Annotated in this window: 48 protein-coding genes and 1 tRNA gene (2 of these 49 only partly in view); 18 read left to right on the forward strand and 31 right to left on the reverse strand. The window is 66.2% G+C overall.

The features are described 5' to 3' along the window. The 3 genes in view from C3B78_RS13010 to C3B78_RS13020 are tightly spaced (at most 57 nt apart) and all read right to left on the reverse strand, a layout consistent with a single transcriptional unit that may run on beyond the window. A protein-coding gene (locus C3B78_RS13010) for an NAD-glutamate dehydrogenase (protein WP_104998444.1) crosses the window boundary here: on the reverse strand, nt 1-625 show its 5' end (the start). 4,229 nt of this gene lie to the left of the window's left edge; 625 of the gene's 4,854 nt are visible here — the first part of the coding sequence; its start codon is at nt 623-625; its stop codon lies off the left edge, out of view. 57 nt (nt 626-682) lie between these two features. Next, nucleotides 683-1,993 carry an AAA family ATPase gene (locus C3B78_RS13015; RefSeq protein ID WP_104998445.1) on the reverse strand — a complete coding sequence of 437 codons (1,311 nt, stop codon included), beginning with the start codon at nt 1,991-1,993 and terminating at the stop codon, nt 683-685. Beyond that, nucleotides 1,990-2,634 carry a hypothetical protein gene (locus C3B78_RS13020; RefSeq protein ID WP_104998446.1) on the reverse strand — a complete coding sequence of 215 codons (645 nt, stop codon included), beginning with the start codon at nt 2,632-2,634 and terminating at the stop codon, nt 1,990-1,992. The genes C3B78_RS13015 and C3B78_RS13020 overlap by 4 nt, the downstream gene beginning before the upstream one ends. 152 nt (nt 2,635-2,786) lie before the next feature. Here C3B78_RS13020 and C3B78_RS13025 point away from each other — a divergent pair, with 152 nt between their 5' ends. Then, complete coding sequence (locus C3B78_RS13025; protein WP_045729765.1) at nt 2,787-3,002, forward strand: helix-turn-helix domain-containing protein; 216 nt, start codon at nt 2,787-2,789, stop codon at nt 3,000-3,002. A gap of 37 nt (nt 3,003-3,039) precedes the next feature. On the opposite strand, the gene C3B78_RS13030 is transcribed toward C3B78_RS13025, so the two are convergent. After that, on the reverse strand, nt 3,040-3,609 hold the full coding sequence (locus C3B78_RS13030) for a hypothetical protein (RefSeq protein WP_104999780.1): 570 nt from the start codon (nt 3,607-3,609) through the stop codon (nt 3,040-3,042). A gap of 98 nt (nt 3,610-3,707) precedes the next feature. Here C3B78_RS13030 and C3B78_RS13035 point away from each other — a divergent pair, with 98 nt between their 5' ends. Together C3B78_RS13035 and C3B78_RS20080 are read left to right on the forward strand one after the other, a co-directional pair. Beyond that, nucleotides 3,708-4,640 carry a LysM peptidoglycan-binding domain-containing protein gene (locus tag C3B78_RS13035; RefSeq protein ID WP_104998447.1) on the forward strand — a complete coding sequence of 311 codons (933 nt, stop codon included), beginning with the start codon at nt 3,708-3,710 and terminating at the stop codon, nt 4,638-4,640. Nucleotides 4,641-4,728: 88 nt separating this feature from the next. Beyond that, nucleotides 4,729-5,241: an Rv3235 family protein gene (locus C3B78_RS20080; RefSeq protein ID WP_234005389.1), complete on the forward strand. Its 513-nt coding sequence runs from the start codon at nt 4,729-4,731 to the stop codon at nt 5,239-5,241. 96 nt (nt 5,242-5,337) lie between these two features. On the opposite strand, the gene secA is transcribed toward C3B78_RS20080, so the two are convergent. From secA to mtrA, 7 genes are all read right to left on the reverse strand, one after another. Further along, nucleotides 5,338-8,076: a preprotein translocase subunit SecA gene (gene secA, locus C3B78_RS13045; RefSeq protein WP_104998448.1), complete on the reverse strand. Its 2,739-nt coding sequence runs from the start codon at nt 8,074-8,076 to the stop codon at nt 5,338-5,340. Between the two features lie 47 nt (nt 8,077-8,123). Then, nucleotides 8,124-9,389: a winged helix-turn-helix domain-containing protein gene (locus C3B78_RS13050; RefSeq protein ID WP_104998449.1), complete on the reverse strand. Its 1,266-nt coding sequence runs from the start codon at nt 9,387-9,389 to the stop codon at nt 8,124-8,126. A gap of 32 nt (nt 9,390-9,421) precedes the next feature. Next, nucleotides 9,422-10,147, reverse strand: coding sequence for a ribosome hibernation-promoting factor, HPF/YfiA family (gene hpf, locus C3B78_RS13055; protein WP_104998450.1), 726 nt, complete (start codon nt 10,145-10,147; stop codon nt 9,422-9,424). 144 nt (nt 10,148-10,291) lie between these two features. Beyond that, entirely contained in the window at nt 10,292-11,218 is a 927-nt protein-coding gene (locus tag C3B78_RS13060; RefSeq protein ID WP_234005390.1) for a ComF family protein, read from the reverse strand. 90 nt (nt 11,219-11,308) lie between these two features. Then, entirely contained in the window at nt 11,309-13,024 is a 1,716-nt protein-coding gene (locus C3B78_RS13065; RefSeq protein ID WP_442778275.1) for an LpqB family beta-propeller domain-containing protein, read from the reverse strand. Continuing rightward, nucleotides 13,024-14,727 carry an MtrAB system histidine kinase MtrB gene (gene mtrB, locus C3B78_RS13070; RefSeq protein WP_234005604.1) on the reverse strand — a complete coding sequence of 568 codons (1,704 nt, stop codon included), beginning with the start codon at nt 14,725-14,727 and terminating at the stop codon, nt 13,024-13,026. Before mtrB ends, C3B78_RS13065 begins: the two co-directional genes overlap by 1 nt. A 193-nt stretch (nt 14,728-14,920) precedes the next feature. Then, nucleotides 14,921-15,595, reverse strand: coding sequence for an MtrAB system response regulator MtrA (mtrA, locus tag C3B78_RS13075; RefSeq protein WP_104998452.1), 675 nt, complete (start codon nt 15,593-15,595; stop codon nt 14,921-14,923). A 604-nt stretch (nt 15,596-16,199) separates the two neighbouring features. Between mtrA and C3B78_RS13080 the strand changes: the two genes are divergently transcribed. From C3B78_RS13080 to C3B78_RS13105, 6 genes are read left to right on the forward strand one after another with little or no spacing between them, the layout of a single operon-like run. Beyond that, nucleotides 16,200-17,225: a DUF7847 domain-containing protein gene (locus tag C3B78_RS13080; protein WP_199775251.1), complete on the forward strand. Its 1,026-nt coding sequence runs from the start codon at nt 16,200-16,202 to the stop codon at nt 17,223-17,225. Next, nucleotides 17,215-17,904 carry a DUF4129 domain-containing protein gene (locus tag C3B78_RS13085; RefSeq protein ID WP_104998453.1) on the forward strand — a complete coding sequence of 230 codons (690 nt, stop codon included), beginning with the start codon at nt 17,215-17,217 and terminating at the stop codon, nt 17,902-17,904. Before C3B78_RS13080 ends, C3B78_RS13085 begins: the two co-directional genes overlap by 11 nt. Then, on the forward strand, nt 17,901-19,115 hold the full coding sequence (locus tag C3B78_RS13090; RefSeq protein WP_234005391.1) for a DUF4350 domain-containing protein: 1,215 nt from the start codon (nt 17,901-17,903) through the stop codon (nt 19,113-19,115). Before C3B78_RS13085 ends, C3B78_RS13090 begins: the two co-directional genes overlap by 4 nt. After that, complete coding sequence (locus C3B78_RS13095; RefSeq protein WP_104998454.1) at nt 19,112-20,107, forward strand: AAA family ATPase; 996 nt, start codon at nt 19,112-19,114, stop codon at nt 20,105-20,107. Before C3B78_RS13090 ends, C3B78_RS13095 begins: the two co-directional genes overlap by 4 nt. Continuing rightward, entirely contained in the window at nt 20,107-21,399 is a 1,293-nt protein-coding gene (locus C3B78_RS13100) for a DUF58 domain-containing protein (RefSeq protein WP_104998455.1), read from the forward strand. The genes C3B78_RS13095 and C3B78_RS13100 overlap by 1 nt, the downstream gene beginning before the upstream one ends. 40 nt (nt 21,400-21,439) lie before the next feature. Next, nucleotides 21,440-22,153, forward strand: a complete 714-nt coding sequence (locus tag C3B78_RS13105; protein WP_104998456.1) for a DUF4166 domain-containing protein — start codon at nt 21,440-21,442, stop codon at nt 22,151-22,153. Between the two features lie 6 nt (nt 22,154-22,159). On the opposite strand, the gene C3B78_RS13110 is transcribed toward C3B78_RS13105, so the two are convergent. The 9 genes from C3B78_RS13110 to C3B78_RS13150 form a co-directional block, all read right to left on the reverse strand. Then, nucleotides 22,160-23,191, reverse strand: coding sequence for a hypothetical protein (locus C3B78_RS13110; protein ID WP_234005605.1), 1,032 nt, complete (start codon nt 23,189-23,191; stop codon nt 22,160-22,162). Between the two features lie 38 nt (nt 23,192-23,229). Next, complete coding sequence (locus tag C3B78_RS13115) at nt 23,230-23,637, reverse strand: chorismate mutase (RefSeq protein ID WP_104998457.1); 408 nt, start codon at nt 23,635-23,637, stop codon at nt 23,230-23,232. A 107-nt stretch (nt 23,638-23,744) separates the two neighbouring features. Then, entirely contained in the window at nt 23,745-25,469 is a 1,725-nt protein-coding gene (locus C3B78_RS13120; RefSeq protein WP_104998458.1) for an ABC transporter ATP-binding protein, read from the reverse strand. Further along, entirely contained in the window at nt 25,466-26,479 is a 1,014-nt protein-coding gene (locus C3B78_RS13125) for an ABC transporter permease (RefSeq protein ID WP_104998459.1), read from the reverse strand. Before C3B78_RS13125 ends, C3B78_RS13120 begins: the two co-directional genes overlap by 4 nt. Nucleotides 26,480-26,481: 2 nt before the next feature. Then, a complete protein-coding gene (locus C3B78_RS13130; RefSeq protein ID WP_104998460.1) occupies nt 26,482-27,573 on the reverse strand; it encodes an ABC transporter permease in 1,092 nt (363 codons plus the stop codon). 139 nt (nt 27,574-27,712) lie between these two features. Next, nucleotides 27,713-29,344 (reverse strand): ABC transporter substrate-binding protein, encoded by a 1,632-nt coding sequence (locus tag C3B78_RS13135; RefSeq protein ID WP_104998461.1) that lies wholly within the window; start codon nt 29,342-29,344, stop codon nt 27,713-27,715. Nucleotides 29,345-29,579: 235 nt separating this feature from the next. Next, nucleotides 29,580-30,719, reverse strand: coding sequence for a tRNA 2-thiouridine(34) synthase MnmA (gene mnmA / locus C3B78_RS13140; protein WP_104998462.1), 1,140 nt, complete (start codon nt 30,717-30,719; stop codon nt 29,580-29,582). A 141-nt stretch (nt 30,720-30,860) separates the two neighbouring features. Continuing rightward, complete coding sequence (locus C3B78_RS13145; protein WP_104998463.1) at nt 30,861-32,090, reverse strand: cysteine desulfurase family protein; 1,230 nt, start codon at nt 32,088-32,090, stop codon at nt 30,861-30,863. Between the two features lie 54 nt (nt 32,091-32,144). Then, complete coding sequence (locus C3B78_RS13150) at nt 32,145-32,837, reverse strand: hypothetical protein (protein WP_104998464.1); 693 nt, start codon at nt 32,835-32,837, stop codon at nt 32,145-32,147. Between the two features lie 226 nt (nt 32,838-33,063). On the opposite strand from C3B78_RS13150, the gene C3B78_RS13155 reads away from it, so the two are divergent. The 4 genes from C3B78_RS13155 to C3B78_RS13170 all read left to right on the forward strand — a co-directional run bounded on the left by C3B78_RS13155 (nt 33,064) and on the right by C3B78_RS13170 (nt 36,224). Beyond that, complete coding sequence (locus C3B78_RS13155) at nt 33,064-34,014, forward strand: J domain-containing protein (RefSeq protein ID WP_104998465.1); 951 nt, start codon at nt 33,064-33,066, stop codon at nt 34,012-34,014. 42 nt (nt 34,015-34,056) lie between these two features. Beyond that, entirely contained in the window at nt 34,057-34,524 is a 468-nt protein-coding gene (locus C3B78_RS13160; RefSeq protein WP_104998466.1) for a tRNA (cytidine(34)-2'-O)-methyltransferase, read from the forward strand. Nucleotides 34,525-34,735: 211 nt separating this feature from the next. Then, nucleotides 34,736-35,374: an ECF RNA polymerase sigma factor SigK gene (gene sigK / locus C3B78_RS13165; protein WP_104998467.1), complete on the forward strand. Its 639-nt coding sequence runs from the start codon at nt 34,736-34,738 to the stop codon at nt 35,372-35,374. A 10-nt stretch (nt 35,375-35,384) separates the two neighbouring features. Next, a complete protein-coding gene (locus C3B78_RS13170) occupies nt 35,385-36,224 on the forward strand; it encodes an anti-sigma factor (RefSeq protein WP_104999786.1) in 840 nt (279 codons plus the stop codon). 94 nt (nt 36,225-36,318) lie between these two features. Here the strand turns inward: C3B78_RS13170 and C3B78_RS13175 are convergent, their stop codons facing one another. The 4 genes from C3B78_RS13175 to C3B78_RS13190 form a co-directional block, all read right to left on the reverse strand. After that, nucleotides 36,319-37,098 (reverse strand): PIG-L deacetylase family protein, encoded by a 780-nt coding sequence (locus tag C3B78_RS13175; protein ID WP_104998468.1) that lies wholly within the window; start codon nt 37,096-37,098, stop codon nt 36,319-36,321. 4 nt (nt 37,099-37,102) lie between these two features. Beyond that, nucleotides 37,103-38,056: an electron transfer flavoprotein subunit alpha/FixB family protein gene (locus C3B78_RS13180; RefSeq protein ID WP_104998469.1), complete on the reverse strand. Its 954-nt coding sequence runs from the start codon at nt 38,054-38,056 to the stop codon at nt 37,103-37,105. A gap of 14 nt (nt 38,057-38,070) precedes the next feature. Next, a complete protein-coding gene (locus C3B78_RS13185) occupies nt 38,071-38,862 on the reverse strand; it encodes an electron transfer flavoprotein subunit beta/FixA family protein (protein ID WP_104998470.1) in 792 nt (263 codons plus the stop codon). Between the two features lie 280 nt (nt 38,863-39,142). Continuing rightward, nucleotides 39,143-40,690: a S1C family serine protease gene (locus C3B78_RS13190; protein WP_104998471.1), complete on the reverse strand. Its 1,548-nt coding sequence runs from the start codon at nt 40,688-40,690 to the stop codon at nt 39,143-39,145. A 283-nt stretch (nt 40,691-40,973) separates the two neighbouring features. Between C3B78_RS13190 and C3B78_RS13195 the strand changes: the two genes are divergently transcribed. The 3 genes from C3B78_RS13195 (at nt 40,974) to C3B78_RS13205 (ending at nt 45,446) form a co-directional block, all read left to right on the forward strand. Further along, a complete protein-coding gene (locus tag C3B78_RS13195; RefSeq protein WP_199775252.1) occupies nt 40,974-43,013 on the forward strand; it encodes a TPM domain-containing protein in 2,040 nt (679 codons plus the stop codon). A 105-nt stretch (nt 43,014-43,118) separates the two neighbouring features. Next, on the forward strand, nt 43,119-43,910 hold the full coding sequence (locus C3B78_RS13200) for a PspA/IM30 family protein (protein WP_104998473.1): 792 nt from the start codon (nt 43,119-43,121) through the stop codon (nt 43,908-43,910). Nucleotides 43,911-44,012: 102 nt separating this feature from the next. Then, entirely contained in the window at nt 44,013-45,446 is a 1,434-nt protein-coding gene (locus C3B78_RS13205) for a cryptochrome/photolyase family protein (RefSeq protein WP_104998474.1), read from the forward strand. A 24-nt stretch (nt 45,447-45,470) separates the two neighbouring features. Here the strand turns inward: C3B78_RS13205 and C3B78_RS13210 are convergent, their stop codons facing one another. The 4 genes from C3B78_RS13210 to C3B78_RS13225 all read right to left on the reverse strand — a co-directional run bounded on the left by C3B78_RS13210 (nt 45,471) and on the right by C3B78_RS13225 (nt 51,003). Next, a complete protein-coding gene (locus C3B78_RS13210) occupies nt 45,471-46,403 on the reverse strand; it encodes a cytochrome b/b6 domain-containing protein (RefSeq protein ID WP_158677248.1) in 933 nt (310 codons plus the stop codon). Between the two features lie 140 nt (nt 46,404-46,543). Further along, nucleotides 46,544-46,617 (reverse strand) — tRNA-Met (locus C3B78_RS13215). Between the two features lie 166 nt (nt 46,618-46,783). Continuing rightward, on the reverse strand, nt 46,784-49,768 hold the full coding sequence (locus tag C3B78_RS13220) for a UPF0182 family membrane protein (RefSeq protein WP_199775419.1): 2,985 nt from the start codon (nt 49,766-49,768) through the stop codon (nt 46,784-46,786). Between the two features lie 167 nt (nt 49,769-49,935). Beyond that, on the reverse strand, nt 49,936-51,003 hold the full coding sequence (locus C3B78_RS13225) for a PDZ domain-containing protein (RefSeq protein ID WP_396136722.1): 1,068 nt from the start codon (nt 51,001-51,003) through the stop codon (nt 49,936-49,938). Nucleotides 51,004-51,282: 279 nt separating this feature from the next. Between C3B78_RS13225 and C3B78_RS13230 the strand changes: the two genes are divergently transcribed. After that, nucleotides 51,283-52,758, forward strand: a complete 1,476-nt coding sequence (locus C3B78_RS13230) for a zinc-dependent metalloprotease (RefSeq protein WP_104998478.1) — start codon at nt 51,283-51,285, stop codon at nt 52,756-52,758. Nucleotides 52,759-52,792: 34 nt separating this feature from the next. Here the strand turns inward: C3B78_RS13230 and C3B78_RS20300 are convergent, their stop codons facing one another. Genes C3B78_RS20300 through nudC form a run of 3 tightly spaced genes read right to left on the reverse strand, consistent with a single transcriptional unit; the run spans nt 52,793 to nt 56,608 of the window. After that, entirely contained in the window at nt 52,793-53,395 is a 603-nt protein-coding gene (locus tag C3B78_RS20300) for a M48 metallopeptidase family protein (protein ID WP_104998479.1), read from the reverse strand. After that, entirely contained in the window at nt 53,392-55,527 is a 2,136-nt protein-coding gene (locus C3B78_RS13240; RefSeq protein ID WP_104998480.1) for an ATP-dependent DNA helicase UvrD2, read from the reverse strand. The genes C3B78_RS20300 and C3B78_RS13240 overlap by 4 nt, the downstream gene beginning before the upstream one ends. Nucleotides 55,528-55,585: 58 nt before the next feature. Continuing rightward, nucleotides 55,586-56,608, reverse strand: coding sequence for an NAD(+) diphosphatase (gene nudC, locus C3B78_RS13245; protein WP_104998481.1), 1,023 nt, complete (start codon nt 56,606-56,608; stop codon nt 55,586-55,588). Nucleotides 56,609-56,750: 142 nt separating this feature from the next. On the opposite strand from nudC, the gene C3B78_RS13250 reads away from it, so the two are divergent. Continuing rightward, nucleotides 56,751-57,671 carry the 5' portion of a macrolide 2'-phosphotransferase gene (locus tag C3B78_RS13250; RefSeq protein WP_104999787.1) on the forward strand. It continues 312 nt past the right edge of the window, so 921 of the gene's 1,233 nt are visible here — the first part of the coding sequence; it begins with the start codon at nt 56,751-56,753; the stop codon falls past the right edge of the window.

Genomic DNA, 57,671 nt, shown 5'->3' on the forward strand with positions numbered 1-57,671 from the left:
TGGCTGTCTGGTCAAGGCTTTCCGCGATTTGGATTGCCTTCTGGCGCATCTTTGGCCAGTCTTCCACTGCGGCGCGGACATCCTTCAGGACCCGTTTAAGGCCCTCCAGAAGGGCGGCTTTCGCTTCTTCCGAGACGCGGTTGATCTCGACGGCGATCCAGGACTCCATGTGCGAGGCGTTCTCGCCCTGGGCAATGAGGTGGGACAGGTTGGGCATGGCGGCCGTGTCGCCGCTTGAAATCCCGATGTGCGCCGGGACCCTGCTGACCTTGGTGAGCTCGCCGCTGTCCCTGTTCCGGGTAGCCACGAAGAGGGGGTGCATAACCAGTTTGATGGCGGCATGCTGCCGAACGAGTTCGGCGTTGACCGAGTCCACCAGGAAGGGCATGTCATCTGTTACAACGAAGACCACGCTGCTGTCTTCCTCGTCCAGGATGGCGACCTTCGCCTGGCCAGGCCGCCGGACGGAAGCGATCTCCCGGTGATGATCGGCGCGCGCAACCAGCACGTCCCGGGGGTACGTTCGCGCGTCCTCTTCGGCGAGATGCTGGTAGTAATCCCCAATGAAGCCCTCATCGCCTTCAAGAGAAAGGGGCTGATCCTCCACGCTGGATCCAGACGACATCGACAAACGCCTCCATCACAAGATATTTGCTGCCCCATTGCAGCTCTTATGGCGAGCCTAGTCCTTCGCCCGGCGTCGTGCTGTGGAAGAAAAGACAGGAGATCTACGATTTTGCTGGTCGGGTGCACAAACCAAATTGCGGATGGCCTGGCGGAGGGGCGAATCTGGTGCAACCTCCAGCAGCAGGGACCCGCCCAACAGTGCGGCATCCGCCGCTGACACATCGTAGGGGAGGAAAGCCTTCAGCTCAGATGCGGGACCGTACCGTTCCCAGGCATCCTTCAGCTGCCGCTCCGGCCCCCTGCCTACCGACGAGGCGCGTACCCGGTTCATCACAACAATGGGTGATGCCTGGGGAACGGCTACCTCGAGCTCGGCGAGGCCACGGACCAGCCTCGGCACTCCAACCGGGTCCGCGGTGCCCACGGCGTAGAGTGTGTCAGCCAGCTCAAGCGACCGCAGCGTAGCCGCGTTCCGCCGCGGTGCGAGCGTGTCGAAACTGAGTTCTTCATCCGCTTCAAGGCAGAACCCGGCGTCCACCACCACGATTTCGGCAATCTGCCGGGCGCGTTCGAGGACCAGCGCAAGGGCGGACGCCCTGAGCTCCGTCCAGCGGTCCGCCCGGGTAATACCGGTAAGCACCCTGAAAGTGCCTGCTTTGGTTGCCACTGGTGCGGCAATCTTCTCGAGCGCCTCCACGTCCAGCAGTCCCTGGTCCGCGAGCCTGCACGCCTGTGCAAGGCCAGCCGACTCATCGAGGAGGCCCAGGACGGCCGCTATGCTGGCGCCGTAACTGTCGGCGTCAACAAGGAGAACGGCCTTACCTTCCGCCGCCAACTCCCCCGCTATGTTTGCAGCCACGGTGGTCCGCCCGGGAGCTCCGGCCGGTCCCCAGACCGCGATGATCCTGCCCGGGCCCGGTTCGTCCGGGCCCGGGCACGGCTCTGCCTGGTCGAGCTTCAGGGCAGCGCCGGGGTCAGCCGGTCCGCTTCTCCGGGCGAGACCACCGGGTCCCGGCCCTGCGAGTTGGGCTACCGCCTCCGCAATCCTGTCGGAGAGCGCAGCCGACTCCACGCCGGTCAGCGCTGACGCAACCCCTATTGACCGCAGCCGGGCGGCTTCGTCGGCGCTGTCAGTCAGGGCGATGATTGCCACGCCAACGGCCGCGAGCCTGTCCACGAGGGACGAAGTCAGCCCCTCGGACCCGTCCGCCACAATCGCAGCCCTGGCCAGGCCACTTTGGCACGCCGCCAGAAGTTCAGGAAGTTCCGCGCACCTCCTGACCACCGTGACCGGTCCGTGCAGGCGCTCGAGCCCGCCCACCAGATCATCCCGGCTCTGGCCGACGGTAACTACCGGGATGCTCACCTGGCACCGCCGCCCGGGTTCCAGACCACGGAGATTTTCGCTTCGTTGGCCTGGGCTCCCAGAAGAGCCGGCATCTGGCCGTCCTCTACCAGCACCATCAGGACGGTGGTTTTTGACGATCCCAAGGCGGTGGAGCCTGCGGTTACTTCCGCGATCTCAGCACCGGGGAGAAGGAGCTTCGGTTCGCTGAATCCGTTGCGGGCGTCCGGCTGTGCAACCCAAACGTCAACCCTCGCACCGGCGACGGCCTGCGCCGGGAGGGTTTCCTCGATGGTGAGGGCTACCGGTTTCCGGTCGAGTTCGTCGACTGTGCCAAGGCTTGCGCGGGGCACCAGTTGGTCCTTGCCGATGCGCTGGACCGCCACCACGCCTTCGGGGAGACCTGATTCGGCCGTAATGTACTGCGCTTCCGTCCCGCCCAGGCGCACCTTTGCGCGCACGACGTTGTCCCGGGTCAGCCTTTCCCCTACCGCAATGCCGTCACGGGCCGCATATACCTCGGTGGTCCGGTCCGCATTGCCAACAAGCAACACAACACCCGCCACGGACACCAGGACCAGAAGGACACCCACCAGCAAGCGGGGGTCCTTCCATGATGGCCGCTTCAACCTTGCCGCCGTGGCAGATGAATCAGGAACCAAGATAATTCTCCCCCTATGCGCCAGCCCTGCTCGCCGTGTCCAAACACCCTCATTGTTACCGCCGGGGCGCTGGAACGAAAGTCACGATGCCAAACAGGGCCAATCTGTGGATAACAGCAGCATGATGCCCCGTTCGATGGCAAAATGGAGGCATGCCAAGGTTCCTAACGCTTGCAGATGTCGCCGAGCAGCTTCAGATCAACTCGCCGGCCGCGTACGCGCTGGTCCGCAGCGGAGAACTGAAGGCCATCCAGGTGGGCGGCCGGGGGCAATGGCGGGTTGAAGAAAAGATGCTGGAGCAGTACATCGAGGAGCGCTACGCCGAGGCCAGCCGGATGATCCAGGAATCAAAGTCCAAGTCAGTCTGAGCTCCGTCCGGGACTTCGGCGGCAACAGTACCGCCGGCTAAAAATCGGCAGTCCGCCGTGACCTGATGGCCGCCAACCCCGCAAACGGGATGACTGACACCTGTCCGACCTGGCTGCTGCGGCGCACCTCCCCCGGAGTGAACGTCGCCAGGTCCAGGTAGTCCTTCCCCACCCGGTCGATGACACCGGCCAGCCTCACCGCCCCGGCGCCATGCCCCAATGTCACCGCCAACTCCGCACGGTCCCGCGCCAGGGCGCGCAACGCGTGCGCAAGTCCCAGCGCCCTGCGCACCGACGAGGGTTCAGTGACTGATAACCTGCCCAAGCCCACATAACGTACAGCGGCGGCATACGGGACCAGGACCTGGTGCCGCTCCTCATCGAGCACCAGGGCATCAGCGCCCGCGTGGCTCAGTGCGCCGCGGGCAACCTCGCCACATGCGAGATGCACGGCGAGGCGGCATCCCAAGGCGCCGCGGAGCCGGTCCGCGAGCCCGACGTCCACCATCTCCGCCCGGGCCCGTTCGTTGATCTCGGCGTCCATGGAAAGCCGCTCCGCTTCGGCGAACTGGCTTTCCATGTCATTGAAGAGTGCATCCCAGCGCATTGCGCCAGCGTAGGACCGCGCCGGGCGGCCGGTCAATGCAGCAAGTAATTCTTTCCAGCGTATGGACAAACCTGCACAGCTAGGATCAAACTGTGCTTATGCGAACCAAACAGCATCAAACTGCATCAAACAGGGACTTTGCGGTGAGGTACGCTGCACTGCGGTTGTCCGCCGACGCTGTGGCAGCGGCAGCTGCTCTCCTGTTGGGTCTTTTGCTATGCCTCGTCGGTTCGGGGCTGATGGCACAGTGGAAGGATTCGTCCGCGCGGCAGCAACAGCCCGGCGTCGAGGAGCTTCTGGCCGCCGCGGCAGGCATGGCAGGAGCGGGCATTGTGGCCTGGTGGTTCCTGTCGCTGGCGTGCGCGGCAGCAACAGCCTTCCTTGCCAGGACCGGCAGGACCAGGGCTGCAGCCGCCAGCCGGAAGCTTTCCCCCGCATTCATGCAGCGGCTGATGCTTGCCGCGTTGTCCGTTCAACTCCTGTCCGGACCCGTTGCCCACGCCTCGGTGCCGGCACCCGGCCCGGCGTGGGCACCCACGCAAGGCCATTCAACCTCGGCGCCCGCCAGCTACGCCACGGCGACAGCCCCGGTTTCAGTTCAGTCCCCGCCGGCCGGCACGGAGGCGCTGTCCGGTGCAGGGACCCGACCCGGGAAAGAAGCACCTGCCGGCAACGTGGCGCCCGTCCATACAGGGACGGAACCCGTTGTCGTCGAAGCTAGGGCGACATCAACACCCGTCCACCCTGGCTGGCAACCTGTCCCGCCGGTGGTGAACCCTGGCATGCTTGCGGCTCCTGCCACCCGGGTCCCCCAGGAAGCGGCGGCTGCGGGGCTTGAAGGCGTCACCGTCCAGGCGGGAGACACCCTGTGGGACATCGCTGCCCGTCATCTGGGACACGGCGCTTCGGACCTGGACGTCGCGCTTCAGTGGCCCCGCTGGTACCAGGCCAACCTGGCACTCATCGGACAGAACCCTGACGTGCTGCTCCCGGGACAGATTCTTCAGCCACCTTCACACGCCCGCAAATAGCCAGGTCCGCTCCCGTCGATCCGTCAACAGTCCTTAGCCCGATCCCATCCGCCGTCCAACTGACCGGCCATCCAACCAAGGGGAACCAATGAGTGCAGTAACAACGATACGCACGGACCGGACAACAAGCAGGGCGGGCCAAGGTGCAGCCCCGGGAACAGAGGCAGGCCATGCGCCGCCGCGCCGGGCAACTACACCATCGTTGGCTCCGAGCCGCCACGGAACTCCCGCGCCTTTGCATCCCGCCGACGAGATGGCAGAGGTCCGCGCGATCACCCGCACCACGGTGCAGGCAGCCATGGAGGTACTCGCGGGGATCCGGCCGATCCATCAGCTCGCCCGGCGCCTTGACCCCCGCTGCCTGGCGGCACTACAGCACCGCGCCGCCCTTATCCGGCGCGAGCTCACGCGGACGGGCAATCCGGCCCTGGCAAAGCTCCATCGCAACTCAACTGTCAGGTCGGTCCGGGTCTGCGAGGTCGCCGACGGCATTTACGAGGCCAGCGCAGTGGTGGTGGACGACGTCCGTGCCCGTGCTGTTGCCGTCCGGCTTGAGCAAAGCAAACAGGTGTGGCGGGTGACTGAACTTATCATTGGTTGAAGACGCAGCGGAAAAGGCAGCAGGGCCGGGAACCCTTGTTCCCGGCCCTACACTCACTGCATTGCCTGGCACTGCCGCCTGCAGGTCCGCCAGCGGTCAGCGGCGCTTCTTCTTTGCGGAGCGCCTGGCCGCATCCTGCGCGGCCGCCTTGGCCGGATTTCCGGAACGGCCGGAGGAACGGGTCTCTACCCTGGTCTGCGTTTCACCGGTTTCGCTCGGAGCCGTGTACTGCAGCTGGGCAGGCTTTTCCGGTGCTTCCAGACCGGCGGCCCGTACCTGCGGTTCAACATGCTCGGTGTGTCCGCCCTGGGCATCTGCCACCACCACGTCCTGGGCAGGCGTGACTTCCACTTCAAGATTGAACAGGAAACCGACGCTCTCTTCCCGGATGGCTTCCATCATGCTCTGGAACAGGATGAAGCCCTCACGCTGGTACTCCACGAGGGGATCACGCTGTGCCATGGCGCGCAGGCCAATGCCCTCTTTGAGGTAGTCCATCTCGTACAGGTGTTCCTGCCACTTCCGTCCAATGACGGAGAGGACCACCCTGCGTTCAAGTTCCCGCATGCTTTCGGAGCCGATTGCTTCCTCACGCGCCTGGTACACCAGCCGCGCGTCGGACAACAACTCCTCCTTCAGGAACTCAACGGTGAGCCTGGACTTCCCGCCGGCTTCCTCGATGATCTCTTCCGGAGTAACGCTGACAGGGTAGAGCGTCTTGAGGTTGGTCCAGAGCTGGTTGTAGTCCCAGTCGTCACCGTTACCTTCGGCCGTTGCGGCGTCGATGAAAGCGGTAATGGTGTCCTCGACGAAGAACTGCACTTTCTCATGCAGGTCGTCGCCTTCGAGAATCCGGCGCCTGTCGCTGTAGATCGCTTCACGCTGACGGTTGAGGACGTCGTCGTACTTCAGGACGTTCTTGCGCTGTTCGGCGTTGCGGCCCTCAACCTGCCCCTGGGCGGAGGCGATTGCCCGGGACACCAGCTTCGATTCCAGCGCGACGTCGTCGGGCACGGAGCTGTTCATGAGCCGTTCCGCAGCCCCTGAGTTGAAGAGCCGCATAAGGTCATCGGTCAACGACAGGTAGAACCGGGACTCGCCGGGATCGCCCTGGCGGCCGGAACGTCCGCGGAGCTGGTTATCGATGCGGCGTGATTCGTGGCGCTCGGTGCCGAGGACGTAGAGTCCGCCGAGGTCCAGGACTTCCTCATGTTCGTCCTTGACGGACTGCTTGGCAGCCTCAAGGGCGGCCGGCCACTGGGACTCGTACTCCTCGGAGTTCTCTTCAGGGTCCAGTCCGCGCTTTGCGAGCTCGGCCACAGCGGTGAACTCAGCGTTGCCGCCGAGCATGATGTCGGTACCGCGGCCGGCCATGTTGGTTGCCACCGTGACGGCACCCTTTCGACCCGCCTGGGCCACGATGGCGGCTTCGCGTGCATGGTTCTTCGCGTTCAGGACCTCGTGGCGGATGCCCTCCTTCGCAAGGAGCCGGGAGAGGTATTCGCTCTTTTCAACGCTGGTGGTGCCCACCAGGACGGGCTGGCCCTTTTCGTGGCGTTCGGCAATGTCCCGCACCACGGCGTCGAACTTGACCGTTTCATTCTTGTAGACGAGGTCCGGCTGGTCGATGCGCTGCATGTCCCGGTTGGTGGGAATGGCCACTACGCCCAGCTTGTAGGTGCTCATGAACTCGGCTGCCTCGGTTTCGGCGGTGCCGGTCATGCCCGAGAGCTTGCCGTACATGCGGAAGTAGTTCTGCAGCGTCACGGTGGCCAGGGTCTGGTTCTCAGCCTTGATCTCGACGCCTTCCTTGGCCTCGATCGCCTGGTGCATGCCCTCGTTGTAGCGCCGGCCGGCCAGGATGCGGCCGGTGTGCTCGTCTACGATCAGCACTTCGCCGTCCAGGATGACGTAGTCCTTGTCCCGCTTGAACAGTTCCTTGGCCTTGATGGCGTTGTTAAGGAACCCGATGAGGGGTGTGTTCGCAGACTCGTACAGGTTCTGGATACCGAGGTAGTCCTCCACCTTTTCGATGCCGCTCTCCAGGACGCCGACGGTGCGCTTTTTCTCGTCCACCTCGTAATCCTTCTCCGGCTGCAGCCGGAGGACCACTTTGGCGAATTCGCTGTACCAGCGGTTGGTGTCCCCCTGCGCGGGGCCGGAGATAATCAGCGGGGTACGCGCCTCATCGATGAGGATCGAGTCCACCTCGTCAACGATGGCGAAGTTGTGCCCGCGCTGGACGAGCTCGTTCCTGTCCCACGCCATGTTGTCGCGGAGATAGTCGAATCCGAACTCGTTGTTGGTTCCGTACGTGATGTCCGCGGCGTACTGCTGGCGCCGGACGGCAGGGTCCTGGTTGGCCAGGATGCACCCGCTGGTCAGGCCCAGGAAGCGGTAGACACGGCCCATGAGGTCGGACTGGTATTCGGCGAGGTAGTCATTCACGGTAACCACGTGGACACCCTTGCCGGTCAGCGCGTTCAGGTAGGCGGGAGCGGTCGCCACCAGGGTCTTGCCTTCACCGGTCTTCATTTCCGCGATGTTGCCCAGGTGCAGGGCGGCACCACCCATCAACTGGACATCGAAGTGGCGCATCCCCAAGGTCCGTGACGAAGCTTCGCGGACTGCGGCAAAAGCCTCGGGGAGGAGGTCGTCCAGCTTCTCGCCGTCCTGGTGGCGTTCGCGGAGCCGGGCGGTTTCTTCCCGGAGTTCGGCATCGGTGAAGGTCTTGAAGGAATCTTCCAGGGCATTAATGGAGTCGGCATAGTTCCGCAGTTGCCGGAGTGTTTTTTTGTCACCGGTGCGGAGAAGTTTTTCGATAAGTGATGCCACGTGAAGATGCTCCCAGTCTCATGCCGCCGAATTCTGGCGTTTTTAGTCTACGGGAGAGACACCGCCGAGAGTCCCGTTTGTTCCCTCAGAGCGGATACTCCCCCGCCGCCGACTGCCGCGGCGAGGCTCCCCGCGAGGTCGCCCACCGGGAACACTTCCACGGCGGACAGGCCGAGCCAGTCCGCCATGAGCCGAACCTCCGCAGCGAGTTCGACGGCGGTGTCCGGCGGGGCGTCCGGCTCCGCGAAGGCGGACCTCGCCAGCAGGGTCCCGCGTTTGCGGTCCGCCTTCAGGTCCACACGGGCCACTATCCTGTCGCGGAGGAGGAAAGGAAGGACGTAATACCCGTAGCGCCTCTTGTGTTCGGGCGTGTAAATCTCGATCCGGTAATGGAAGCCGAACAGTTCCTCAAGCCGCCGGCGTTCGAAGACCAGGGAGTCGAACGGACTCAGCAGGGCACGGCCGGTGGCCCGGCGAGGCAACCTCGCCCCGACATGGCGGAAGACGTCACGGTCCCAGCCCGGCACGGTGACGCGCTCCAGCCTGCCCATCCGCACCAGATGTTCGACGGCGGCCGCCGCGGCTTTGGGAGGCGTGCGGAAGTAGTCGGCGAAACAACGTACGGTGCCGATGCCATGTGCCTGGGCAGCGGCGTCGATCAGCCGGTGCATTGCTTCCGCGGGACCGGCCTCGTCTCCCGCCGGCGCGGTCTGCTGCGGCAGCACCCTGGGAGTCAACGTGTACCTCCGCTCGAACTGTTCCGTCCGCGATGCCGCGGAAACCACGCCTTCCTCGAACAGATGCTCGAGCACGCGTTTGACGGCATTCCAGTTCCAGCCCCAGTTGGCCGTCTCCTTCTCCTCGACATGGCCCATCCTGGCAGTCAGCTGGGCCGCAGTCAGTGGCCGTGAGCGTGCCAGCGTGTCCAGGATCTTCCCTGCGATTGCGTCGCGAAGGTCCGGGTCCATGCGGGAGGCGCCAACCCAGGAGCGCTTCTGCCACAGGAGAAGGTCCGCGTAGTGCTCCGGGCGGATGTAGCTCGCCTCGTGGGCCCAGTACTCCACCATGCGCCGCGGATGGACGTCGGTCATTCGCTGCAGGATGTTTAGGTCGTAGTTTCCCAGCCGCGAAAAGAACGGCAGGAGATGGCTCCGGGAGACGACGTTCACGGAATCGATCTGGACGAGCTGGATCCGGGCAAAGGTGCGGCCCACCGCCCGCGAGGTCACGGGGCCGGTGGGCCGTCCTTTGTCGAGTCCCTGGGCTGCCAAAGCGATCCGCCGTGCCTGGTCCAGGCTCAGCGTCGCTGACACATCAGTCCTCTCCGTGGATGGTGTTCACCACCCTAAGCCTTTGCGGCGGCGTCATCCGAACGGTACGCGATGACCTTTTCCTCCACCACGGTGTCTCCGGGTTCGCACTCGTGGTCCAGCGTGATGACCCCGTAGGTCCAGCCGCGGCGCCGGTACACGACCGACGGCGTGTTGGTGGCCTTGTCCACGAAAAGGTAGAAATCATGGCCAACAAGTTCCATGTTGTCCACGGCGTCGTCGAGGGAGAGGGAGGCGGCAGGAAAAACCTTGCGCCGGATCAGGACCGGGGAATTACCGGCCGGGATGTCGTTTTCAACATCGTAGGGAGACTTGTCCTCGGGGCCGGCGACGGCCTCGTTCCGATGGCTGGCCTCGACATAAAGCGGTTCTTGCGTGCTGGCAGGTTCAAGGGCGGCCGTCGCTTCCCGGACCGCCTTAGGGGTGTGCCGTCCATGATGGACCTTCTTACGGTCCTTGGCCCGACGGAGCCGTTCAAGCAGTTTGTTGTAGGCAAGATCAAAGGCCGCGAACTTGTCAGCGGCGCTGGCTTCGGCACGAATCACGGGTCCCCGGCCCAGTACGGTCACCTCAACGGTCAGCTGATCGCCGGTCTGCCGGGCATTGGTCTCCTTGGAGACTTTCGCGTCGACCCGCTGGACCTTGTCCCCAAGCGACTCGATTTTCGAAATCTTTTCCCCGGCATATTCACGGAACCGGTCTGAAACTGTCAGATTTCGTCCGCTGATCATAAACTCCATGGTGCCCTCCAAATGACTTCGGTGACACGACGGCGGCGCTTCCCTGGGCCGATCTGTGTGACAGTCGAGCCCCTCTCCGAGCCGCCATCGAAAGGTACATTCTGTTCTTGGTACCCACCACCGACGTTAGTTCATAGGCACCCGTTATTCATCCTTTCTTGGTTTATTTTTTTCTAAGTCATGGCGGTTTCCGCGGGTCCCCGGTGGTGGAGCGCTGTGGCCCTCGGCGTCCGGCGGGCGTGTCGCAGCGAGGACGACGGCGCCCGCTACCTTGGCCCCTGCCGCATGAAGCGCGCGGGCTGCTTCGGCCAGCGTGGCGCCGGTGGTGAGGACGTCGTCGATGATGACGCAGCGGCGCCCGGCCACCCGTGCCTGCCCCCGCACGGTGACCCGCATGGAACCGCGCACCCGCTGCGCCCGGGCCCCCCGGCCCAGGCCTTTTTGGCCGCCCGGCAGCTGCAGGACGGCCCCGCCGGATTTGGCGAGGACATCTGCGACAGGCAACCCTGCAAGCTGCTGCGAGGCCCCGGCAAGCAGCAGGTGGACGGGGCTGAAACCCCGGTTCAGATAGGCCTTGGTGCTGGTGGGCACAGGGACAAGACAGGTCTCTTCGAAGCCATCAATTGCTGCGCGGACCGCCCCGCCGAGCGCGCGGCCCAGGCTTCGCTTGAGCTGATACTGGCCGTGCCTCTTGAACGACAACAGCGCCTGCGCGAGCTCTTCGCGGTAGACGCCGGCAGCCACCACCGGAAGCAGCACCAGCCCGTCCACATCCATTAGTGCCGGTGCTCCGCTTTCTGCCCGGAACGGGACTGCGGTGAGGCGCCGGATGTGGCGGCCGCAGGGGATGCAGAGCGCCCGGTCTTCCGCACCGCAGCAGACGCAGTCAACCGGAACGGCAAGCGACAGTAGGTCTGCCGCCGCTCCCGCCAGCTGGTCGGTGAACCGCAGGAGGGCGCTGCCGTGGTCTGAGCGGTGCCTGCCGGAAATTATTTCGGCAGGCGGGTTGAGGTCGGGATCGAGCCGGACACGTGTCACGGCCCTCCGGCCGGCCAGGGGTCTGATGTCCACCCCTACATCTTCGGCCTGCGCACCGTTGCCGGGCAGCGGGCAGGCGCGCTATGTGGACAGTGCCCCGACGGGCTCCTGCCTACCGCGTTCTCAGCCGGGAAATGCCGGATCGATCGGGCCCTTGATCTGCGGAGACCAGCCGTTGCCAAGCCGCTGGAAGATCCCTTCGGCGGACTGGGCATAGATTTCCTCGGACCCGTTGCCCGCGCTGAGGGCCACTAGGCCCGGCCACGGTGCCAGCTGCTGCGGCTGCCCGGAGGTGAGCGACAGCAGTTCCGGGGTGACGTTCTGCCCGGCAGATCCCTTCATCACGGCAACGGTTGTATCCGTGACCCAGACGCCCTGGTCCGGATCGTTGCCAGTGGCCAGGGTAATCGGCGGTGTCAGCTCACGCGGCGTGCCATCGGCGCCCCGGATAATTCCGGTCACCTGAACCCGGGTCTTGCCGTTCTGCTCCGAAATCACCAGCGCCCGGACCGCTTCCCTGGAAATCCGGAATTCCTTGACTGTCCTTCCGGCCAGCCACGCGGGCGACAGGGTGACGGTGGGGACGGCGGCGCCCTCCGCAATCCCGGCCGGGCGGAATGCCACAACTTCAGTGCCGCCCGTGGCACCCGGACCTGCCGACCAGACCCATTCACTGAGGCCGAAGGATGGCCGGCTCAGCGTGGTCCTCGTGGTCAGTGCCCGTGCGGGCTGCCCGGGACTGATGCTGTACAGCGTGGTGCGGCTTTCATTGAGGAAGGCGGCCGTCTGCGAAACCGGGGATTCCGCGGGGAACCGCGGGGTGAGCGATGACACGGGCTGCATGTCCGGAAGCGGCGAGACCCTGTTGTTTTCGTACCGCACCAGCTCGTTGCCGCTGATGGCAATCTGGCGGGACGGCACGCTCTTGTCCTGGACCGGCGGGAGGACGGCTCCGTTGTCCTCCACCCGCACCAAGTCCTGGTTGGCGCGGAGCTCGACATTGACGACGTCAGGCTGGCTGCGGAACGTCAGCGTCAGCTGCATCTGCATCCGGAGCCGGTCCTCCGGGGACGTCTCCATCAGTTCCTTGGCCGTCAGGTCCACCTGCGCAGCCCCCGAGACGACGGGAACCGATTCCCGAGCGAGCTTGATGCCGGAGGGGAACGCACTCGCCACCGCCCCGCGCAGGTACGGCGCAGGGCCCGCCAACAGCGCGCTGGTCATCGCCTTGACCGTCTTGTTCTTGATAAACCAGCGGACATCCGGGACAGCGAACGTGAAAGTGGGGTCGTAAAAGTAGATGGGGTAAGCCCCGTAAATCACTTTGAAGGTTTCCTCGGCGATGGCGGTGCCGTCAGGGAGGTTGGAAATCCGCCATTCACCGTCCACCTGGGTGAGAGTCACGGGAATATTCTCAATGGTTCCCTCCGGCGACTGGGTGGCGATGCCGTCCGCGTCCACGGTGTAGGCGACATCCAGCTCATAGTTGTAGACATTCTCGTTTCCCGTTGCCACCACCCGCGCCTCCCGGTAAACGAGCGCCCGCTGGTCCGGTTTCCAGGACACCGAGGAGGCCTGGGTCAGGTATTGGCGTGCCACAGCGTAGTCGTCCTCGTAGCCGCTGCCGGCCCGGTAGAAGTAATCGATGATGGTTTCCGGCAGGGCACCCGGTTGGGGAGCTGCCGGCAGGAACACCGGCGCGCTGACGTTCCCCGCGCTGCCTTCGCTGCTTTTCCCCACCGGCCCCGAGGTGGGAATACGGGCGCAGCCGGCCAGCAGTACCAGCAGGAGGACCAGCAGCGCAGCAGGCAGCTTCGCCCGGCGGCCGGCGCGACCCATCATTTTCCCTCCTTGGGGGACGATGCCGGAGCAAGCGACGCGGCCCCCGTCTCCAGGACCAGCATGTTCCTTGAGCCCGGCTCACCGGGAAGCGTGATGTCCTCGGGCTCCAGCTGGACCGGCGACTTGTCGATCTCTTCTCCTTGGCGGAGCGGCAGCGTCAGCCGGAAGTTGGCGCCGCTTCCCTTCTTGCCCCACGCCTGGAGCCAGCCGTTGTGCAGTTTGGTGTCCTCCATGGCAATGGACAGGCCAAGGCCGCTTCCGCCGGTAGTGCGCGCCCGCGCAGGGTCTGCCCGCCAGAAACGGTCAAAGACGCGCGCCGCTTCCGCGGGATCCATTCCGATCCCCTGGTCCCGGACGGCCACCCCGACGGCGGTCTGGCTGGCTGCCACGGTGATAGTGACGGGCTTACCTTCGCCGTGCTCCACGGCGTTGAGGATCAGGTTCCGCAGGATCCTGTCGATGCGCCGGGCATCCATTTCCACGATGACGGCACCCTCCGGTGCCCTGAGGACGATCTCGGAACCATATTCGGCAGCCACCGGGGCGGCACCCTCGATGGCGTGGGCGATCACCTGCAGGATGTCCTCCGCTTCCGCATCCAGTACCGCCACACCGGCGTCGAACCTGGAGATCTCCAGCAGGTCCGAGAGGAGCGACTGGAACCGCTCCACCTGGTTGTAGAGCAGTTCAGCCGAACGCTTGTTGATGGGGTCAAAATCGTGCCGGGCGTCGTACAGGACCTCCGCAGCCATCCGGACAGTGGTCAGCGGTGTCCGCAGCTCGTGGGAGACGTCGGAGACGAAGCGCTGCTGCATCTGGGAGAGGGTTGCCAGCTGGGTGATCTGTTCCTGGAGGCTGGCTGCCATGTGGTTGAAGGAGGCGCCGAGGCGGGCCACTTCATCTTCACCGCGGACCACCATCCGCTCCTGCAGCTGGCCCGCGGCGAGCTTCTCGGAGACCATGGCGGCGTGGCTGACCGGGCTGACCACGTTCCGAGTGACGTACCAGGCGACGGCTCCGATCAGGAGCACCAGCACCGCACCGCCCGCCCAGAGGACGCTCTGGATCTCGTCCAGCGTCTTCTGCGCGGTATTAAGGTCGTAAATAAGGTAGAGCTCGTAGACGGTGCCGTTGAAGGTCACTTTGTTGCCCACGGCAATGCCTGGCCGGTCCTCGGTGCCGACCGGGATGACCGTGGATGCCCAGTACTGGTCCTTCCCGGATTCCTGCACGGCCTTGCGAAGCTCCGGCGGAATGACGCTGACGGTCAACTGGTCGGAGGCCCGGGATTCGACCCAGCGGTTCCGCGGTTTTGTTTGTTCAGGCACCGCCTCGAAGACGTACCTGCGCTGGATGACCGACCCGCGGCCCTCCACAGCGTTCAGGGTGTCGTAGACGAGGGTGATCACGCTTGCCTGGTCGGTGACCTGCGCGCCGTCGAACGTGTCCTGCACCTGCTTTACGTTGTAGCGGGTCTCCGACTCGGCCTGCGTCAACCGCTCCTGGAAGAGGTTGTTGGCAATCTGGTTGGACAGGTACGCGCCCACCACCGCGAAGGAGGTGACGGCCAGGAGCAGTGTGGTGAGGACCGTCCGAAACTGCAGGGACCTGCGCCACCGGCGCTGAAGGGAGCGTCCGATGTACCGCAGTGCAGGAAGGAACCGGCGGACTCCGGTCTTGACCAGCCGCGCAACGCGCATGCTGACAATCAGGGACCGCCGCTGCCAGAGATGGGCGCGGAACGCCAGGCGCCGCAGGCGCAGGCTGATGTCGTCCCCGTGTTCGGGGGCAGGCGGCGGGCCGGTGCCGCTGTGATGCCCGGAAGTTCCCCCGGGGGCGGGGTTCGCTGAAGCGGGCACGCCCGTCCCGGGTGTACCGCCTTGCGCCGTGGGTTCAGGCTCCTGCTTTGTAGCCGACACCACGCACCGTCAATACGACTTCCGGAGCTTCCGGATCCTGCTCGATCTTGGAACGGAGGCGCTGGACATGGACGTTCACAAGGCGTGTATCGGCAGCGTGCCGGTAGCCCCAGACCTGCTCGAGCAGCAGTTCGCGGGTGAACACCTGCCAAGGTTTCCGGGCAAGGGCCACCAGGAGGTCAAACTCCAGGGGCGTCAGCGAGATCCGCTCATTGCCCCGGCTGACGGTGTGCCCGGCGACATCGATGGTGATGTCGGCGATGCGCAAGGTTTCGGGCGCTTTCTGGTCACCGGGGCGGAGCCGTGCGCGGACGCGGGCCACGAGTTCGGCCGGCTTGAACGGCTTGGGCACGTAGTCATCGGCGCCGGATTCGAGTCCCCGGACGACGTCGGACGTGTCCGACTTGGCAGTGAGCATGACGATCGGAACATCGGACTCAGCGCGGATTTGCCGGCAGACCTCGATGCCGTCCACACCGGGAAGCATGAGGTCCAGCAATACAAGGTCCGGCCGGGATGACCGGAAAACGTCCAGCGCCTGGGCGCCGTCCGCGCAGAAGACCGGCTCGAAGCCGTCGTTGCGGAGAACAATTCCAATCATTTCGGCCAGCGCTTCGTCATCGTCTACCACCAGAATGCGTGCCTTCATAGCTATATATTCCCTTATCAGGATGGCTTTGTCCTATTGGACACCCTCCGGCATGGCGGGGCGCTAGGATGCCCGACGCCGGAACTATAGGCTGGTGCCACGCCGGGCGTTTTGCAGCGCCGCGCCTGAGCCAATGGAGCGGGTGCCAGGCTGACGGCGCACTGGTACGGGGGAAGGAACATTGGTGTCACCACAGGATTCGGACGCGCAGGAGCCTCAGGACCGGGAGGCTGCCTGGCGGCACCCTTCCGGACAGCAACCGTCGGCACAGCAACCCCCGGCACAGCAACCCCCGGGGCAGAACCCGTGGGGGCCGCCGGCGGGGCAGCAATCCCCAAGCCAACAGACTCCAGGCCAGCAAACCCCAGGCTGGCAGACCGCAGGCTGGCAACAGGCTCCGCAGCAGCCGTGGGGGCCGCCGTCGTGGCAACAGCCCCCTGCGCAGCCGCCGTGGGGCCAGCCCGGTTCTGGCCACTCCGGGCCGCCGCAGCCCCGCTATCCAAACCAACTTCTTCCGAACCAGCAGTTTGGCCAGGCCTCTCCCTGGGGCCAGCAGCGGTATGCTGCTCCCCCGAAGCCGGGCATAGTCCCGCTGCGTCCCCTGATGTTCGGGGAGATCATGGACGGGTCCTTCCAGGTGATCCGGCGGAACGCAAAGGCCATGCTGGGCGCTTCGCTGCTGGCCCAATCCCTGGCCGCCGTCCTTACCGCTGTCCTCACTGCGGCCACTGCAACTTCGGCGGGCTCCATCGAAGCCTGGGCAAACAGCGCCAGTGAGGCCGATCTGACAGCCCTGGGCCTGGGATTCGTGGCCGCCATGCTGCTGGTCGTCGTCTTCACCCTCTTCATTGCCTCCGTCCTGCAGGGCGCCATGGTGGTGCCGGTGGCCCGGTCCATCCTCAACCGGCCCACCAGCTTCAAGCAGATGTGGTCCCTCGCCCGCCCTCGGGTCGGGGCGCTGATCCGGCTTGCTGCCCTGCTGATGACCGCCGGACTGCTGGCGATGCTTGTCCCCGCCGCGTTGGCCGTGGCGCTGATCGCAAGCATGGAAGGGGTGGGGATCCTGCTGCTCATCCCCCTGTTCCTCGGTTTCGTTGCCCTGTACGTATGGATTTACGTGAAGCTGATGGTGGCCCCGGCCGCGGTTGTCATTGAAGAGCTGGGTGCCCTGGACAGCCTCCGCCGCTCATGGGAACTCACCCGGTCCAACTGGTGGCGGATCCTGGGGATCACGCTAGTAGTGGGCATTCTGGTGGGCGTCGTCAGCCAGATCGTCATGATCCCGGCAGGCCTGCTGCCCCCGCTGGTGGCCAGTTACCTTTCCCCGCACGGCGGCAGTGGGCAGGAGGTGGCCATCGCCGTGGCGGTCGGAATCATCACCGCAATCCTCGGCGCGCTGGCCGGGGCCCTCGGCTACGCCTTACAGACGTCCGTGATGGCACTGATCTACATGGACCTCCGCATGAGGAAGGACGGGCTGGACCTCTCGCTGCTCCGCCAGATGGAGTCCGGAGCCGATCCGGACGGCATTCCGGGCAGGGTCCATGCGACGGGCGCGCAGGGCTGGAGCCAGGCTGGCTGGAGCCCCGGACCCGGACCCGTGGCAGGGGCATGGCCGGATGGCCGCTGAACCCCCGGTCCTGCCCGCGGCAGGGGAAGCCCGGCGGTGGGCGGCCGAGGAACTGGCCAAACCGGAGTACCGCGAAGCTGCTCCGGGCTGGCTTGAGGCGCTCTGGAAGGACTTCGTGGACTGGCTCCAGTCGCTGGACAGTTCCGCGGCCGACGGGAGCACAGTGCCCGGCCCGGTCATCGGGATCGTCGTCGCGGCGGTCATCGCCGCCGCCGTGATCATTGCCAAACCCCGGCTGAATCCTAAAGCGCGGCGGGCCAAGCAGGTCTTTGAGCCTGAAAGCGTGCTGACACCAGCGGACTACCGGCAGCGCGCCGAAACGTCCGCTGCGGCCGGGAAGTGGGGGGACGCCGTCGTCGACCGCTTCAGGGCGCTGGTCCGCTCTGCCGAAGACCGCACCATCCTCGATCCGCAGCCGGGACGGACGGCTGACGAAGTGGCCCGTGAACTTGCTGCACCGTTCCGTGCCGAAGCGGACCGGCTGGCCAAGGCGGCAGGGACCTTCGACGCCATCCGGTACGGGAACCGGACGGCGGACGCCGCCGACTACCAGGCAATGGCGAGCCTGGACCAGACCCTCGAAGCAATGAAGCCCGGCCGCACCCCCGCCCGGCAGGAGCAGGCCCCGCAGGAACGGGAACAGCAGGATTTCCTGCGGCACACGGCGGCGCGGCCATGACCGCCGTTGCTCCGGCGCCCTCAACCCGCCGGGTGCCTGAGCCCGGCGGCGCACCGGACAACGGCACAGGGAAAACCAAGGGCTTGTGGGGGTGGCTACGGCGGCACCGTGCCCTCGCGGCCGGGTGGGCCCTCGTGGCCGCCGCCCTGGCGCTGGTTCTCTGGGCGCAGCTGGCACCAAAAGGGGACGATGTTCCCCTGTCCCTCAACAACGCCGGCCCGGACGGTGCCCGGGCCGTCACGCAGATCCTGGCCAGGCACGGTGTCAAGGTCCACGCGGCCGGGAATTTCGAGGCGGGCATGGCGGCGCTGGAGGCTGGAACTTCGCCGACCCTCCTGCTGTACGACAGGAGCGGCTTCCTCGACGAGCCGCGGCTCCGTGAACTGGCGGCGTCCGCGGAAAGGGTGGTGTTGGTTTCGCCCAGGCTGCAGACCCTGGCAGCGCTCAGCAGCAGCATCCGCCAGGCCGGGGTGGTGCCGGACGCCTCCTCCGCGCTGGATCCCGGGTGCAGCGTTCCTGACGCGGAAGCAGCCGGACCGGTGTCCGGCGAGTCAGGCTTCATTTACGACGGCGGGACCGCCTGTTACCGGCCAACCGGTTCTGCCGCCGGGGTGCTTACCGTGGAGGATGACGGGCGGCTCACTGTCCTGGGAAGCACCGGCATCCTCACAAATGAGCGGCTGGACGAACTCGGTCACGCGGCGCTTGCCATCCGCACCCTCGGCGCCTCCCCGGACCTGGTCTGGTACCTCCCCACCATCGAGGACCTGGAAACCGGCGGTTCCCCGCAGACCCTCGACGAACTTGCCCCGGGCTGGGCGCGTTTCCTCGGACCCTGGCTCGCCCTGGTGGCCGCGGCGGCAATAGCCTGGCGGGGCAGGCGCCTTGGCCCGCTGGTGTTTGAGCCCCTTCCCGTGGTGGTCAAAGCAGTGGAGACAGCAGAGGGCAGGGCCCGGCTTTACCACGATTCCCACGCCGTGGACCAGGCCCGGGACAATCTCCGGGCCGGAACCCTGGTTCGGCTCTCAGGGCACCTGCGGCTGGGCGCCGCGGCCACGGCCGACCAGGTGGTCAACGCTGCAGCACGGCACCTCGGCCAGCCGGCCCGGCAGATAAACCAACTCGTCAACGAACATCCCCGCACCGAGGCAAGGCTTGTTGCCTGGTCGCGGGACCTGGACAACCTAGAGAAAGAAGTCAAAGGACGATGAGCGAGCAAGGCAGCAGTCCCCGGGTCCTGGACCATATGGAACATGATTCCGCCCGGCAGGCCCTCATGGACGTGCGGCACGAGGTGGCAAAGGCCGTGGTGGGGCAGGACGCCACCGTTACGGGGCTGTTGATCGCGTTGCTCTCGCAGGGCCACGTGCTGCTGGAGGGTGTTCCGGGCGTCGCGAAAACCCTGGTGGTCCGCGCGCTGTCCGCTGCGCTGAGCCTGGACACCAAGCGCGTCCAGTTCACTCCGGACCTGATGCCCGGCGATATCACGGGCTCGCTGGTCTATGACTCGCACACCTCCGAATTCACCTTCCGGGAGGGGCCGGTCTTCACCAACATCCTGCTGGCGGACGAGATCAACCGGACGCCGCCCAAGACCCAGGCCTCCCTGCTCGAAGCCATGGAGGAACGGCAGGTGTCCGTGGACGGCGAGTCCCGGCCGCTGCCCGGTCCGTTCCTCGTTGCTGCCACCCAAAACCCGGTGGAGTATGAAGGCACCTATCCGCTGCCTGAGGCGCAGCTTGACCGGTTCCTGCTCAAGCTGACCATGCCGCTGCCGGGGCGCCAGGACGAAATGGAAGTCATCCGGCGCCACGCGGCGGGCTTCGACCCGAGGGACCTTAACGCTGCCGGCGTCCGCGCCGTGGCAGGCGCGGAGGACCTGGCGCGGGCGCGGCAGGCGGTGGCCTCCGTGGCGGTGGACCCTGAAGTCATCGCGTACATCGTGGACCTGGTGCGTGCCACCCGCTCGGCACCTTCATTCCTGCTTGGTGTCTCGCCCCGCGGCGCCACTGCCCTGCTGAACACCTCCCGGTCCTGGGCCTGGCTCTCCGGCCGAAGCTTCGTCACCCCCGACGACGTCAAGGCCCTGGCCCTCCCCTGCCTCCGGCACCGCGTGGCGCTCCAGCCTGAAGCCCAAATGGACGGAGTACAGGCGGACGACGTACTGGGCAGCATCCTGGCGTCCGTTCCCGTCCCCCGCTGATGGCCGTCTCCGGGCGTTTCGTGCTGCTGGTGCTGCTGGGCACGGTGCCGGTCCTGGCGTTGGCCAGCTGGGGAACGGTGCTGCTGGTGGCCGGGGCGCTGGCGGCCCTTGCCGCCGTCGACCTCCTGCTGGCGGCTTCCCTGCGCCCGGTGCACGTCCTGCGTTCCGAGCCCGGCAACGTCACGCTGCATGCGGGCGTGGACGCCGTGTTGAGGGTGCAGAACGACGGCGGCCGGCGGCTCCGCGGTGTCCTCCGCGACGCATGGCAGCCCTCCGCCGGGGCGCAGAATCCGGTCCAGGACATCGACGTCCCGGCCGGTGAGGGCAGGCGCGTGACTGTCCGGCTGCGGCCGGTCCGGCGGGGAGACCTGAAGGCTCCGCACGTCACGGTCCGCTCTTTCGGCCCGCTGCTGCTGGCAGCGCGGCAACGGACCATTGACTGCCCCGGTTCGCTGCGGGTGCTGCCTCCATTCCATTCCCGGCGGCACCTGCCGTCAAAGCTGCGCAAACTGCGCGAGCTGGACGGCAAGGCAGCGGTGCAGATCCGCGGTGCGGGCACCGAGTTCGATTCACTGAGGGACTACGTCCGGGGCGACGACGTCCGGTCCATTGACTGGCGGGCCACCGCGCGCCGGTCAGCGGTGGTGGTGCGCACCTGGCGGCCTGAACGGGACCGGCGCGTGGTCATGGTCCTGGATACGTCACGGACGTCGGCGGCCAGGATCGACGACGAAACCCGCCTGGACACGGGCATGGAAGCGGCGCTCCTGCTGGGTGTGCTGGCAGAGCGGGGCGGGGACCGCGTGGACTTCCTGGCGTTTGACCGCCGCACCCGCGCCCGGGCGGGCTCTGCCGGGCAGGGAAACCTCCTGGGCCAGCTGGTCCAGGCGATGGCGCCGCTTGAGGCCGAACTCATCGAAATGGACTGGTCCGCGGTCCCGGCCCAGGTCCGCGCCGTTTCCGCGCACCGTTCCCTGGTGGTGCTCCTGACGTCGCTGGATAGCGGCGCACCCGAGGAAGGCATCCTTCCCGTCGCGGCACAGCTGGCCCGGCAGCACGTGGTGGTGGTGGCAGCCGTGCGGGACCCGCAGCTGGGTGCCATGCTCCAGGAACGCGACGACGCCGCCGGTGTATTCCGCGCCGCCGCCGCAGAGCGGGCGCTGCTGCAGCGCGCGGCCATCTGTACCGAGCTGCGGCAGTACGGCGTGGAAGTGGTGGACGCCGAACCGCACCAGCTGCCGCCAAAGCTGGCCGACATGTACATCAGGCTCAAGGCGGCCGGTACATTGTGAGGTCACAGCATCTTGTTCCCGCCCTCACGCAGGAGGCCCCATGAACGTTCCCATCTACCAGCAAGCGCTCGGCGCGGACTTTTCCCGGCTCCAGCCGGAGCTCCAGGACTACTTTTCCCTGGTTCCGGGGTCGGGCAGCTACGGAGTGGGGGAAGGGACCTTCGATGTCGTGGGCTGCCGGCAGGACTGGCTGCGTCCCCTGCTGCGGCTAACCAGCGGGGAGGAAGCATTCTTCCCCGAGTACGGCGAGAACATTCCTTTCCGGATTGAGAACCATGCCCACCAGGACCCCTTCGGCCGCTCCAGCCTGACAGCCCGCCGCGAAATCCGGTTCCCGGGCCGGACCCGGATCTTCCAGGACACCACCAGCGCGGCCCGCCGGGCCGGTGCATTCCGGCTGGTGGACTACGTGGGACGGTACCGGAGGCTGGTGACTGACCTGAACCTGAGTGTCACGCCGGAGGGCCGGCTTCGCGGCATCTCCGAAGCATCCCGGCTCTTCCTTGGCCCCGTCCGCATCCCCCTTCCCGCCGCCCTGGATGCCAAAGCATACGCGGAGCAGTGGTGGGACCCGGCCGAAGGCGCAGCGGGCAAGCACCGGATCCGAGTGAAGGTGATCCAGCCGCAGATCGGCCTGGTGCTGGTGTATGCCGGCAGCTTCGACTACAGGCTGCGCCCCTATACCGGCGGCAGTTCGGCCCTGAGTTTCCTCCCGCGCTACGCGCAGCCGGACCGCTGGGAAAACCGGGTCTGACCCCCGCTATCCCAGCGCCAGCTGGTTCAGCCCATCGGCCACCTGGGTGAGGCGGCCAAGGACCGCCGTGGCCTGGGCCGGAGTGCCACCGGAGAGTCCCTGCGAGGGGGTGATCCGGACGGTGCCAAGCGCTGTTGCTGGCAGTCCCAGCTGGCGCCAGGGGCGCCACACGGCCTCGACGCAGTCCGATACCTTTGGCAGGGACTTTCCCGCAGTTTCCAGCGCGCCGATCCACAGGCGCTTGTCCGCCTCCACCGCTCCGGCCAACTGTTCCCACTGCCGGGAGGTCAGGGCGTTTAACGGAACAGCAATGCCGTCGGCTCCTGCCGCGAGGATCTGTTCGAAGGGCGCCTCGATCGCCGGCACGGCTATGACGACTTCGGCCGCGCCGGATGCGCGCAGTGCGTCCAGGACCACCCGCCACGATTCCCGTGCTTCGGAGGCGGCCACCGAACGCAGGGTGCGGTAGCCGCTGGAGGTGGGGATGGTGCCGGCCAGCACAGCGGCGATGTCCGGTTCGTCCACCTGGACCACCAGCCGGGCGCCCGGCACCGCAGCGGCAACCCGCGAAAGGTACCGTCCCACACCGGCGGCGAGGGAAGCCGCAAGATCCCGCCGGGCCCCGTAGTCGATGAGTGCCCGTTCGCCGTTGTGCAGGTGGAGCCCGGCCGCGAGGCTCAGCGGCCCCACCAGCTGCACCTTAATTTCGGTTGCCGGGTTTTCCTCGGCTCCGGCCACATCCGCCAGGACATTGATGTCCGTGGCAAGGGCGGAAGCCGCACGCCGGAAGTCCTTGCCGGGACGGTCCACGAGGCGCCAGCCATACGGCTGGACGTCGACTGCCAGCTCCTCCAGGAGACAGGCAGTGCGCCCCAGGGCGTCAGAGCCGACACCCCTGTCCGGCAGTTCGGCGAGGAACGGCATGTGGGGGCTCCCCAGCTCGCCGCGGATGATTTTTGCCGCTTCCACCGGATCTTCGCCCGGCCAGGGGCCCAGCGCGGTGGCCGTTACCTCACGCGTCAGCGCCTCGTTCCCCAGTCCGTTGCTGGAACCGGCCTGGCGCCGTCCGTCCCCGCTCACGCGCGTGCTGGTGCCTGCGGCTGCTGTCCGGAGGCCGCCTCGTGGTCTTCGGCGATCGCTTCGTGATGCCTGATGACCTCGCCGATGATGAAATTCAGGAACTTTTCCGCGAACGCAGGATCGAGGTGGGCGTCCTCGGCCAGCCTGCGCAGCCTGGCGATCTGGGCTGCTTCACGGCCGGGATCGCCGGCGGGGAGCCGGTGGGCTGCCTTGAGGAACCCCACCTTTTGGGTGGCCTTGAAGCGCTCCGCCAGCAGATAGACCAGGGTTGCGTCGATGTTGTCGATGCTGGAACGGATGGACAGCAGCTCAGCCATCACCGAGTTGTCCACCTGGCCGGCCAAGGAACTGGCGGAGGGGTCGTAGTCTTCGGAATCAGGAGAGTGGGGGTTGTGCTGCGTCATGGCTCAAGTCTATGGGAGCGCACACGGATAGCCGGGGTGTTAAGCGCCGGCGCCGCAACCGGCACCGGCGCCTGCCACATACAAGTGGGCCCCCGGTCCGCAACCCATCAGATGCCGAGCAGTGCCCGGTGTTCCTCCCGGCGCCGTGCCTGTTCCTCCGGGTCCGGCACCGGCAGTGACGCGATGAGCCGCCGGGTGTAGTCATGCTGCGGGTTCCCCATCACCTGGTTCCCGATTCCCTGCTCCACCAGCCTGCCCTTATAGAGCACGCCCACCCAGGAGGACAGCGTGTCCACGACGGCCAGGTCGTGGCTGATGAACAGGCAGGCAAAACCGAACTCCCGCTGGATGTCCTTGAACAGCTCCAGGACCTTCGCCTGCACCGAAACATCCAAGGCCGACGTCGGCTCGTCCGCTATCAGCAGGCGGGGGTTCAGGCTGAGTGCGCGGGCGAGGGACGCACGCTGCCGCTGCCCGCCGGACAGTTCGTGCGGATAGCGTCCCGCATACGACGCCGGCAGCTGGACTGATTCGAGCAGCTCACCGACGCGCTTGCGCAACTGGGCCGGGCTTGGCTTCGTGTGGATGACCATGGGTTCGGCAATGCAGTCCCCGATGGTCAGCTGCGGGTTGAAGGACGCTGCCGGGTCCTGGAACACGAAGCCGATGTCCTTCCGGAGCGGCTTGAAGGTGCGTTCCCTAAGGTTCAGCATCTCGTAGCCCAGCACCTTGAGGCTGCCGCCGGTGGTCCTGTTGAGGCCGGCGATTGCGCGGCCGATGGTGGTCTTCCCCGATCCGGACTCCCCCACCAGCCCGAAGACCTCGCCCCTGGACAGGGTGAAACTGACGCCATCCACAGCCTTGAACGCCGGCGTTCCCAGCCTGCCGGGGTATTCGATGGTGAGGTTCCTGGCCTCCACCAGGACTTCCTCATCCTGGTGGGCCCGCCCTGTCAGGCCCTCCGACGCCGAGTTGTGACCCAGGTGCGGCACGGCCGCGAGCAGTTTCCGGGTGTAGTCCTGCTTGGGTTCAGCGAACAAGGTGCGGGCCGGCGCCTCCTCCACGACATCGCCCTGGTACATGACCACAACGCGGTCGGCAAGGTCCGCCACCACCCCCATGTTGTGGGTGATGAGCACAATGGACGTGCCGTACTTGTCCCGCAGGTCCCGCAGCAATTCCAGGATCTCTGCCTGGACCGTGACATCGAGGGCCGTAGTTGGCTCGTCGGCGACGATCAGCTCCGGATTCAGCGCCAGCGCCGCGGCGATGACCACCCGCTGCTTCTGTCCTCCCGAGAACTGGTGGGGGTAGTAGTTGACGCGGTGTTCGGGGTCGGGGATGCCCACCTTGCGGAGCGCGTCGATGGCGCGGGACCTGGCATCCCTGGCCGAAACCCGCTTTCCGCCGCTGCCGGCGTGTGCGCGAATGCCTTCGGCGATCTGCCAGCCCACGGTGAACACCGGGTTCAGGGCCGTTGAAGGTTCCTGGAACACCATGGCTACGTCGCGGCCCCGGATCTGGCGCAGTGTGGCGGCACTGACGCTGATCACGTCAGCGCCGTTGATCACCACTGCCCCGGAACTGCTGGCTGTTTCCGGAAGCAGGCCCAGGATGGTCTTGGCGGTCACCGTCTTGCCGGACCCCGATTCCCCCACGATGGCCAGCACTTCCCCCTTCCGGACCTCCAGGCTGACGTCCTTGACGGCATGGACCGGGCCGCCGTCGGTGGCGAAGGTGACCTGGAGGTGGTCGATGTCAAGGACCGGACGGCCGCCGCCGGACTCGTGGCCGGAGCCGGCCCCGGACGACGGATCGATGTTGACGGTCATGATGCCCTCACTTCTGTTGCGATGGCGGCGGTGTCCACCGGCGCGGGCGAACTGCCGCCCGTGCTCTTGCGGCCCCGGAGCCGCGGATCGTTCAGGTCGTTGATGCTCTCGCCCACCAGAGTCAGGCCCACCACGGTGAGTACAATCGCCAGGCCCGGGAACAGGCCGGTCCACCAGATGCCGGAGGTGGTGTCGGCGAGCGCCTTGTTGAGGTCGAAGCCCCATTCAGCCGCCGAGCTCGGCTCGATGCCGAAGCCCAGGAACCCCAGCCCGGCTAGGGTCAGGATGGCCTCGGAAGCGTTGAGGGTGAAGATCAGCGGCAGGGTGCGGGTGGCGTTGCGGTAGATATGGCGGGTCATGATGCGGATGTTGGAAGCGCCCACCACTTTGGCCGACTCCACGAACGGCTCGGCCTTGAGCCGGACCGTCTCCGCCCTGATCACCCGGAAATACTGCGGAATGAACACCAGTGTGATCGCGGTGCCGGCAGCGAAGATGCCGCCAAGCAGGCTGGACTGGCCGCCGCTGATGACAATGGCCATGACAATGGCAACCAGCAGGGACGGAAAGGCGTACACGGCGTCGGCGATGACCACCAGGATCCGGTCGAGCCACCCGCCAAGGTAGCCGCTGACGAGGCCGAGGGCAACACCCAGGACGATGGACATGGCAACGGCGACCACGATCACCAGGATGGCCGTCTGCGCTCCCCAGACGACACGGGACAGGACGTCGTAACCGCCCACGGTTGTGCCCAGAAGGTGCTTGCCTCCGGGGGCCTCCTGCGTGGGGAAGTTGCCGTCGGCGTCGGAAAGCTGGGAGAAGCCGTAGGGTGCCAGCAGCGGCGCGAAGATCGCTGTCAGGACGAAGATGCCGGTGAGGATCAGGCCGGCCACCAGCATGCCGCGCTGGAGGCCCACGCTCTTGTTGAAGTGGGAAACCACCGGCAGGCGCCGGTACCAGGGTGCCCTGGGATTTTCCATGGGGACGGGAACAGTTGGGATGTTCATGCTCAGTACCTCACGCGGGGATCGATCAGCGCGGCAATAATGTCCACGATGAAGTTGGTCATGGCCACGATGATGGCGAGCAGGACCACGATTCCCTGCACAGCCACGAAGTCCCGCGCGGTGAGGTAGTTGGCCAGCTGGAATCCCAGGCCTTTCCATTCGAACGTCTTCTCGGTCAGTACCGCGCCGCCAAGCATGACGGCTATCTGCAAGCCCATCACCGTGATGATGGGGATGAGCGCTGGCTTGTAGGCGTGCTTGGTGACCAGGCGGTATTCGCTGACTCCCCTGGACCGCCCCGCCTCTATGTAGTCCCTGCCCAGGGTGCCGATGACGTTGGTCCGGACCAGGCGGAGGAAGATCCCTGCCGTCAGCAGTCCCAGTGCCACCGCAGGCAGGACCGCATGCGCCAGGACGTCTCCGAGCGCGGCCATGTTGCCGCTCCGCAGGGCATCGAGCCAATAGATCCCGGTGGGGGCCTGGAGCGAGGTCAGGGCGAGTTCGCTGGAGGTCTTGGCCCGCCCGGCCACCGGCAGCCACCCGAGCCAGACAGAGAAGGTCAGCTTCAGGAGCATGCCGGCGAAGAACACGGGCGTTGCGTAGCAAAGAATGGCGAAAACCCGCAGGACGGCGTCCGGCGCCTTGTCCCGGCGGTGGGCCGCCACCATGCCCAGGGGGATGCCCACCAGGAGGGCAACGAGGAGTGCGTTGATGCTCAGTTCCAGGGTGGCTGAGCCGTACGTGGTCAGCATTTCGACGACGGCACGGTTATCCGTGAGCGTGCGGCCGAAGTTGCCGGTGGCCAGCTGGCCGAGGTACTCGAAGTACTGGACCAGGATGGGCCGGTCGTAGCCGGCAGCCTGGATCCGCGCCTGGAGCTGGTCCTCGGGCAGGCGGCCGCCCATGGCCGCGGTGATAGGGTCCCCCGTGATCCGCATCAGGAAGAAGACCATGGTCACCAGAATGAAGATGGTGGGGAAAATCAGCAGGAAACGGATCAGGATGTATTGTCCCAGTCCCCCGCCGGCGGACTTCTTGGCGGCCGGAAGCAGTCCGTCCGCGTCTGTTGGCGGCGCGTCGATCAATGTAGTCATGGTGCCTCAGGTTGTTGTTGCGGTGCCTGCGGTGGGCATGCACCCGGTTCCCGACCAGCAGAGGGGGCGGGGCACGCGCACCTGAGCAGGCGCACCGTGTCCCGCCCCCTCTTAGGCCGGAGCCGGATTGTTCGGGGGCCTACTTGGACATCACGCCAAGACGGGTCTTGAACGACGCGTCCAGGGTCTTCTCGATTCCCTTGACATCCGTGCCGGCCACCATGACCTGGGCGCCCTGCAGCAGCGGAAGCGTTGAGAGGTCCTTTGCGATGGCCTCCTGGGCCTGGCCCAGGAGATCGCTGCGTTCCGCCTTGTCCGTGGTGACGAGCTGCTTCTTGACGATCTCCGTGACTGCGGGATTTTCGTAGTGGTTGCCGAGGAAGTTGCCCGGAATGAAGAACGGGGTCAGGTAGTTGTCCGCGTCCGAGTAGTCCGGGAACCAGCCCAGCTGGTAGACAGGGTAGGCGTCCGCACGGCGCTCCTTGGTGTACGTAGTCCATTCCGTGGACTTCAGGTCAACGGTGAAGAGACCGGACTTCTCGAGCTGCTCCTTGACCAGCGCGTACTCGTCGGCAGCTGAGGTACCGTAGCGGTCCGTGTACTGCAGTTTCAGGTCCACCACGGAGGTGACGCCGGCGTCAGCCAGGACCTTCTTGGCCTTGTCTACGCTTGGCTTGCCGTTTCCGTCGCCGTACAGGCTCTTCAGCGGTTCCGCTGCTCCTTCGAATTCCTTGGGGACGTAGGAATAGACAGGGGTGTAGGTGTTCTTGAAGACCTGGGAAGCGATAACGTCGCGGTCAACGAGGTGTGCTATCGCCTGGCGCACGGCCCGCGACTTCGCGGGGTCGGCTTCGGGAGTCTTCGCGCCGAACGGCATGGTGTCGAAGTTGAAGACCATGTAGCGCAGTTCCCCGCCGGGGCCCTTGTGGACCTTGACCTTGGAGTCCTTTTCCAGGTCGGCCACGTCGGTTGCCGTGAGGATGCGGCCTGCAACGTCAATGTTGCCCTGCTGGACGTCGAGTTTCAGGTTGTTCGGGTCGGCGTAGTGCTTGAGCGTGGCGCCGCCGTTGGCTGCCTTGCCAAGGAGGCCCTGGTAGTCCGGGTTGGGCTTGAAGCTGACCAGTTCGTTCTTTTTGTAGCTTTCAATGGTGTACTGGCCGGCGAAGGGCTTTGCGGCGACGATGGCGTCGTCGTCCATGATCTTGTCCGCCGGGAAGACCTGCTCGTCCACGATCGGCCCGGGGTTCGAGGCCAGGACGCCAGGGAACACCTGGTCATTTCCGGCCGCAAGGGTGAACACCACGGTGTTGGCGTCCGTCGCCTCGATTTTTTCCATGTTCGAAAGCAGTGAGGCCGGGCCGTTGGGATCGTCAATGGCCTTGACCCGCTTGAAGGAGAACACCACGTCCGAGGAATCCAGCGTATTGCCGTTGGCGAACTTCAGGCCGGGCTTCAGCTTGACCGTGTACTCGGTGGAGCTGGTGAAGGAGGCGGACTCGGCGATGTCCGGCGCGGCGTCGGCAGTGCCGGGCTTGTAGTTGAGCAGGAACGGATAGATCTGGTTCATCACCATGAAGGATCCGCCGTCATAGGATCCGGCGGGATCGAGGGTGACCACCTTGTCCGTGGTGCCGTAGGTGATGGCACCGCCCCCTGCCTCCCCGGTTGAGGTTCCGCCGCCGCCTGAGGGGCCCGTGCAGGCAGTCAGTGCGAGTGCGGAGATGCCTGCGAGCGCGATTGCGCCATGCAGTGCTTTGTTGCTCTTCGTCATCCGTGAACTTTCTGTTCGATGAGTGCGCGCCCGCCGACCGCTGATGGGTACGTGTGTCCAGGCGGAAGCGCGCGGTGCTGATGGCTAGATTCAATCAGAGAGTCAACCCTCAGACGCGGCTATTTTGTGAGTTGAGACACAAAATTTACCTGAATGGGCCGCGGCCTCCCGCCATGGCGCACACAAGAAAGAACACCGCCCCGGCGGAACCGGGACGGTGCTCGAAGTCGATGGCCTAGAGTGCGGCGCGCTGAAGGGAGCGGGCGGCGTCGATCGTGGCCTGGCCCAGCACGCGGCTGCCCTGGTACAGGACTATCGTCTGGCCGGGGGCCACTCCGCGCAGCGGAGTGGTGAGCCGGACGACAAGCTGGCCTCCGCCCTCTTCCGTGTCCTGGCCGGCCGGCTCCATGCGTGCCGTGGCAGCAACGGGATCGCCGTGCGCACGCACCTGGGCGTGGCATGCGAACTCCCCGCCGGTTCCCACTTCAGCGATGGGCAGCCCGGCCCAGGACACCTTGATGCCGCGGATCTCGTCAATCGCCAGCAGCGCCTCAGGGCCTACCACAACCTTGTTCTCCTTGGGCCGGATCTCAAGGACGAACCGCGGCTTGCCGTCGGCGGCAGGCGTGCCCAGCTTCAGTCCTCGGCGCTGGCCCACGGTGAAGGCGTTGGCGCCAGGATGTTCACCTACCTTGCTGCCCGTTTCATCCACGATGTCCCCGGTGGACATGTCGATCTTTTCCGCCAGCCATCCGGCGGTGTCGCCGTCGGGGATGAAGCAGATGTCGTGGCTGTCCGGCTTGTTGGCGACGGACAGGCCGCGCCGCTCGGCCTCTGCACGCACTTCAGCCTTGGACGGTGTGTCAGCGAGCGGGAACATTGAGTGCTTGAGCTGCTCGTGCGTCAGGACGCCCAGGACGTAGCTCTGGTCCTTGGCCCAGTCAGCTGCGCGGTGGAGTTCGCGGTTGCCGTCAGCGTCCTCGATCACCTTGGCATAGTGTCCCGTGCACACGGCGTCGAAGCCCAGTGCTATGGCCTTCTCCAGCAGTGCCGCGAACTTGATCCGCTCGTTGCAGCGCATGCAGGGGTTGGGCGTCCGGCCGGCGGCATACTCATCGATGAAGTCCTGGACGACGTCTTCCTTGAACCGCTCGGAGAAATCCCAGACGTAGTACGGAATGCCCAGCACATCGCAGGCGCGCCAGGCGTCACGGGAGTCTTCAATGGTGCAGCAGCCCCGGCTTCCGGTGCGCAGCGTTCCGGGCATGCGGGACAACGCCAGGTGCACGCCGACGACGTCGTGCCCTGCCTCGACGGCGCGGGCGGCGGCAACGGCGGAGTCGACTCCGCCGCTCATGGCTGCTAGAACTCGCATGTTTGCTTTCTGTTGGGGTACTTCCGGCTCCGGGGCCGAACTGCCGGAGGCTGGCCTAAAAGGCGGGCAGCCAGCCGGAAACGATCTTCGCCTATCTATTCTACGGCGGTGTCAATTCGACGGGCGCGGGTAACGCTCCCGTCATTCTTGGACCGAGACCCGGCGGGCCAGGGTTCCTGCGGTCTGGATAGTGGATTCATGTCCCGCCATGCCCGCCTGCCGCGCCCGTGCATAGGCTCCGGGGAGCGCGGCCAGCAGCGCATCGACGTCGGCCTCCACGGATGCGTGGCCCAGGGTGAACCGCTGCGCTCCGCGCGCAGTCTCCTCGTCCAGGCCCATGGCCAGCAGGACGTGCGAAGGCCGCGGCACCCCTGCCGTGCACGCGGAACCCGTAGATGATTCCACCCCTGCCAGGTCCAGGAGGAACAGCAGGGAGTCCCCTTCGCAGCCGGGGAAGGTGAAGTGCGCGTTGCCGGGGAGCCGGCCGCTCCCGGGGGCACCCCGCAGGACGGCTTCCGGAACCTGTTCACGGACGCCGTCAATCAGCCGGTCGCGGAGGGCAGCGATCCGTGCCGATTCCTCCCCCAGGGTGGCCGCTGCCTTTTCCGCAGCCGCGGCGAAGGCCGCGATGGAGGCGGTGTCCAGCGTGCCGGAGCGGACGTCGCGTTCCTGGCCGCCACCGTGCTGGACGGGTGTCAGTTTCACCGCCCGCCCGAGCAGGAGGGCCCCTACCCCCACCGGTCCGCCGATTTTGTGCCCGGAGATTGACATCGCGTCCAGGCCGGAGGCCCTGAAGTCCACAGGGAGCGAACCGAATGCCTGTACCGCGTCCGAATGCACGGGCACCCCTGCGGCGTGGACCAGTTCCACGATCCGGCTGACAGGCTGGATGGTGCCCACCTCGTTGTTTGCCCACATGACCGTGGCCAGTGCAATAGTGTCCGGGTCACGGGCGAGTTCCGCTTCCAGCGCGGCCAGGTCCACAACCCCTTCGCTGTCCACGGGAAGCCATGCCACCTCGGCGCCTTCGTGCCGCTCCAGCCACTCCACCGTGTCCAGGACGGCATGGTGCTCGACGGCGGAACACAGGATGCGGCGCCGTGCAGGGTTTTCTGCCATCCGGGACCAGTAGAGGCCTTTGACGGCCAGGTTGTCGGACTCTGTGCCCCCGGAGGTGAAGATGACTTCCGAGGGATGGGCTCCCGCCGCAGCCGCAATTGCCTCCCGCGCGTCCTCCACGGCGCGGCGGGCGCGGCGGCCGGAGCCGTGCAGGGAGGAGGGGTTCCCGGTGCGCGCGAGCTCACGCGTCAAGGCAGCCAGCGCCTCGGGTGAGAGGGGCGTGGTTGCGGCATGGTCCAGGTAAACGGGCACCTCCCAATTCTACTGTCCATGCCTCCAGGCAGGAGCGGCTGCCCTTTGGGGCTGCTAGCCGGCCGGCGGGAGCACAGGCAGGAAACGCACGACGTCGGCCTTGGCCGCGGCGAGAGTGGCGGCGTCCGGGCAGGAGATGGAGACATAGACCGACGAGCCGGCAGTGCCGAATAGCCTGGCCAGCACAGCGGTTGCCCTGCCGCCCGGCTTCGCTGCCTGCTCCAGTGCCAGCACCTCCACCGTGCGCCCTGGCCCTTCCTGGGGCGCGCCCCACTGCAGGGTCTCCGTTTTCAGGTAGCCGGGGAGGATGGACGGATCAAGGTATTCGAAGAGGGCAATGGTCGATTCCCGGTCATCAGCCCGGGCAAGGGCGTTCTGGCTGGTGCGTGTCTTGGCGGCCACCAGGCATCCGTCCGCCTTGGTGTACCGGCTTTCGCCCGCGACGTTGCGGCTGCCGGCCTTCCAGCCCGGAGCTTCCTTGAGTCCATCCGAGATTCCAACCGGCACCCCCGGGGCCAGGGTGCCGCCGGCAGCAAAGGGCAGGTCTCGGCCGGCTACTGCCTCAGCGTCGTGGCCCGGCGTTATGGTGGGCGTCGCCACTGCGGGCGTGCTGGCCACAGGTTCCGGAACGGCCGGGTCCCGCACATCGATGCTGCAGCCGCCCGCGAGCAGGGCTGCCAGTGCTGCTGCCAGCAGCGGCACGGTCCGCCGCCCGGCCCCGCGGGCCGTTCCCGCCGTCGTCGGCATTTTCATTCCTACCCCAATGCATCCTGCGGCGGCCCGGACGGCCGCATGCACGAGTCTAGGGGCAGCGCAGCCCGGGCCAACATCCGGCGCCCGGGCGCCGTCACGCAGGGTCGGCGGGCCGCAGGGAACCCTGCAGGGCCGGAACCTCGTTGTCCAGGAAGGGCCGTTAAACTGTGCAGACCTGGCTACATGCGAAGACTGGCCGGATCAACCGAAGGATGGGTGCTTGACCGAGAGCAGCAGCTCGTATTACCAGGTGCTTCGCGTGCCGGTGACAGCCACGGAAAAGGAAATCAAGGTGGCCTACCGCCGGGCTGCCCGAACGGCCCACCCGGATCACGGGGGCGACGCCGCGGCATTCCGGCGGGTGACACGGGCCTATGAAACCCTCATCGACCCCATCCGCAGGAAAGCCTACGACCGCTCCTACGCCGCCGGCACTGTCCGCGGTGACGAGTCGGACAGGGAGCCGCACTTCGACGCCCCGCCGGCAGGCAGCCGCGCTTCTGCCACCGTGCACCGGCCAGGCAACGCCCGCAACACCGCCGGCGATCCCCCGGTCTACGTCCCGGCGTACGACAGCCTTCCCGCCGGGGAAGTTCCCCTGGTCCCGCTGGCACTCGCCAGCCAACAGGTCCACGGAATGCCCCGGAAACGTGGAATATTCGGCGCCGAGGCACGCATCCAGCGGGAGATGCGCACCGTCCAGCTCCTCACCCGACAGGTACTGCCGGCAATTCCGGCCGCCAGGCTCATCAATGGCCTCCAGTCCCCCGCAGACAACAGCCACATCGACCATGCTGTGCTGTCCGGGTACCGGCTGGCGCTGATCGGCTCCATGCTGCTGCCCAAAGGCGCCTATGCCTGGGACGGCCGGACCCTGAACCACGGGGGCCGTGCCATCCCCCCGCCGCAGCTCGCGCACGTGGTGCGCGCCATGCAGGACATCTTCCCGGAGCTGAATGTCACAGGCTGGACCGTGGTGCTCAGTCCGGGCGGCAACCTCCATGAGCCGGTGATCGACAACCACCGCCGGTCAGCAGGCGGGCTGGAGGCCGTACAGGTGGTTAATGCCGCAGGGATGGTCCGCGGCCTCAAGGAATTCCTCGCCGCCGGGCCGGCCCCCAATACGGTGAACGTTCCGGTGCTGGCCAGGCTGCTGCGCGGCATGCACTGACCCCGGACGGCCTGGACCCGCAACGGTCGCTAGGATGGAAGCGTGTTCCGCATCCTTTTCCACGCCCCCGAAATCCCCGGCAATACCGGCAACGCCATCAGGCTGGCAGCCATCACCGGGGCCGAACTGCACCTCGTGGAACCGCTCGGCTTCGACTTTTCGGATGCGAAGCTCCGCCGGGCCGGACTCGACTACCACGACCTCGCCGTCGTCACTGTGCACCCGAGCATCGAGGACGCGTGGCGGCACCTGAAGCCGGAACGGGTATACGCCTTTACTTCGGACGGAGCCGCCAGCTACACGGACATCTCCTACCAGCCGGGTGACGTCCTGATGTTCGGGCGGGAATCCGTGGGCCTGCCGCCGGAACTGAAGGCGGATCCCCATGTCACATCCACCGTCCGGTTGCCCATGCTGCCGGCACTGCGCTCCCTGAACCTGGCCAACGCCGCATCCATTGCCGTGTACGAGGCCTGGCGCCAGCAGGGGTTCGCCGGCGCCCGGATCTGACCTGCGCGGTTCAGGCACACCCTCGGCGGGCCGCTTCTTTTTCCCAGCCAACCCATCCGCCCCTGCTGCGGCGTCGAATCACTCCCGACAACATTCCATCGTGTTCAAGGAGCTGCAGGTGACATTGCTGGAGTCACGTTCCAGGACCTCCCGCAGCAGCCGGGGCGGCTCTGCTGAGGATTCACGGTCCGGAGACTTATGCTTGGTAGTAATGGAAACCCCCAATGCCCCGCATCCCGAGGCGCCGCATTCCCAAGCCCCGCATTCCGAGGCCCGTGCCGCGGTGACAGATCCTCCGGCCGACCTCAGCCACCGGCTTTCAGTCCTGCTGGACAGCATAGGCCGGGGCGACCAGGCAGCCTTCGCCGAGTTCTACCAGCTCACGTCGCGCCGGGTTTTCGGTATGGCCCGCCGCGTGCTGATCGACCCCGAACTCAGCGAAGACACCACGCAGGAAGTCTTCCTCCAGGTATGGCAGAACGCGGCGAAATTCGATCCCAAAGCCGGGAGCCCGCTCTCCTGGCTGATGACCATTTCGCACCGCCGTGCCGTGGACAGGGTCCGGTCCTCCCAGTCCTCCACTGATCGCGAGGCCAAATACGGCGCCAGCACCCAGGACATCGACCACGACACAGTGTCTGACCAGGTGGGGAGCAGGCTGGAAGCCGAGTCCGTGGTCCGTTGCCTTGGAACGCTGACCGAGACGCAGCAGGAGTCGGTGCGCCTGGCCTACTACGGCGGCCTCACATACCGGGAAGTTGCCGAGCGCCTGAACGCAGCAGTACCGACCATAAAATCCCGGATCCGTGACGGATTACTCCGGCTGAAGACCTGTTTGGAGGTGAGTTGAGATGAGTGACATGAACCACGGCCGCAACGGCCGTTCCGGTTCGTTTGGCGACACCGTGGCCATGGACCTGGCTTCCGGCCGGGCCGTGGAACTGGCGGAACTGTATGCCCTGGACGCGGTGACCGACGAAGAACGCCGGGCGATCGAGCAGTACATCTCGGCTGCCCCGGCAGCGGAACGTACCGCCTTTTTCGACCGGGTACGCCAAGCGAGGGAAACTTTGGCCAGGACCTTCCGGGTTGAGGAAGAGCCACCGGCCAACCTCTTCGACCGCATCGTTGCCCAACTTCCTGCACAGGGCAGCCAACCTGAAGAGGACGCCCCGGCCGCAGCTGCAGGGCCTGCCGCCACGCCCGCCGGGGACGAGCTCGCCAAGGCGCGGCAGCGCCGTGCAGAACGGCGCCGGCCTTCCGGTAGCCGCCGCTGGCTCGCCGGAGTGGCCGCGGCAGCCGCCATCGCCCTCGGCGGGGTTGGAGTGGGTTCGTACCTGGCGGACCAGAACGATCCCGTCAACCAGGTGGTACGGGCCGGGGACCTGCGGGAAGCCTCGGTGGATGTGGCCGGCGGCGGTACCGCCACCCTGCTCATTTCTTCATCCGAGGATGCCGCCGTTGTCAAGATGAATGGCGTTCCCGCACCGCCCGCGGGCAAGGTGTACCAGATGTGGCTGATCCCCAAGGATGGTTCGGCGCCCGTATCACAGGGCCTGATGGACGAAGAAGCCCTCTCCAAGCCGGCTGTGGTGGAAGGGATCTCCTCCGCAGCAGCGCTGGGGATCACCGTTGAACCGGTGGGCGGGTCCAAGTCGCCGACGCTGCCCACGGTGGCCGCCGCACGCTTGGGTGCGTAGGGACAGGCTCCCGCACCATCCGAAAGCGTCCCGTTCCATCTTCCGGCAGGAAATGGTGCGGGGCGCTTTTGCGTGTGGTCAGCCGGGAAAGTTGTCAGAAGCCGGCGATAGTTCCCGGACCGTTGACCGCAACCACATGGAATGCCTCGGCGCTTCGTCCCTCCACCAGGCCGGCCCGTTCGGCATTGAACTTCATGCCCCGGCGGACGGTAGCCTCCATCGCCTCCACGTCGGGATGCTGGCTGACGTGGACATGGATGGCGCGGAGCTTGGACTCCACGTGCTCTGTGACGTCCACAAAATGGTTCTCCCGTTCCTCCGGCCCGGCATAGAGCCACAGCCATGGCAATTTGTAGGCCTCCAGGCCGGCTTCGGCCAGTTCAGGGTAGGCGAATGGATTCTCCAACGCCGGGTAAACGGCGCGGGTCACGGCCTCCCCTACCGCCAGATGGTCGGGGTGGCTCTTCTGGATGCGCTTCCAGCTCCGTTCCGGGTGCATTGAAAGCACGACGTCGGGACGGATTTCCCGGATCAGCTTCACCACGCCCTTCATCACCTCGTGCGACGCCTCGAGGTAGCCGTCCCGCTGGTGAAGGTAGTGGATGTCAGTGACTCCCACCAGCTCGGCGGCCCGGCGCTGTTCAGCGCCGCGCAGGGCGATGATGTCCGCACGGTGGGCGGGGTCGAAGCCGCCGGCGTCGCCGTCGGTCATAATGCAGTAGCTGACGTGGACCCCGGCCGCCGTCCAGCCGGCGATGGTGCCCGCAGCACCGAAGTCGATGTCGTCAGGATGCGCCGCAAAACAGAGCACCCGCCCAATCCGGTGGATGTCCGGGTTGAACGGGCTCTGTTCCTGTGCAGGAGAGGAAGCCAAGATGTCAGCCTTTTCGCTTCTTGATCTCAGCCGTGGCCTGCGGGAGGACATCGAAGAGGTCGCCTACGATGCCGAAGTCCGCGATCTCGAAAACCGGTGATTCAGCGTCCTTGTTGACGGCTACGATCACCTTCGCCGTCTGCATGCCGGCCTTCTGCTGGATGGCACCGGAGATTCCCGCCGAGATGTAGAGCTGCGGGGACACCGTCTTGCCGGTCTGGCCCACCTGCGCGTCGTGGCTGATCCAGCCGGCGTCGGTGGCGGCGCGGGAGGCACCCACGGCTGCGCCCAGGGCGTCGGCAAGTTCCTCAACCGGGCCAAAGTCGCCGTCAAGGCCGCGGCCGCCGGCGACGACGATGCGGGCATCGGTCAGGTCCGGGCGGCCGCTGGCTACTTTCTGCTCCCGGGCGGTGATGCGGGCGGCCGCGGCCGTGCTGCCGGCGGGAACCTCCACCGTGGCGGTCTCCGGCGAGCTTGGCGCCGCAGCCGGTTCCGGGGTGACGTTGTTGGCCTTCACCGTCAGCACGCTGACCGCGGTGGAGACCTTGCAAGCGGTGTTGTAGGAGCCCGCGAGGACTGACTTGTGCGCCGTGCCGTCAGCGTCCACAGCAACGACGTCGGTGATGACGCCGGCGTTCAGGCGGATTCCCGCCCGCGCGGCGATCTCCTTGCCCTCAGGCGAATTGTCGAGCAGGACGATGCCGGCCCCGGCCTGTTCAGCCGCAGCTGCCAGGTAGGCAGCCTTCGGGGCAACAAGGAAGTCATCGAGGTCCCCTGCCGAGGGGAGCAGCACCGTGCTGACGCCGTACTCGGCAAAGGTGGCCGCAACGTCGTCGTGCAGCGTCCCGTTCAGCGCAACTGCTGTCTCGCCCAGTGAGCGGCCCAAAGTGAGCAGTTCAAGGTTGCTCTTCTTGAGCGCGGCCCCGGGGTTGTCAATGAATACAAGTACTTTTGCCATGTCTGTGGTCCCTCTTAGAGCAGCTTCTGGGCGGCCAGGAAGTCAACGAGCTTAATGCCGGCGTCGCCTTCGTCCGTGATGATGGTCCCGGCGGTCCGGGGCGGACGTTCTTCCGCACTGAGCACGCGGGTCCAGGAACCGGCGTGCCCCACCTGCGCCGGGTCCACCCCGATGTCAGCGAGCGAGAGCGTGGTGATGCTCTTGCGCTTGGCTGCGATGATGCCCTTGAAGTTGGGGTAGCGCGGCTCGTTGATCTGGTCGGTCACGGAGACGACAGCCGGGAGCGGGGCTTCCACCGTCTCTGACGACGTGTCAGCGTCGCGGCGGGCGGTGAGGCGTCCGCCGTCGACCTCCAGCGTGGACGCGAAGGTGACCTGCGGCAGGCCGAGCCGTTCCGCCAGCTGGGCGGGAACCAGGGAGGTTTCACCGTCGGTTGACGCCATGCCGGTGATGACCAGGTCCACGCTGCCCAGGTGCCGGACGGCTGCTGCCAGCGCCAGGGACGTGGCGGCGGCGTCCGAACCGGCCAGTGCGTCATCCGTGAGGTGCACGCCCTCGGTCGCTCCGATCTGCAGCGCCTTCTTGATGGCGTTGACCGCGCCCGAGGGGCCCATGCTCAGCGCGATGACCTGGTTGCCTGCCTTGGCTCCCCCGCGGGCTTCGGCCAGCTGCAGCGCGGCTTCGAGTGCGTATTCGTCAAGCTCGGACAGGATGCTCTCGTCGCGGTCAGTTGTGTAGTCCTCCCCATTGAGGTGGCGGTCAAACTGCGCGTCCGGTACATGCTTGACCAGGACGATGATCTTCAATGTATCTTCCACTGTATTTACAGCAGCCTTCCATGCTTGTGGACAGCCAGCCGGGTGAGGTCATGGCCGCGGAATGCCCCGGCATGCGGGTAGCTCCTAGCTAACCATATAGGCGCGCCCCGGCGCCCTCTTCCGTTAACGCCTGTGTCAGTGGGCTGGACATCCGCACCGCTGCCCCGCCCCCGCTGCCTGCCCACCGTGCAAATGCCCGACGCCGGCGCCCCCAAAGTGGGGACGCCGGCGTCGGGCATTGCTGATTACGCCTTGGCGGGCGCTGCTGCTAGCCCGCAGCGGAGCCGAGGGTGACGTCGAAGGTCTGTTCCGCGCCGTTGCGCAGGACGGTGATCTTCACGCTGGCACCGGCACGCTGTTCGCGGACAGCCGCTGTCAGCTGGTTGGGTTCACCGATGGCGAGGTCGTTGAACTTCGTAATGACGTCGCCCACCTTGATCCCGGCCTTTGCCGCAGCCGAATTCGCTTCCACAGTGGCAACGTCCGCGCCCACTGAGAACTCGGATGAGGTGCTGGATGCCGCCTTCTTCCGAACGCTGACGCCCAGCTGGCCGTGGGAAGCCTTGCCGGTGTCGATGATTTCCTGGGCGACGCGCTTGGCGTGGTTGATAGGGATGCTGAAGCCGACGCCGATGTTGCCGCTGGTGGACGATGCGCTCGAGCCCGCCGATGCGATGGCAACGTTGACGCCGATGATTTCGCCGCTGCTGTTCACCAGGGCACCGCCGGAATTGCCAGGGTTGATGGCGGCGTCCGTCTGGATGACGTTGATGGATATCTCGCCCTGGTTGGCCGGCTGCCGGGCTTCGCCGCCGCCGGGAGGTGCGAACTGGAAGCCGCCGTCGTCCTCTGCTTTATCGCCTTCCGGCGCGGCGGCGGAGGCCACGCTGATGGTCCTGTTGAGCGTTGAGACAATACCGTCCGTCACGGTGCCGGTCAGGCCGAGGGGCGAACCGATGGCAATGGCGGTGTCCCCCACGTTTAGCTTTCCGGAGTCGCCCAAGGTTGCGGGGGTGAGGCCGGAGGCGTTGTCCACCTTGATGACCGCGAGGTCGGACAGCGGGTCGGTGCCCACAAGTTTGGCGCCGAGGACGCGCCCGTCACTGGTACGGACTTCGAGCGCTGCGTTGGCCGTCTGGCCGTCCAGGGTGACCACGTGGGTGTTCGTGAGGATATGCCCCTGGTCGTTGAGGATGATGCCGGAGCCAGTGCCGCCGGCGCTGCCGGTGGATGCGCTGATGGTCACCACGCTGGGGGACGCCTTGACGGCAGCAGCCGTGATGGCATTCACGTTGTCCTGGTTGTTGACGATGACCGTGCCGGGCTGGCTGTTGCCGCTCACCGTGGTGCCGGCACCGGTGTTACCCAGTCCCGCGGAACCGACCGTGGCCACTCCGCCGCCCACCAATCCAGCAGCGAGGATGCTGGCCACGAGCGTACCGACGCCGAAGGACGCTTTCCGGCGCGGCGCGTCCTTGGGGTTGGGGGCAAGGCCCACGGCTCCGTACTGGCTGCCCTGGCCGTGATAACCGTAGCCGGGCTGCGGTGCCTGCTGTTGACCGTACGCCGGCTCGTGGGAACTGTCCTGTCCGTAGAACGGCTGCCGCTGGGGATAGGCCGGACGCGGAGTTCCGGGGATCTCCTGCGTGGGGTTGTCTCCGGGCCGGTCCAGCCGCTCCGTGGGGTACTCCCGCGGGCCGGGCTCACCGGGTCCGGCGGCATTGTCCTCCGGCTGGCCGGGGTGCTGCTGTTCCCAGGGATCCCGGTCCGGGCCGCCGTTCCTGGGGGCCTGCCCGGGCGTCTGGTTCTCAGTCATGGGACTTCCTTTCATCCTCGTCTGCATTAACTATGGACTCCCGGGCTGGAACAAGCTCGGATGTTTGCTGAGAGCTTCCTGAACGCTTTTCGGCCCCGGGCCGGATGGTCCGGGGGTTTCGCTGGTGGCATAGTCGGGCCGATGGACGGGCTCTGGGGTGCACCATAGAATCAAGATGAATTGCCACAGCGACCTGCGGCTTCACACCAAGCGTGGGGGCGCCGTGCATTCTGAGACGACCGGTTCGTCCCGAACTGGTGTCAGGCGTGCTGAAGGGTTGCACATGCGGTCAAAGTTCAAACGTATCCTCGCCGTGATCGGCCTCACCGCTTTCCTGGCGATACCCGCCGGCGCGGCGTGGGCCGAAGATCCGGTCACCTTGGATCCCGCAACCAAAATTGTGGATCCATCGGGAGTCCTCGGGTCGAAAAAAGGTGAGGTCCAGGACGCCATCAAGAAGCTTGGTGCGGACCACGCCACCGTGCTGCACGTCGTCATCGTTAAGAAGTTCGAGAACCCCGCCGATCGTGAAAAGTGGTCAGACGCTGTGGCCGAAAAGGCCAATCTCGGGTCCAACGCACTGATTTTCGCGGTTGCCACCGATACCAGGCAGTACGTCCTCAACAAGGGTGGCAGTAAGCTCACCACGGCCCAGGTCGAAAACATCAAGAGCAAGGCCATCGGCCCGGAGCTCGCGAAGGACAACTACGCGCAGGCGGCGATCAACGCCGCAGCGGCAGTTGGCGATGCAGCCGGCGGCGGCAGCGGCAACGTCCCCGGCGACGGTGCCGGCGCAGCTGTCCTGGTGGGGACCGGAATCGTCGCTGCCGGTGGCGCCGGCGCCTACCTGTATTTCCGCAACAAGCGCAAGAAGGCTGCCGGCCAGGCGGCTGGCGCAGGATATGGCGGCCAGGACGCTCCGGCGGATCCTCTGGCTTCGCTGAGCATCGAGGAACTGCGCCGCAAGAGTGGCTCCCTGCTGATCGAGGCTGACGACGCCATCAAGTCCAGTGAGCAGGAGCTTGGCTTCGCCCAGGCGCAGTACGGAGATTCCGCCGTCGGGAACTTCACCAAGGCCCTGGACGAAGCCAAGGCCCACCTGAGCGAATCCTTCAAGCTGCAGCAGCAGCTGGACGACCACATTCCTGACACCGAGGAACAGCAGCGGACCTGGCTTGTCGAAATCATCCGCCGGTCCGAAGCCGCTCTCACCTCGCTGCAGGAGCAGAAAGCGGACTTCGATTCCCTGCGCGAACTCGAAAAGAACGCTCCGCAGGCCCTGGCCGCGGTCAATGCCGGTGCGCGGGAAGCAGACGCGAAGATCAACACGGCCGAGCAGTCACTCACTGCGCTCCGCTCGAAGTATGCCGAGAGCGCCCTCACCCAGGTCTCGGACAACATCCTGCAGGCCAAGGAGCGCCTGGCGTTCGTTCAGAATGCCACCGCCACCGCTCAGCAGAAGCTGGGTGAGGGCGAGGGCAGCCTGGCCGCAGTAGCTGTCCGGGCAGCCGAGGAGAGCCTGCACCAGACGAACGTCCTCCTCGATGCCATCGCCAAGGTTTCATCTAGCCTTGATGAGGCCAGGAGCAGCCTCGAGGGCGCCGTTGTGGACACCTCGCAGGACCTCGCCCAGGCAAGGGCCATGATCCAGTCCGGCGCACACCCCGAACTGGCTGGACCCGTGGCCGGCGTCGAAAGCGCCCTCGCAGAGGTCAAGGCGGAAATCCAGGGCGGCAAGATTGACCCGATCGCCACCCTGCAGCGGGTGGAGACTGCCCACCAGTCGCTGGACCAGGCCCTCAGCGGCATCAGGGACCAGCAGGAGCAGGCGCGCCGGGCCCAGGCCTCGCTCCAGCAGACCATCATGTCTGCCCAGGCACAGATCAGCGCAACATCGGACTACATCACCGCACGCCGCGGCGGTGTGGGGACTGAGGCACGTACCCGGCTTGCCGAGTCGCAGCGGAACCTCGATTACGCCCTGTCCATCTCGCGCACCGATCCGGTCACGGCCCTCACGTACGCGCAGCAGGCACACGCGCTGGCTGCGCAGGCCGCCCAACTGGCGCAGGCGGATGTGGACCATTTCGGGGGCTACGCCAACCAGGGCTACGGCCGCGGCGGCATGTTCGGCGGTGGCGGCGGCGGGGGCCTGGGAGGCGCCATCCTGGGCGGCATCCTGATCAACTCAATCCTCCATGGCGGCGGCGGCGCGGGCTGGGGCGGCGGCCACAGCGACGGCGGAGGCTGGGGTGGCGGAGACATCGGCGGCGGAGACATGGGCGGCTGGGGCGGCGACTCCGGCGGCGGCGGAGACTTCTAGAACCCCGATCGGCCCACGCTGTGCCATCCCGCCTACGCGCAAGGCACCCCATAATTGTTCACTGGTTTCAGTGGTCACCACAGAGCAGGACGAAAGGGTAACACCATGGTTAAGCAGTCCATTTTCGGCCGCATCGCGCAGCTGGCTAAGGCGAACATCAACACTTTGCTGGACAACGCTGAGGATCCGCAGAAGATGCTGGACCAGATGGTCCGGGACTACACCAACAACATCGCTGAGGCCGAGTCCGCCGTCGCACAGACCATCGGCAACCTGCGGATGCTTGAGGACGACTACCGCGAGGACATCAAGAACGCCCAGGACTGGGGCAACAAGGCCCTTGCAGCCTCCCGCAAGGCGGACGAATACCGGGCCAGCGGTGACAACGTTGACGCCGAAAAATTCGACAACCTGGCCAAGGTGGCACTGCAGCGCCAGATGTCGGCCGAGAATGAGGCGAAGGGCGCAGAGCCCAGCATCGCCTCGCAGCGTGAAGTGGTGGAAAAGCTCAAGTCTGGCCTGGACCAGATGAAGGGCAAGCTCAACGAGCTGACCAGCAAGCGGAACGAGCTGGTGGCACGGTCCAAGACCGCTGCGGCCCAGTCCCAGGTCCACGACGCCATCAAGAGCATCGACTTCATGGATCCCACCAGCGAGGTGGGCCGCTTCGAGGAAAAGATCCGCCGCGAGGAGGCCAAGGTCCGCGGTCAGCAGGAGCTTGCAGCTTCGAGCCTGGACGCGCAGTTCAACCAGCTGGAGGACCTTGGCGAGCAGGTGGAAATTGAGGCCCGCCTGGCGGCCCTGAAGCAGGGCAATTCGTCCAAGCCGGCAATCGGCGCCTCCGGTTCCGCCGCCTCAGCATCCACCGTGGACGAAGCTGACTTCGACAAACTCTGACCGGCGGCGGGACATGCCGCCGCTTCTGCACTGAACACGTAGGGCCGGGGCCACTGATGGCCCTGGCCCCTACTTGTCCGTGTCCCTGTGTAGCGTGGTGCCATGGATTCCTCCGGTGCAACCTCCATCGCATGGCTTCGCGACGACCTTCGGCTGGACGACAATCCGGCCTTGGTGGAAGCAGCTGCGCTGGGCCTGCCCCTGACGGTTGTCTTCATCCTTGACGAGGAGTCCGAGGGCGTCCGGCCACTGGGCGGTGCAGCCCGGTGGTGGCTGCATCACTCCCTTGCCTCCCTTGCGGCGGCGCTCGAGGCCAAGGGCAACCGGCTGGTCCTCCGCCGCGGCCCGGCGCAGGAGGTATTGCGGCAACTCGCCACCGAGACCAACGCAGGCCACCTGTTCTGGAACCGCCGCTACAGCCTCCCGGAACGCACCGTGGACGCCGCCGTCAAGTCGTGGGCCGGAAAAAACGGCATTGAAGCCTCGAGCTACCAGGCGAATCTCCTGTTTGAACCATGGACGGTCCGCACCGGCGCCGGCGGCCCCTACAAAGTGTTCACACCGTTCTGGCGGGCCTGCCTCGCGAACGGTGACGTGCGCGACCCCCTCGAGATTCCGCTGAAGCTGCCGGCCCCGCCCCGGGAAAGAGGTGCCACGCCGGCCGGGGAAGGTCTTGAGGGCTGGCAGCTCCTGCCTTCCTCCCCCGACTGGAGCGGGGGGCTGGCCGAAACCTGGGAGCCGGGGGAAGAAGGTGCCCACCGGCGGCTGGAGGATTTCCTGGACGGCCCTGCGCTGGACTACGGGACCGGACGCAATGTGCCGGGAGTGGAAGGGACCAGCCGCCTGTCTCCGCACCTGCGCTTCGGCGAGGTCAGCCCTTTCAGGGTCTGGCGGGAAACCCGCGGCCGCTTTCCACGTAATGTGCCGGCCGACGTCGGGATCTTCCGTTCCGAGCTCGGCTGGCGCGAGTTCTGCTGGCACCTGCTGTACACGAACCCGGAACTTGCCACCCGTAACTACCGGCCGGAGTTTGACCGCTTTGAGTGGCAGTCCCCGGCCAGCGATGAACTGAAGGCCTGGCAGCAGGGCCGCACCGGATACCCGTTCGTTGATGCCGGGATGCGGCAGCTCTGGCAGACCGGCTGGATGCACAACAGGGTGAGGATGGCGGCGGCGTCCTTCCTGGTCAAGAACCTCCTGGCGGACTGGCGGACCGGGGAGGCCTGGTTCTGGGACACCCTGGTGGACGCCGACGCCGCGAGCAATCCCGCCAACTGGCAGTGGGTGGCAGGCTCAGGAGCGGACGCGTCCCCGTACTACCGGATCTTCAACCCCGTGACCCAGAGCAAGAAGTTCGACGCCGCGGGGAACTACCTGCGCCGCTACATCCCAGAGCTGGCAGGGCTGGACGGAAAAGGCATCCACGAGCCGTGGAAGGCCGGCGGTGAACTGCGGGGATACCCCGCTCCCCTGGTGGACCTGCCGGAGTCCCGGGAACGGGCCCTCGAGGCGTACCAACGGCTTAAGGACAGCTGAGACCCTCGGGCGGCCGGGCCGGGGTCAGCGGCTGACCTTGCCCATCAGGGAGGCGACGGGCCGCAGGAAGAGCGGTCGGGCCAGGAACCAGGCCGCCACCATGACCACAACCGAGGCAAGGAAGACCCAGAAACCGAGCCATCCGTCGTTGTCCTGCACACCGTACATGTGGTTGAGGTTCCGCAGGGCTCCGGTGGCGAGCACCAGGAACACGTGCACGACGATGAACGCCACAAAGTAGATCATCACGGGGAAGTGGACAGCCCGTGCCCATTCAATGGGAAAGGCCTTGTTGAGGCTTGCCGCCTTTTTTGGCCAGGCGCCTGACATGCGGAGGCCGGTGATGAAGGCCAGCGGAGCGGCGATGAAGACAGTCACAAAGTACGTCAGCAGCTGAAGCGCGTTGTAGTTGATCCAGCCGTTTTCGGTGGGCCAGTCCAGGGAGGCATACTGCAGGGCGGCCGACAGCGCGTTGGGGAAGACGTCCCAACTCGTGGGAACAATCCGCATCCACTGCCCGCTCGCGAAAAGCAGGACAGCGAACACCAGGCCGTTGAGGATCCACAGGGCGTCCAGCGTCAGGTGGAACCACAGCTCGAGCGTGATTTTGGTGGGCGGGTTCTTGGTCTTGATCAGGCCCTTGTTGTTCCGGGTCCAGTGGCCGCTGGGACGGGTGGTGGTGCGCACTTGCCACCCGGTCCGGATGATCAGGAGCAGGAAGAAGGCGTTGAGGAAGTGCTGCCAGGCAAGCCAGGCGGGAAAGCCCACGGGAGCAGCGGCCGGAAGCTCGGAATGGCCCGGGTAGTCGGCAACGAAGGAAGCCACGGCAGGCAGTCCCATCAGCCACCTGGCAATCAACACCACGAGGACCAGCCCTCCCAGGGCGGCAGGCACCCCCCAGTAGAGTCGCGACCGCTTACCCGCCGCGGTACCGGGCTTCTTCGTGGGTGTGGACATCGAACAACATTCCTCTCGAGAATGACTGGCCAAGTGCTCACGACGTGTGAGGCTCTGCGAAGAGAATACTAGGAACTGCTCGTATCCAAGGAAAAAGAAGACCCCGGCCGGCTGATATGCCGGTCGGGGTCTTCTCATAGTTGCGGGGACAGGATTTGAACCTGTGACCTCTGGGTTATGAGCCCAGCGAGCTACCGAACTGCTCCACCCCGCGTCGCAAGAACTACTTTACCGGCACGTGAACACCAGGCCAAATCGAAGCGGCGTGATGTCCGTCTCGCCAAACGGACGCGGCACCTGCTCCCCGAAAGGAGCAGGTGCCGCGTCCCGCCGTCGTGCGTAATCAGTTACCGGGCGAGTTTAATCAGTCACCAGGAACGTCAGCTACTCGGCGAGGGCGAAGGAGTAGCCTCAGGCGTTGCCGTGGACGCGGGAGCGGGAGATGCCTCGGGAGCCGCCACGGGGATCTTGGACTCCGCCTCGACGGCCCTCTTGAGGGCAGCCGCGATCCGGTTCTGCGCCTCACCATAAGCCGCGAAGTCGCCGGCAGCCAGTGCTGCCTGCCCTGCCTGCATGGCCGCGTTGGCTTCGTCCAGTGCCGCCTTCAGCTCCGCCTTGGCATCCGCACCCGCGGGGCTGGCAGGGGCGCCGGGACCGGCGGGCGCCTGGCCGTTGTTGTCCGAGTCACCGGCAGCAGCTCCGGAGTCTCCGCCGAACAGCTGCTTCAGTGCCTCATCCAAGGTGGGCGCAAAGCCCACCTTGTCGCCGAAGGCCACCAGGACGCGCTGCAGCGTGGGGTAGGACGTCTCGCCGGTGGACTTGAGGTAGACAGGCTGCACATACAGGATTCCGCCGCCCACCGGAAGGGTGAGGAGGTTGCCGTTGAGCACTTCCGAGGCGCCCTGGCGCAGGAGGTTCAGCGCCTGCGACACCGTGGGGTCCGAGTTGAACTTGTTCTGCGCCTGGCCCGGACCGGGGACCTGGATCTCCGGCGGGATCTGGAGCAGCCGCAGCTTGCCGTAGCTCTCCGCCTTAACCCCAGCCTGGTTGCCGGCGTCCGAGTCAGCGGCAAGGAAGCCGTACAGCACGTTGCGGGCGTTGCCGTTGACAATCTGCGGGATGAACGACGACGTCAGCTGGAAGGCGGGCTTGTCCTGGTCCGGCATCTGCAGCGACATGTAGAACGGCGGCTGCTTGACGCCGCTGGTGGAATCAACCGTAGGATCCGCCGGAACGCTCCAGACGTCCTTGGTCTGGTAGAACGTGGACGGGTTGGTTACGTGGTATTCGCCCAGGAGCTGGCGCTGGACCTTGAACAGGTCCTCCGGGTACCGGACGTGGCTCATGACGTCACCGGACATTTCCGAGTACGGCTTCAGCGTCGAGGGGAACACCTTCTGCCAGGACTTCAGGAGCGGGTCCTGGTCGTCCCACGCGTAGAGCGTGACGGAACCGTCGTACGCATCCACTGTTGCCTTGACGGAGTTCCGGATGTAGTTGACGGTGCTGTTGGGCAGGGCGACTGCCCGGCCGGACGTGGTCTGGGTGTCAGCGGTGGCATCCGAGAGCTGCTCCTGCTGGGAGTACGGGTAGTACTGGCTGGTGGTGTAGCCGTCCACGATCCACTTGACCCGGCCGTCCACCACTGCAGGGTAGGCATTGCCGTCAACGGTCAGGTAGGGAGCCACCTTTTCCACTCGCTCACGGGGGTTGCGGTCGTACAGGATCTGGGACTCCTGGTTCACGCCATCCGAGAGCAGCAGGTCCGAGGACTGGAACTTGATGGAATACAGCACACGGTTGAAGAACGTCCCCACGTTGGGTCCGCCGTTGCCTTGGAAGGTGTACTGGGTCTCGCCCTCGCCTTCCCGGCCGGAGGGCCTGTCCTGCTCGCGGGCCGGGGCTCCATCCGGCGCCCCTACGATCGAGTAGTCCGGGGAGTACTCGCCAAAATAGATCCGCGGCTCATAGCTGGAATCGTCACCAAGGACGCCGGTTGACGGGATGCCCGACTGCAGGAATTCCGGCTTGCCGTCAACGGTGAACTTGTTGCCCTTGGCCGCCACCACGCCGTAGCCGTGGGTATACACCACATGCTGGTTGAGCCAGCCCTGCTGGTTGGTGGCTACGTTGGCCGGATTCAGTTCGCGGACCGCGATCACGGTGTCCTGGACCTTCCCGTCAACTTCGTACCGGTCCACGTTGAGGGAGTCCGGGAACCGGTAGTACGGCCGGTACTGTTCCAGCTGCGAGAACGCATCCGAGATCAGGTTCGGGTCCAGCAGCCTGATGTTTGCAGTGGTCTGCGCATCAGGCGCGAGGGCTCCGGTGCTGGCCGTGTTGGTGGCGTCGTACCGGTTTACCTGGATCTTGTCCAGGCCGTAGGCGGCCCGCGTGTTGTCGATGTTGCGCTGGATGTACTCCTTTTCCAGCGTCTCTTCCGAGGGCCGGACCTGGAACTGCTGGATCACCCAGGGGTAGACGCCCCCGGCCAGGATGGACGTGATGACCAGCATCGCGGTTCCAATGACGGGCAGGCGCCACTTGCCGATCACAGCGGCGACGACGAACAGGATGGCAACGAGGACCGCTGCCACCGCGAGGATGGCCTTGGTGGGGATGACGGCGCTGACGTCCGTGTAGAGGGCGCCGGCCCAGCGCCCGCTGTTGCTTTGCACTGTTGTAAAGCGGTCAAGCCAGAAGTTGATGCCCAGGAGCACCAGGAAGGAGGCGCCGGTGACAGCGATGTGGATCTGCGCCGCCCGGCTGGTGAAGACGCCGCGTTCCATCAGCCGGATGCTGCCGTAGAGGTAGTGGGTAAGGATGCCTGCGATGCCGGCAATGACCACCACACTGATCAGGAACCCGGTCACGAAGCCGAGGAACGGAAGCGTCATCAGGTAGAAGCTGATGTCCATGTTGAACTCGGGATCAGTTTGCCCGAAGGGCTCCTGGTTGAAGAACAGCAGGACTTTCTGCCATTGGCTGGCGGCTGCGCTGCCGGCGAAGAGGCCGAACAGGACGGGCAGGCCCACCATGACTACCCGGCGGACGGGTTCCAGTTGCGCCTGGTACCGGTTGAGGTTGTCCCGGATCTCGGAGTCGGGCGCATAAACCGGCCTGGCGTGGTACGCGATGCGGATCGCGAAGAAGACCGCCACGAACATCACGGCGAAGCCGGCAGCGAAGATGCCGATCCGGGCCAGGTTCTCGGTCACGAATACTTCAATGAAGCCAAGCTGGCGGTACCAGAGGACGTCGGTCCAGACGTTGGCGAAGAAGATGAAGCCCACTACCACCAGGGCAACAACGATCAGGGTGGGCGTCAACGCCCCGCGTCGTGAAGGGGGCCTGCCTGTGGACATGGTGCTGGCGGGACGGGACAAACTGGGTACCTCATAGCTGGTCGTCAGATTATTCGATGCGTGCGTGCGAGCGACGTCCGGCACCGGTCAAACAGCTGGTTTCGTCCGTCACAATTGCCACGAGTGGCGGTAAGGCTTAGTTCCTGTTGAGTCTAGTTGCGCCCAGTCTAGTTGCTTGTGCACGCCGGGAGGCCGGATGTGTCCTGGCCGCTGCCGGCGCGTTCGACGGCGTCACGCGCCTCCGCGAGGTTCTCCACACGGACCACCTGCAGCCCCTCGGGGATTTGCCCCACCACGTCCTGGCAGTTTGCGGCCGGCGCGAGGAACATTGTGGCTCCCCCGGCCCTTGCACCCTGCATTTTCTGCTCGATCCCGCCGATGGGTCCCACGAGGCCGTCCGGGGAGATGGTGCCGGTCCCTGCGATGTGCTTGCCGCCCGTCAGGTCGCCCGGGGTGACGGTATCGATAATGCCGAGTGAGAACATCAGCCCGGCGCTGGGACCGCCCACCTTCTCAAGCGAGATGTCGACGGCGAAGGGGAACGTGAACAGGTACTTGAGCATCACTCCGAGGATGAAGCGGCCCTCCCCGTTGTCTTTGGGGGTGATCGCCTCCGTGACCGGCTGCCCACCGCGCTCCACCACCACGGTGGCCGGCGCGCCTTTTCCTGCCGCCAATTCCTCCTGGACAACGGCCAGTGAGGTGATGTCCCTGCCGTTGATGCTTTTGAGCACGTCCCCGGGTTCGATCTTCCCGGCGGATGCGGAACCTTCCGAGAGGGCCGCTGCCTGGAGCTGCTGCCCGAAGGGAATCTCCAGCTCCTTGAGGGCCGACGCCACGGCGTTCTCCTGGGAGGTGGTCATGGCCACGGAACTCTGCTCCTCAGCCTCTTCCCTGGTTGTGCCGGTGGGGTAGATCAGTTCCACCGGGTGGACGGCCTTGGAGGGGGTAAGCCAGGCGGAAAAAGCGTCCAGGATGCTGACGGGCCCGTTGGGTCCGCCGTCCACGTAGACCGTGGTGAGGTCCAGGTTGCCTTTGGCCGGGTACGTATCCCGTCCCGTGATGCTGATTACCGGTTTACCCTGGCTTTCACCCAGGGTGTTATACGTGGGGCCGGGTGACTCGACGACGTACGGCACCGGAAGGGTACCGACGGCGATTCCCAGCCCCAGGGCCGACATGCCGGCCAACAGCATGGCGGACACTTTCGGGTCCCGCGGTGCACGGTCCCGCAGCGGCCTGCCGCCGGCCGGGCCGCCGTCGTAGTTTTCCTCTGTTGGGGCTTCTTCTGCCGGCGCTTCTTCCGTCCGCGCAGGTAACCCGCGGGTGAAGAGCTCAGGAGCGTGGTCCTCTGAGGGGTGGCCGCCACGGGTTGTAGTCACCCAACCAAGACTACGCGGTGACCGTGCCTGCCAACGCTTTGCCTAGAGCGAACGGCCCCGCGGTCCGGCAGACAGCCGGTCACCGCCGGGGTACCGTGAAGGTTGACAGTCACACCGACGATCGGCGGGATCATGGCCTCCAATCCACTCAATTCGTCCAACGGGGATGACACCCCCAAGGATCCGTTGACCGAAATGCTGCAGAACCTCATGGGCGGCAAGGGGATGGAAAATTTCGACCCCGCCGAGCTGGCCAAAGCTGCCGGCCTGCCCAACGACCCCAACCTGCTGGCCCAGATGTTCTCCCAGGTGCAGGCAATGATGAGCGCGCCTTCGGAAGGTCCCGTCAACTGGCAGCTTGCCCACGACAACGCACGCCGGGTTGCGGCAAGCAGCAGCGATCCTTCGGTCACTGCCCAGCAGTCCCGCGAAGTCGATGAAGCCCTGCGCCTGGCGGAACTATGGCTTGACCCGGTGACAGACCTTCCTGCCACCGGCCTGATCGGCCGGGCGTGGTCCCGGGCGGAATGGGTGGAAGCCACCCTTGGCACGTGGAAGCGGCTCACCGAGCCGGTTGCCAACAGCATTGCCAACGCCCTGTCCTCCGCAATGACGGAGCAGATGCCCGAAGAGATGAAATCAATGATGGGCGGGGCATCCTCGATGCTCCAGAACATGGGCGGGGCCATCTTCGGCATGCAGCTGGGGCAGGCCATCGGCGCCCTGTCCACTGACGTGGTCAGTTCCACCGACATCGGCGTACCCCTGGCCGACCTTGAAATGGCGCTGCTGCCGGCCAACGTGGCAGCTTTCGGTGAGGGCCTGTCCCTGCCCGAGAATGACATCCGGCTTTTCCTTGCGGTACGGGAAGCTGCGCACGCCCGGCTCTTTGTCCAGGTGCCGTGGCTGCGCGGCCACCTGCTGGGCGCCATCGAGGCCTACGCCCGCGGCATACATATCGACACCTCGCGGATTGAGGAACTTGCGCGGGACCTTGATCCCGGCAACCCCGAGGGCATCCAGGAAGCCCTGTCCCAGGGAGTGTTCATGCCGCAGCGGACACCCGCACAGGAGCAGGCCCTCGAAAAGCTTGAGACGGCGCTTGCGCTCGTGGAAGGCTGGGTGGACGAACTCACCGCGGCCGCCACAGAGAAGCTGCTGCCGTCCGCGGGCGCGCTCCGCGAAACAGTGCGCCGCCGCCGGGCAACCGGCGGTCCGGCCGAGCACGCCTTCGCATCCCTGGTGGGCTTGGAGCTAAGGCCCCGCAGGCTGCGGGATGCCGCCGCGCTGTGGGCCACTTTGAAGGAAGAGCGCGGCATCGAAGGCCGCGACGCCATCTGGCACCACCCGGACCTGTTGCCCACCGCCGAGGACCTGGATGACCCCAAGGGCTTCAGCGGACGCCGCAAACTGGCCGAAGCCAGCGACAGCGAAGTGGACGACGCCCTACAGAAACTCCTCAGTGGCGGCTTCGACGCCGCTCCGGAAGGCGGGAGCGGCCCCGCGGGCCAGGGTGGCGCTGACGGCCAGGACCAGGGCGGCACTGCAAAGGACGACGGCGACGGCGGGCGGCCGGAAGAGGGGCGGGACGGCCAGCCGAAGGGCTAGGACCGTCCGGGCCCGCATTGTTGCGGGCCCGGATTCAGTCCGCGTCCGGGTCCGCCATGCCGCGCCCGGTGGCGTAGGAGACGCCTTCCAGGAATGCTTTGGCCCGCTGGGTCTCGGGGTAGGCTTCCAGCAGTTTCCAGAATGCGGCGTTGTGCGCGGCCACCAGCAGGTGGGCGAGCTCGTGGAGCAGGACGTAGTCGATGACCCACTGCGGCATTGGCCGAAGTTTGTCCGAGAGCCTGATGGTGCCCTCAGAGGGAGTAGCTGAACCCCAGCGGGAGTTCTGGTTGCTGACCCAGCGCACGGACGTCGGCACTGCCCGCCCCCCGAGGTACTGGGCTGACAGGTGGGCGGCGTGGGCCGCAAGGGCGGCGTCGGTGGCCGGGCGCCTCCGGCCCGCTGCTGCCCGCCGCTCCCCCTGGCGCTGCAGCTTGGCCACCATCCGGTGGACCCACTCGGCCTCCTGGGCGGCGGTAAACCGTGCGGGAATGGCCACAACTGCACTTCCGTTCTCCCAGAAGGCCGCCACCGTGCGGGTGCGCCGGGCGGAACGCCGCACCACAACGGGCGCACCGTCGTCAGTGGTCAGGGGGGCAGCAGCCGACCCGGCCGTTTTCGCGCCCTGGCCGGACTTCACAGGGAAGTGCTTTCCGTGAGGACGCGCAGAACGTCTTCCCCGTACCGTTCCAGCTTGGACGGGCCCACTCCTGCCAGCCCGGCCAGCTCCTCGAGCGAGGCGGGGCGCGCCTCAGCGATGGCTGTGAGCGTGGCATCGGTGAACACTACGAACGCAGGCACCTCAGCGGCGAGGGCAACTTCGCGGCGCCAGTTCCGCAGGGCATCGAAGGTCTGCTCCTCGTAGCTCGGCGGACAGGAGTTGCAGCGGCCCACCTTGCGTTCCGCGCCAGTGGCAAGCATGCTTCCACAGACCCGGCACATGGCGGGAGCGGCGGCCTTCCGGCGGGACACCGGAACCTTCCCCCGGGTGGTTGACGTTGCCACTGAGTCCGGGCGCAACCCGTCCAGGAACCTTGACGGTTTCCGGTTTGCCCGTCCGCCCGGGGTCCGGGCTGTGGACCAGGACAACGAGAGGTGCTCCCGGGCACGGGTGATTCCCACGTAAAGCAGCCTCCGTTCCTCATCCACCGACTCGGGCGAGTCGGCGAAGGAGATGGGCATCAGACCCTCGCTGAGGCCCACCAGGAACACCGCATCCCATTCCAGGCCCTTGGCCGCGTGCAGCGAGGCCAGGGTCACCCCCTGGACGGTGGGGGCGTGCTGGGCGAGGGAGCGTTCCTGGAGTTCGTTCACGAAGTCGGCCAGCCCAAAACCGGCACCCCGGGTTTGGACCAGTTCATCGGCAAGCGCCACCAGGGCCGCCAGCGATTCCCAGCGTTCCCGCAGTGCGCCGCCGCTGTGGGGGGCGGAGTCCGTGTAGCCGAGGGACGAGACGATGTCCCGGACCAGCTGCCCCAGGGGCTCGGGGGAATCCGTCTCCGCGACGGCCCGGGTTGCGGCCCGAAGCTGCAGGATGGCGTCCCGGACCTCCTTGCGGGCGAAGAACCGCTCGCCGCCGCGCAGCTGGTAGCCGATGCCGGCCGCAGCGAGGGCCTGTTCGTAGGCCTCGGACTGGCCGTTGGTCCGGAACAGGACGGCCACCTCGCTGGCGGGAGTGCCCGCGTCCAGCAGTGCCTTGATCCTCTGGGCAACAGTGGCTGCCTCTGCTTCGTCGTCTGCGCACTCGGTGAACTGGGGTGCCGGGCCCGCCGGCCGCTGGGCCACGAGCTGGAGGGGTGTTGCCCAGGCGGCGTCGGCCACCGGACCGCCGCTCCGCCGGCCGGCCAGCAACTCATTGGCGAGCCTCACGACCTGCGGCGTGGAGCGGTAGTCCCGGATCAGTTTGACCACGTTGGCCTGCGGGTAGCGTGCTTTGAAATCCAGGAGGTGCTTGGGGGAAGCGCCCGTAAATGAATAGATGGTCTGGCTGGCGTCGCCGACGACGCAGAGTTCGTCCCGGCCGCCGAGCCAGAGGTCCAGGAGCCGCTGCTGCAGCGGGGAGACGTCCTGGTACTCATCCACCACAAAGTGCCGGTACTGCTCGCGGACGGTGGCGGCGACCTTCTCGTCCTCCTGGAGGATTCCCACCGTGATCAGCAGGACGTCCTCGAAGTCAATGACGTTGCGGTCCGTCTTCACGTCCTCGTAGGACTGGAAAACCCGTGCCACGGCCGTGAGGTCGAACCCTCCCGGGGCACCCCTGTCCTGGGCGTTTTCCAGGTAGTTGGCCGGGGTGAGCATGGACACCTTGGCCCATTCAATCTCGGAGGCGAGATCGCGGATGGAGGCCCTGTCGGTGCTGAGCCGGAGCCGCCGGGCGGCCTCGGCCAGCATCTGCGCCTTGTGGTCCAGGAGGTTGGGCAGGGTCCCGCCAACTGCCTGCGGCCAGAAGAACTGCAGCTGGCGCAGGGCAGCGGCGTGGAATGTCCGCGCCTGCACGTTGCCCGCCCCGAGATCCCGCAGCCGGCTCCGCATCTCGGCAGCGGCCCGGGCCGTGAAGGTCACGGCAAGCAGCCGCTGCGGCGAATAGACGCCGGAGTGGACGCCGTAGGCAATGCGGTGGGTGATGGCGCGTGTCTTACCGGTTCCTGCGCCCGCCAGGACACACAGCGGGCCGTTCAGGGTGCTGGCCACTTCCCGTTGCTCTGCGTCCAGGCCGCCAAGGATGCGGTCCTCCAGGGATGCTGTCCCGTCAATATGTTCTGTAGTCACTTCTGCTGCTCTTGGTCTCGACTACCGCGTGCTGGAGTCTGGTGGATACGTGAAGGAGTCAGGCCCCGGCCAGGTCCCGGATGCGTCCGCCGTACCAATGCTCAATCAGCGAGCGGGCAATGGAAAGCCGGCTGGAGATGGTGATCTCCCCGCTGAGCACGGCTTCCTGGAGTTCCTCCCGGCTGAACCAGCGTGCCCTGGTGACCTCTACGCCGTCGGGCTTTGCTTCGGAGTCCTCGGTGACGGCGGTAAATCCAAGCATAAGGGAGGCCGGGAACGGCCAGGACTGCGATCCGAGGTACTGGCATGCGGTCACCCGGACGCCAACCTCTTCGTAGATCTCGCGGACTACTGCCTGTTCCAGGGACTCCCCCGGCTCCACGAAGCCTGCCAGCGTAGAATAGTTCCTGGCATCCGCAGGACCTCCGCCGCCCAGCAGCAGCCGGCCGTCAGGGCCCTCAACGGTAACAATGATGGCGGGATCCGTGCGCGGGTAGTGTTCCGACAAGTCCTCCGGGCAGCGACGCACCCAGCCCCCGGCTTCCACCTCGGTGGGCTTCCCGCAGCGCGGACAGTGCGTGTGGCCGGAATGCCAGTTGGCGATGGCACTTGATTCGACAAAAAGCGCGGTGTGGGTTGGGGTCAGCCCGGCAGCCACGTCGCGGAAACCGGCCCACTGGGCGTCGGACGGGATCCCGGCTGTTCCCGGGGCCGCCGGCTCCGGCAGGACAAACAGCAGCAGCCCGGTTCCTGCGGGAAAGTCGGAGTCCGGGAGGGCGGTGCCTAGGAAGATGACCAGTTCCGGGGCTGAGCCTGCCGTGGTGAGTTCCTCAAGCAAGGGCCCCGCAGCGGCTGTAAACAACCCGCCGCCCTGGACCAGCCCCTGCCGGCCGGAAAGGACAACAGCCAGCGTTGCGGGGTTGGCCAGCTGGCTGGCAACTATTCCGGGGGCCGTGCGCTCGGCCGATCCGCGGTCCACCAGCGCCGGCCTGACAGGGAGCAATGTGTCCCTGAGGTGGTTGGCGGGCAGCATTGCCTGCTGCCCCTGGTAGACCGGTGTAACAGACTCGGCGTGGCTCATAGGTCCACCGTACTGACTGGTGCTGTCAATTGACATTTCGAGGGCGTTTTCCGGCCGTCCTCCCTCCCCTGATTTGGAGGTATCTGAAGACTCGCCGCCGCCGGACCGGCCTCCCGGACGGCAGGCGATCTACCGTGGAATGGTGAGAAGAAAACCGATTGAACTGGCAGCCGTTGCAACTGCGGCAGTCCCCGGACTGACCCCGACGGCTGTTAGCTCTGCTCCGGACGATCCCGCGGACTTCGACTCTGCCCTGCTCCTTGATTCGGAGGGGAAGCGCTGGCGGGTGAGGTCCCCGCGGCACGCCGAGGCCAGCGCACGGCTGGAAACCGAGTTCCTGGTACTTCGCGCCTTCGCGCCGGGCATTCGGGCTGAGCTGCCTTTTCTGATGCCTACGGTTGCGGGCAGTGTGCGGCTGGGCAGCCTGAGCACGTTCGTGTACTCCCATCTGGGCGGGAGCACCCGCAGTGTCGAAGAACTCACGGCCGGACCGGATGCCCTCGCCCGCGAAATCGGCATCGCGCTGGCGGCCATTCACGATCTTCCCCGGGCCCTGGTCAGCAACGCGGACCTGCCCAGCTACACCCCGAACGAATTCCGGCAGCGCAGGCTGAATGAGCTGGACCAGGCAGCCACCACCGGGAAGATTCCCCCCGCCCTGCTGCTCCGCTGGGAACACGCGCTGGAAGACGTCTCCCTGTGGCGCTTCAATCCCTGCGTCGTGCACGGGGACCTGCACGAGGACAACCTGCTGGTGGAGGGCCAGCGGGTCACGGCGGTGACCGGCTGGACCGATCTTCGGATCGGCGACCCCGCGGACGACTTCGCGTGGCTGGTGGCCTCCAACGAGCATGATTTTGTGGATGCGGTTCTGGCGGCCTACACCTCCGGCCGCCGTGACGCCCCCGACAACCACCTCCTCCGGCGGGCCGCGCTCTCCGCTGAATTCGCCCTCGCGCAGTACTTGGTGAAGGGCATCGCTGCCGGCGATGCCTCCATGATTGCCGAGGCAGAAGAAATGCTGGACACGCTGGCAAGCGATGTTGCAGAGCACGGCGGGCAG

The organism is Arthrobacter sp. PGP41, from assembly GCF_002953935.1.
In the GTDB taxonomy this organism is placed as follows: Bacteria; Actinomycetota; Actinomycetes; order Actinomycetales; family Micrococcaceae; genus Arthrobacter.

What these genes read in the sequence shown, in the direction of transcription:
- C3B78_RS13150 (WP_104998464.1), bottom strand. Translation starts at nt 32,837, where the DNA reads ATGCCGACGACGGCGGGAACGGCCCGCGGGGCCGGGCGGCGGACCGTG.
- C3B78_RS13205 (WP_104998474.1), top strand. Translation starts at nt 44,013, where the DNA reads ATGGATTCCTCCGGTGCAACCTCCATCGCATGGCTTCGCGACGACCTT.
- C3B78_RS13220 (WP_199775419.1), bottom strand. Translation starts at nt 49,768, where the DNA reads ATGTCCACAGGCAGGCCCCCTTCACGACGCGGGGCGTTGACGCCCACC.
- mtrA (WP_104998452.1), bottom strand. Translation starts at nt 15,595, where the DNA reads ATGAAGGCACGCATTCTGGTGGTAGACGATGACGAAGCGCTGGCCGAA.
- C3B78_RS13125 (WP_104998459.1), bottom strand. Translation starts at nt 26,479, where the DNA reads ATGAACATCCCAACTGTTCCCGTCCCCATGGAAAATCCCAGGGCACCC.
- mnmA (WP_104998462.1), bottom strand. Translation starts at nt 30,719, where the DNA reads ATGCGAGTTCTAGCAGCCATGAGCGGCGGAGTCGACTCCGCCGTTGCC.
- C3B78_RS13130 (WP_104998460.1), bottom strand. Translation starts at nt 27,573, where the DNA reads ATGACTACATTGATCGACGCGCCGCCAACAGACGCGGACGGACTGCTT.
- C3B78_RS13210 (WP_158677248.1), bottom strand. Translation starts at nt 46,403, where the DNA reads ATGTCCACACCCACGAAGAAGCCCGGTACCGCGGCGGGTAAGCGGTCG.
- C3B78_RS13105 (WP_104998456.1), top strand. Translation starts at nt 21,440, where the DNA reads ATGAACGTTCCCATCTACCAGCAAGCGCTCGGCGCGGACTTTTCCCGG.
- C3B78_RS13035 (WP_104998447.1), top strand. Translation starts at nt 3,708, where the DNA reads ATGCGAACCAAACAGCATCAAACTGCATCAAACAGGGACTTTGCGGTG.
- nudC (WP_104998481.1), bottom strand. Translation starts at nt 56,608, where the DNA reads ATGAGCCACGCCGAGTCTGTTACACCGGTCTACCAGGGGCAGCAGGCA.
- C3B78_RS13025 (WP_045729765.1), top strand. Translation starts at nt 2,787, where the DNA reads ATGCCAAGGTTCCTAACGCTTGCAGATGTCGCCGAGCAGCTTCAGATC.
- C3B78_RS13080 (WP_199775251.1), top strand. Translation starts at nt 16,200, where the DNA reads ATGTTCGGGGAGATCATGGACGGGTCCTTCCAGGTGATCCGGCGGAAC.
- C3B78_RS13090 (WP_234005391.1), top strand. Translation starts at nt 17,901, where the DNA reads ATGACCGCCGTTGCTCCGGCGCCCTCAACCCGCCGGGTGCCTGAGCCC.
- C3B78_RS13200 (WP_104998473.1), top strand. Translation starts at nt 43,119, where the DNA reads ATGGTTAAGCAGTCCATTTTCGGCCGCATCGCGCAGCTGGCTAAGGCG.
- C3B78_RS13030 (WP_104999780.1), bottom strand. Translation starts at nt 3,609, where the DNA reads ATGCGCTGGGATGCACTCTTCAATGACATGGAAAGCCAGTTCGCCGAA.
- C3B78_RS13195 (WP_199775252.1), top strand. Translation starts at nt 40,974, where the DNA reads ATGCGGTCAAAGTTCAAACGTATCCTCGCCGTGATCGGCCTCACCGCT.
- hpf (WP_104998450.1), bottom strand. Translation starts at nt 10,147, where the DNA reads ATGGAGTTTATGATCAGCGGACGAAATCTGACAGTTTCAGACCGGTTC.
- C3B78_RS13095 (WP_104998454.1), top strand. Translation starts at nt 19,112, where the DNA reads ATGAGCGAGCAAGGCAGCAGTCCCCGGGTCCTGGACCATATGGAACAT.
- C3B78_RS13065 (WP_442778275.1), bottom strand. Translation starts at nt 13,024, where the DNA reads ATGGGTCGCGCCGGCCGCCGGGCGAAGCTGCCTGCTGCGCTGCTGGTC.
- C3B78_RS13120 (WP_104998458.1), bottom strand. Translation starts at nt 25,469, where the DNA reads ATGACCGTCAACATCGATCCGTCGTCCGGGGCCGGCTCCGGCCACGAG.
- C3B78_RS13190 (WP_104998471.1), bottom strand. Translation starts at nt 40,690, where the DNA reads ATGACTGAGAACCAGACGCCCGGGCAGGCCCCCAGGAACGGCGGCCCG.
- C3B78_RS13100 (WP_104998455.1), top strand. Translation starts at nt 20,107, where the DNA reads ATGGCCGTCTCCGGGCGTTTCGTGCTGCTGGTGCTGCTGGGCACGGTG.
- mtrB (WP_234005604.1), bottom strand. Translation starts at nt 14,727, where the DNA reads ATGCGCGTTGCGCGGCTGGTCAAGACCGGAGTCCGCCGGTTCCTTCCT.
- C3B78_RS13085 (WP_104998453.1), top strand. Translation starts at nt 17,215, where the DNA reads ATGGCCGCTGAACCCCCGGTCCTGCCCGCGGCAGGGGAAGCCCGGCGG.
- C3B78_RS13180 (WP_104998469.1), bottom strand. Translation starts at nt 38,056, where the DNA reads ATGGCAAAAGTACTTGTATTCATTGACAACCCCGGGGCCGCGCTCAAG.
- C3B78_RS13135 (WP_104998461.1), bottom strand. Translation starts at nt 29,344, where the DNA reads ATGACGAAGAGCAACAAAGCACTGCATGGCGCAATCGCGCTCGCAGGC.
- sigK (WP_104998467.1), top strand. Translation starts at nt 34,736, where the DNA reads ATGGAAACCCCCAATGCCCCGCATCCCGAGGCGCCGCATTCCCAAGCC.
- C3B78_RS13230 (WP_104998478.1), top strand. Translation starts at nt 51,283, where the DNA reads ATGGCCTCCAATCCACTCAATTCGTCCAACGGGGATGACACCCCCAAG.
- C3B78_RS20080 (WP_234005389.1), top strand. Translation starts at nt 4,729, where the DNA reads ATGAGTGCAGTAACAACGATACGCACGGACCGGACAACAAGCAGGGCG.
- C3B78_RS13115 (WP_104998457.1), bottom strand. Translation starts at nt 23,637, where the DNA reads ATGACGCAGCACAACCCCCACTCTCCTGATTCCGAAGACTACGACCCC.
- C3B78_RS13170 (WP_104999786.1), top strand. Translation starts at nt 35,385, where the DNA reads ATGAACCACGGCCGCAACGGCCGTTCCGGTTCGTTTGGCGACACCGTG.